Origin of the sequence: Streptomyces sp. A0642 (genome assembly GCF_004795105.1) — a bacterium.
Lineage (GTDB): Bacteria > Actinomycetota > Actinomycetes > Streptomycetales > Streptomycetaceae > Streptomyces.
Map to the genome: position 1 here is coordinate 396,915 of NZ_SSBL01000003.1, position 57,521 is coordinate 454,435.

Annotated in this window: 48 protein-coding genes, 1 tRNA gene and 1 pseudogene (2 of these 50 cut by a window edge); 24 read left to right on the forward strand and 26 right to left on the reverse strand. The window is 70.8% G+C overall.

Going from position 1 to position 57,521, the window contains the following annotated elements; genetic code table 11:
• Positions 1–25: the beginning of a sigma-70 family RNA polymerase sigma factor gene (locus tag E6R60_RS08855; RefSeq protein WP_136325878.1), read on the reverse strand. 857 nt of this gene lie to the left of the window's left edge; 25 of the gene's 882 nt are visible here — the first part of the coding sequence; its start codon is at positions 23–25; the stop codon falls past the left edge of the window.
• Between the two features lie 219 nt (positions 26–244).
• On the opposite strand from E6R60_RS08855, the gene E6R60_RS08860 reads away from it, so the two are divergent.
• Positions 245–318, forward strand: a tRNA-Met gene (locus tag E6R60_RS08860).
• A gap of 63 nt (positions 319–381) precedes the next feature.
• Here the strand turns inward: E6R60_RS08860 and E6R60_RS08865 are convergent.
• The 4 genes from E6R60_RS08865 to E6R60_RS08880 form a co-directional block, all read right to left on the reverse strand.
• On the reverse strand, positions 382–855 hold the full coding sequence (locus E6R60_RS08865) for a carboxymuconolactone decarboxylase family protein (RefSeq protein ID WP_136325879.1): 474 nt from the start codon (positions 853–855) through the stop codon (positions 382–384).
• A 233-nt stretch (positions 856–1,088) separates the two neighbouring features.
• Positions 1,089–1,661, reverse strand: coding sequence for a GNAT family N-acetyltransferase (locus tag E6R60_RS08870; protein WP_136325880.1), 573 nt, complete (start codon positions 1,659–1,661; stop codon positions 1,089–1,091).
• A 148-nt stretch (positions 1,662–1,809) separates the two neighbouring features.
• On the reverse strand, positions 1,810–5,184 hold the full coding sequence (locus E6R60_RS08875) for a pyruvate carboxylase (protein ID WP_136325881.1): 3,375 nt from the start codon (positions 5,182–5,184) through the stop codon (positions 1,810–1,812).
• Between the two features lie 347 nt (positions 5,185–5,531).
• Positions 5,532–6,605 carry an alkene reductase gene (locus tag E6R60_RS08880; RefSeq protein WP_136325882.1) on the reverse strand — a complete coding sequence of 358 codons (1,074 nt, stop codon included), beginning with the start codon at positions 6,603–6,605 and terminating at the stop codon, positions 5,532–5,534.
• 115 nt (positions 6,606–6,720) lie between these two features.
• On the opposite strand from E6R60_RS08880, the gene E6R60_RS08885 reads away from it, so the two are divergent.
• On the forward strand, positions 6,721–7,104 hold the full coding sequence (locus E6R60_RS08885; protein ID WP_136325883.1) for a MerR family transcriptional regulator: 384 nt from the start codon (positions 6,721–6,723) through the stop codon (positions 7,102–7,104).
• Between the two features lie 78 nt (positions 7,105–7,182).
• On the opposite strand, the gene E6R60_RS08890 is transcribed toward E6R60_RS08885, so the two are convergent.
• The gene (locus E6R60_RS08890) at positions 7,183–7,527 is read right to left on the reverse strand and encodes a hypothetical protein (protein ID WP_206309352.1); all 345 of its coding nucleotides are present in this window, start codon (positions 7,525–7,527) and stop codon (positions 7,183–7,185) included.
• 273 nt (positions 7,528–7,800) lie between these two features.
• Here E6R60_RS08890 and E6R60_RS08895 point away from each other — a divergent pair, with 273 nt between their 5' ends.
• The 6 genes from E6R60_RS08895 (at position 7,801) to E6R60_RS08920 (ending at position 12,299) form a co-directional block, all read left to right on the forward strand.
• Positions 7,801–8,418: a TOPRIM nucleotidyl transferase/hydrolase domain-containing protein gene (locus tag E6R60_RS08895; protein WP_136325884.1), complete on the forward strand. Its 618-nt coding sequence runs from the start codon at positions 7,801–7,803 to the stop codon at positions 8,416–8,418.
• Between the two features lie 294 nt (positions 8,419–8,712).
• Positions 8,713–9,159: an SRPBCC domain-containing protein gene (locus E6R60_RS08900; RefSeq protein ID WP_136325885.1), complete on the forward strand. Its 447-nt coding sequence runs from the start codon at positions 8,713–8,715 to the stop codon at positions 9,157–9,159.
• Positions 9,156–9,521, forward strand: a complete 366-nt coding sequence (locus E6R60_RS08905; RefSeq protein WP_136325886.1) for a metalloregulator ArsR/SmtB family transcription factor — start codon at positions 9,156–9,158, stop codon at positions 9,519–9,521. The genes E6R60_RS08900 and E6R60_RS08905 overlap by 4 nt, the downstream gene beginning before the upstream one ends.
• A 39-nt stretch (positions 9,522–9,560) precedes the next feature.
• The gene (locus E6R60_RS08910; protein WP_136325887.1) at positions 9,561–10,031 is read left to right on the forward strand and encodes a DinB family protein; all 471 of its coding nucleotides are present in this window, start codon (positions 9,561–9,563) and stop codon (positions 10,029–10,031) included.
• A 181-nt stretch (positions 10,032–10,212) separates the two neighbouring features.
• On the forward strand, positions 10,213–10,800 hold the full coding sequence (locus E6R60_RS08915; RefSeq protein WP_240802461.1) for a TetR/AcrR family transcriptional regulator: 588 nt from the start codon (positions 10,213–10,215) through the stop codon (positions 10,798–10,800).
• 269 nt (positions 10,801–11,069) lie between these two features.
• Positions 11,070–12,299: a right-handed parallel beta-helix repeat-containing protein gene (locus E6R60_RS08920; protein ID WP_136325889.1), complete on the forward strand. Its 1,230-nt coding sequence runs from the start codon at positions 11,070–11,072 to the stop codon at positions 12,297–12,299.
• A gap of 97 nt (positions 12,300–12,396) precedes the next feature.
• Here the strand turns inward: E6R60_RS08920 and E6R60_RS08925 are convergent, their stop codons facing one another.
• The 4 genes from E6R60_RS08925 to E6R60_RS08940 all read right to left on the reverse strand — a co-directional run bounded on the left by E6R60_RS08925 (position 12,397) and on the right by E6R60_RS08940 (position 16,813).
• Positions 12,397–13,764, reverse strand: a complete 1,368-nt coding sequence (locus E6R60_RS08925; protein WP_240802477.1) for a VWA domain-containing protein — start codon at positions 13,762–13,764, stop codon at positions 12,397–12,399.
• Positions 13,765–14,059: 295 nt separating this feature from the next.
• Positions 14,060–15,226, reverse strand: a complete 1,167-nt coding sequence (locus E6R60_RS08930) for an alanine--tRNA ligase-related protein (RefSeq protein WP_136325891.1) — start codon at positions 15,224–15,226, stop codon at positions 14,060–14,062.
• Positions 15,227–15,430: 204 nt separating this feature from the next.
• A complete protein-coding gene (thpR, locus tag E6R60_RS08935; RefSeq protein WP_240802462.1) occupies positions 15,431–16,117 on the reverse strand; it encodes an RNA 2',3'-cyclic phosphodiesterase in 687 nt (228 codons plus the stop codon).
• A 105-nt stretch (positions 16,118–16,222) separates the two neighbouring features.
• On the reverse strand, positions 16,223–16,813 hold the full coding sequence (locus tag E6R60_RS08940; protein WP_136325893.1) for a TetR/AcrR family transcriptional regulator: 591 nt from the start codon (positions 16,811–16,813) through the stop codon (positions 16,223–16,225).
• 114 nt (positions 16,814–16,927) lie between these two features.
• Here E6R60_RS08940 and E6R60_RS08945 point away from each other — a divergent pair, with 114 nt between their 5' ends.
• Positions 16,928–17,395: a hypothetical protein gene (locus E6R60_RS08945; RefSeq protein WP_136325894.1), complete on the forward strand. Its 468-nt coding sequence runs from the start codon at positions 16,928–16,930 to the stop codon at positions 17,393–17,395.
• Positions 17,396–17,530: 135 nt separating this feature from the next.
• Positions 17,531–19,072, forward strand: a complete 1,542-nt coding sequence (locus tag E6R60_RS08950; RefSeq protein ID WP_136325895.1) for an MFS transporter — start codon at positions 17,531–17,533, stop codon at positions 19,070–19,072.
• A 114-nt stretch (positions 19,073–19,186) separates the two neighbouring features.
• On the opposite strand, the gene E6R60_RS08955 is transcribed toward E6R60_RS08950, so the two are convergent.
• Positions 19,187–20,389 carry an MFS transporter gene (locus tag E6R60_RS08955; RefSeq protein WP_136326030.1) on the reverse strand — a complete coding sequence of 401 codons (1,203 nt, stop codon included), beginning with the start codon at positions 20,387–20,389 and terminating at the stop codon, positions 19,187–19,189.
• A gap of 587 nt (positions 20,390–20,976) precedes the next feature.
• On the opposite strand from E6R60_RS08955, the gene rph reads away from it, so the two are divergent.
• The 3 genes from rph (at position 20,977) to E6R60_RS08970 (ending at position 25,650) form a co-directional block, all read left to right on the forward strand.
• Entirely contained in the window at positions 20,977–23,571 is a 2,595-nt protein-coding gene (gene rph, locus E6R60_RS08960) for a rifamycin-inactivating phosphotransferase (RefSeq protein WP_136325896.1), read from the forward strand.
• 113 nt (positions 23,572–23,684) lie between these two features.
• Positions 23,685–24,335, forward strand: a complete 651-nt coding sequence (locus E6R60_RS08965) for a CatB-related O-acetyltransferase (protein WP_136325897.1) — start codon at positions 23,685–23,687, stop codon at positions 24,333–24,335.
• 37 nt (positions 24,336–24,372) lie between these two features.
• Positions 24,373–25,650, forward strand: a complete 1,278-nt coding sequence (locus E6R60_RS08970; protein WP_136325898.1) for an erythromycin esterase family protein — start codon at positions 24,373–24,375, stop codon at positions 25,648–25,650.
• 277 nt (positions 25,651–25,927) lie between these two features.
• Here the strand turns inward: E6R60_RS08970 and E6R60_RS08975 are convergent, their stop codons facing one another.
• The 5 genes from E6R60_RS08975 to E6R60_RS08995 form a co-directional block, all read right to left on the reverse strand.
• On the reverse strand, positions 25,928–26,932 hold the full coding sequence (locus E6R60_RS08975; protein WP_136325899.1) for a HEAT repeat domain-containing protein: 1,005 nt from the start codon (positions 26,930–26,932) through the stop codon (positions 25,928–25,930).
• Positions 26,933–26,935: 3 nt separating this feature from the next.
• Positions 26,936–27,607, reverse strand: coding sequence for a HEAT repeat domain-containing protein (locus E6R60_RS08980; RefSeq protein WP_136325900.1), 672 nt, complete (start codon positions 27,605–27,607; stop codon positions 26,936–26,938).
• A gap of 273 nt (positions 27,608–27,880) precedes the next feature.
• A complete protein-coding gene (locus E6R60_RS08985) occupies positions 27,881–28,645 on the reverse strand; it encodes a phosphatase PAP2 family protein (RefSeq protein ID WP_136325901.1) in 765 nt (254 codons plus the stop codon).
• A gap of 6 nt (positions 28,646–28,651) precedes the next feature.
• Positions 28,652–29,605, reverse strand: a complete 954-nt coding sequence (locus E6R60_RS08990; RefSeq protein ID WP_136325902.1) for a YihY/virulence factor BrkB family protein — start codon at positions 29,603–29,605, stop codon at positions 28,652–28,654.
• Positions 29,606–31,351, reverse strand: coding sequence for a diacylglycerol kinase family protein (locus E6R60_RS08995; RefSeq protein WP_136325903.1), 1,746 nt, complete (start codon positions 31,349–31,351; stop codon positions 29,606–29,608).
• Positions 31,352–31,769: 418 nt separating this feature from the next.
• Between E6R60_RS08995 and E6R60_RS09000 the strand changes: the two genes are divergently transcribed.
• Positions 31,770–32,588 carry a class I SAM-dependent methyltransferase gene (locus tag E6R60_RS09000; RefSeq protein ID WP_136325904.1) on the forward strand — a complete coding sequence of 273 codons (819 nt, stop codon included), beginning with the start codon at positions 31,770–31,772 and terminating at the stop codon, positions 32,586–32,588.
• A gap of 213 nt (positions 32,589–32,801) precedes the next feature.
• Here E6R60_RS09000 and E6R60_RS37770 read toward each other — a convergent pair whose 3' ends face one another.
• A complete protein-coding gene (locus E6R60_RS37770; RefSeq protein WP_276613944.1) occupies positions 32,802–32,930 on the reverse strand; it encodes an LPFR motif small protein in 129 nt (42 codons plus the stop codon).
• Positions 32,931–33,419: 489 nt separating this feature from the next.
• On the opposite strand from E6R60_RS37770, the gene E6R60_RS09005 reads away from it, so the two are divergent.
• The 5 genes from E6R60_RS09005 (at position 33,420) to E6R60_RS09035 (ending at position 39,920) form a co-directional block, all read left to right on the forward strand.
• Positions 33,420–34,673 (forward strand): cation:proton antiporter, encoded by a 1,254-nt coding sequence (locus E6R60_RS09005; RefSeq protein WP_136325905.1) that lies wholly within the window; start codon positions 33,420–33,422, stop codon positions 34,671–34,673.
• A gap of 872 nt (positions 34,674–35,545) precedes the next feature.
• Positions 35,546–36,202 carry a response regulator transcription factor gene (locus tag E6R60_RS09015; protein WP_136325907.1) on the forward strand — a complete coding sequence of 219 codons (657 nt, stop codon included), beginning with the start codon at positions 35,546–35,548 and terminating at the stop codon, positions 36,200–36,202.
• Positions 36,203–36,249: 47 nt separating this feature from the next.
• Positions 36,250–37,308: a PAS domain S-box protein gene (locus tag E6R60_RS09020; RefSeq protein WP_206309353.1), complete on the forward strand. Its 1,059-nt coding sequence runs from the start codon at positions 36,250–36,252 to the stop codon at positions 37,306–37,308.
• Positions 37,305–37,706, forward strand: coding sequence for a response regulator transcription factor (locus E6R60_RS09025; protein WP_136325908.1), 402 nt, complete (start codon positions 37,305–37,307; stop codon positions 37,704–37,706). Before E6R60_RS09020 ends, E6R60_RS09025 begins: the two co-directional genes overlap by 4 nt.
• 678 nt (positions 37,707–38,384) lie before the next feature.
• Positions 38,385–39,920: an alpha/beta hydrolase domain-containing protein gene (locus E6R60_RS09035; RefSeq protein ID WP_136325910.1), complete on the forward strand. Its 1,536-nt coding sequence runs from the start codon at positions 38,385–38,387 to the stop codon at positions 39,918–39,920.
• Positions 39,921–40,146: 226 nt separating this feature from the next.
• On the opposite strand, the gene E6R60_RS09040 is transcribed toward E6R60_RS09035, so the two are convergent.
• Positions 40,147–40,494 carry a hypothetical protein gene (locus E6R60_RS09040; protein WP_240802463.1) on the reverse strand — a complete coding sequence of 116 codons (348 nt, stop codon included), beginning with the start codon at positions 40,492–40,494 and terminating at the stop codon, positions 40,147–40,149.
• A 614-nt stretch (positions 40,495–41,108) separates the two neighbouring features.
• Here E6R60_RS09040 and E6R60_RS09045 point away from each other — a divergent pair.
• Both E6R60_RS09045 and E6R60_RS09050 read left to right on the forward strand, forming a co-directional pair.
• A complete protein-coding gene (locus E6R60_RS09045; protein ID WP_136325912.1) occupies positions 41,109–41,870 on the forward strand; it encodes a ZIP family zinc transporter in 762 nt (253 codons plus the stop codon).
• 376 nt (positions 41,871–42,246) lie between these two features.
• Entirely contained in the window at positions 42,247–42,675 is a 429-nt protein-coding gene (locus E6R60_RS09050; RefSeq protein WP_136325913.1) for an ATP-binding protein, read from the forward strand.
• Between the two features lie 450 nt (positions 42,676–43,125).
• Here the strand turns inward: E6R60_RS09050 and E6R60_RS36975 are convergent, their stop codons facing one another.
• From E6R60_RS36975 to E6R60_RS09075, 5 genes are all read right to left on the reverse strand, one after another.
• Positions 43,126–44,829: a VCBS repeat-containing protein gene (locus tag E6R60_RS36975; RefSeq protein ID WP_206309354.1), complete on the reverse strand. Its 1,704-nt coding sequence runs from the start codon at positions 44,827–44,829 to the stop codon at positions 43,126–43,128.
• A 72-nt stretch (positions 44,830–44,901) separates the two neighbouring features.
• Positions 44,902–46,467 (reverse strand): hypothetical protein, encoded by a 1,566-nt coding sequence (locus E6R60_RS09060; RefSeq protein WP_136325915.1) that lies wholly within the window; start codon positions 46,465–46,467, stop codon positions 44,902–44,904.
• Positions 46,468–47,458: 991 nt separating this feature from the next.
• A complete protein-coding gene (locus E6R60_RS09065) occupies positions 47,459–47,878 on the reverse strand; it encodes an HIT domain-containing protein (RefSeq protein ID WP_136325916.1) in 420 nt (139 codons plus the stop codon).
• Positions 47,879–48,010: 132 nt separating this feature from the next.
• A complete protein-coding gene (locus tag E6R60_RS09070) occupies positions 48,011–49,738 on the reverse strand; it encodes a SpoIIE family protein phosphatase (RefSeq protein WP_136325917.1) in 1,728 nt (575 codons plus the stop codon).
• A gap of 138 nt (positions 49,739–49,876) precedes the next feature.
• Positions 49,877–51,061, reverse strand: coding sequence for an MFS transporter (locus tag E6R60_RS09075; protein WP_136325918.1), 1,185 nt, complete (start codon positions 51,059–51,061; stop codon positions 49,877–49,879).
• 533 nt (positions 51,062–51,594) lie between these two features.
• Here E6R60_RS09075 and E6R60_RS09080 point away from each other — a divergent pair.
• Together E6R60_RS09080 and E6R60_RS37255 are read left to right on the forward strand one after the other, a co-directional pair.
• The gene (locus E6R60_RS09080; protein ID WP_136325919.1) at positions 51,595–52,098 is read left to right on the forward strand and encodes an N-acetyltransferase; all 504 of its coding nucleotides are present in this window, start codon (positions 51,595–51,597) and stop codon (positions 52,096–52,098) included.
• 254 nt (positions 52,099–52,352) lie between these two features.
• Positions 52,353–52,597, forward strand: a pseudogene (locus tag E6R60_RS37255) (hypothetical protein); the annotation flags it as partial.
• A gap of 3 nt (positions 52,598–52,600) precedes the next feature.
• Here the strand turns inward: E6R60_RS37255 and E6R60_RS09090 are convergent.
• Positions 52,601–54,841: an FUSC family protein gene (locus tag E6R60_RS09090; protein ID WP_240802464.1), complete on the reverse strand. Its 2,241-nt coding sequence runs from the start codon at positions 54,839–54,841 to the stop codon at positions 52,601–52,603.
• 375 nt (positions 54,842–55,216) lie between these two features.
• Positions 55,217–55,444: a DUF5133 domain-containing protein gene (locus E6R60_RS09095; RefSeq protein ID WP_136325921.1), complete on the reverse strand. Its 228-nt coding sequence runs from the start codon at positions 55,442–55,444 to the stop codon at positions 55,217–55,219.
• Positions 55,445–55,815: 371 nt separating this feature from the next.
• Between E6R60_RS09095 and E6R60_RS09100 the strand changes: the two genes are divergently transcribed.
• Positions 55,816–56,952, forward strand: a complete 1,137-nt coding sequence (locus tag E6R60_RS09100; protein WP_206309363.1) for an MFS transporter — start codon at positions 55,816–55,818, stop codon at positions 56,950–56,952.
• Between the two features lie 261 nt (positions 56,953–57,213).
• On the opposite strand, the gene lpdA is transcribed toward E6R60_RS09100, so the two are convergent.
• A protein-coding gene (lpdA, locus tag E6R60_RS09105; protein WP_136325922.1) for a dihydrolipoyl dehydrogenase crosses the window boundary here: on the reverse strand, positions 57,214–57,521 show its end. Its footprint extends 1,096 nt past the window's final position; the window shows 308 of its 1,404 coding nt (coding positions 1,097–1,404); its start codon lies off the right edge, out of view — the gene reads right to left on this strand; it ends in the stop codon at positions 57,214–57,216.

Below are 57,521 nucleotides of genomic sequence, written 5' to 3' on the forward strand. Positions count from 1 at the left end.
CGGCCAGCGCGGTGCGGTCGTTCATGCGTCACGTTCCTTCGTCGGCGGGTCTGCACTGAACTGCTCACCGAAAAATACTGGTGTGCAGGACAGGACCGGAACGGCGGCCCCTCCGGGCCGTGTTGAGACCCCTGCAGGCCGTTCACTCCCGGACGCCTCGGCCCCGCAGGCCCCCGGGCAGCAGGTCGGGGCAGGCAGGTGGTCACGGAGGCCGCCCGGATGGCATACGGTGGGAACACAACGACGCGGGGTGGAGCAGCTCGGTAGCTCGCTGGGCTCATAACCCAGAGGTCGCAGGTTCAAATCCTGTCCCCGCTACTGCCGAGGCAGGGCCCGGAACCACTTGGTTCCGGGCCCTGCCTCATTCAGTCGTGCCTCGGACTACCCGAACTGGCCGGGCTGGTAGTCGCCCGCAGGCTGCTGGACGATGACGTTGAGCCGGTTGAAGGCGTTGATGAGCGCGATGGTGGCCACCAGGGCGACGAGCTGGTCCTCGTCGTAATACTTGGCGGCGTTGGCCCAGGCCTCGTCCGTGACGCCTCCGGCCGCATCCGCGATGCGCGTGCCCTGCTCCGCCAGCTCCAGCGCGGCCCGCTCGGCGTCGGTGAACACGGTCGCCTCACGCCAGGCCGCGACGAGGTGGAGCCGGGTCGCGGTCTCCCCGGCCTGAGCGGCGTCCTTGGTGTGCATGTCGGTGCAGAACCCGCAGCCGTTGATCTGGCTTGCGCGCAGTCTCACCAGTTCCGCCGTCGCGGCCGGCAGCGTCGAGTCGTCGAACGCCCTGCCCGCGGCGACCAGGTGCTTCAGGGACTTGCCCGCGAGCGGGTTGGCGAGAAGGTTCAGTCGCGCTTCCATGAGGGACTCCTTGAGGTGACGACGGATACACCCCTGTGACGGGCCGGCTCGGCAGAATGTGACAGGGACGCCCTTGTGACGTGCGTCTCCCCCTGGCGCCGCTTCCGAACGACGGCGTACGCGCCGACCGGCGGCGCCGCGCGAGACCTTCGGAGTGCGCACCGACCGGCGGCCCCGCTTCCGGCCCGCGACCTCGGGGCAGCCGGCTGCCGGGCCCCTGCCCCCTCCGGCCGTCAGCGCAGATCGAGGCGCATCAGAACCCGGGGATGCCCGGCCAGCACGGACGTGGTGTCGGCGGCATGAGTGAACCCGGCGCGCTCGAAGTTCTTCCGGATCCCGGCGTACGCCATCGTCAGATCCACCTTGGCGTCACCGCTGTCGAGCGGATAGGCCTCGATCGCGGGCGCGCCGTTGGCGCGCGCGAACTTGCCGGCTCCGGCGATGAGCGTGTGCGAGATCCCCCGCTTCCGGTACCCGGGGCGTACGCGGACGCACCACACGCACCAGACCGGCAGGTCGTCGATGCGGGGGATCCTGTGGCTGCGCGCGAACGAGGTGGCGGAGCGCGGGGCCACGGCGGCCCAGCCGACCGGCTCGTCGCCGTCCATGGCGAGGACACCGGGCGGGGGCTGCTCGTGGCACAGCTCGGCGACGTACTCCCCGCGGGCCGGACCGCGCAGTTCGTTGTTGAGCTTGGACGGGATGCGGTGGCTGAGGCACCAGCAGACGTTGGCGCCGGGGGACTTGGGGCCGAGGAGCGTACGGACCTCCTCGAAGTCCGTCGCCGGGCGAACGTCAATCGTCATGGCCCCACAGTGGCATGCGTGCAGGGCGCGCGGGCGGCCCCACGCCCGAGCACGGCTCGTGAAGATGACCGTGCGGCCGGCGGCCGTGTCCCGGAGGGGGGACACGGCCGCCGGGCCCGCCCGCGGACGTCGCGGGCGGGCCCGGGGCTCAGGCGATCTCGATGAGCAGGTCCCCGGCCTCGACCTGCTGCACCTTGCCGATCGCCAGGCGGCGTACGGTCCCCGCGGACTGCGCGGTGATCGAGGCCTCCATCTTCATCGCCTCGATGGTGGCGACCGTCTGGCCGGCCGACACCGACGCGCCCTCCTCCATCTGGAGGGTCACGACACCGGCGAACGGCGCGGCGACGTGGCCCGCGTTGCCGCGGTCCGCCTTCTCGGCCGCCTTCACGTCGGTCGCCACGGACTTGTCCCGTACCGAAACCGGACGCAACTGCCCGTTGAGGGTGGCCAGCACGCTGCGGAATCCGCGCTCGTCGGCCTCGGAGATCGCCTCCAGCTCGATCAGCAGGGTGACACCGGGATCGAGCGTGACCGTGTGCTCGGTCTCGGTCTCCAGGCCGTAGAGGAAGTCCTGCGTCGGCAGTACGGAGGTGTCCCCGTACGCCTCGCGGTGCGCTTCGAACTCCTTCGTCGGGCCCGGGAACAGGAGCCGGTTCAGCGTCGCGCGCGGGGACTGCCGCAGAGCCTCGCGGTCCTCGTCCGAGAGGTGCGGCGTCTGCGCCTTCGCCGGACGGCCCTGCAGGGCGCGGGTACGGAAGGGCTCCGGCCAGCCGCCGGGCGGATCGCCCAGCTCACCCCGCAGGAATCCGATCACGGAGTCCGGCACGTCGAACTTGCCGGGGTCGGACTCGAAGTCCGACGCATCGACCCCCGCGCCCACCAGATGCAGCGCGAGGTCGCCGACCACCTTCGAGGAAGGCGTCACCTTCACCAGTCGGCCGAGCATGCGGTCGGCCGCGGCGTAGCAGTCCTCGATGAGTTCGAAGCGGTCGCCCAGGCCGAGGGCGATGGCCTGCTGCCTCAGGTTGGACAGCTGCCCGCCGGGGATCTCGTGGTGGTAGATCCGGCCGGTCGGCGAGGCCAGCCCGGACTCGAAGGGGGCGTACACCTTGCGGGTCGCCTCCCAGTAGGGCTCCAGGTCGCCGACCGCCTGGAGCGAGAGGCCGGTCGCGCGCTCGGTGTGATCCGTCGCCGCCACCAGTGCCGACAGCGGCGGCTGGCTGGTGGTCCCGGCCATGGAGGCCACTGCCGCGTCCACCGCGTCCACGCCCGCGTCGATCGCGGCGACCAGCGTGGCGAGCTGCCCGCCGGCGGTGTCATGCGTGTGCAGGTGGACCGGCAGGTCGAACCGCTCGCGCAGCGCGGTGACGAGGGTCCGGGCCGCCGGCGGACGCAGCAGCCCGGCCATGTCCTTGATGGCGAGCACATGCGCGCCCGCCTCCACGATCTGCTCGGCGAGCCGGAGGTAGTAGTCCAGCGTGTACAGCGTCTCGCCGGGATCCGAGAGGTCCGCGGTGTAGCAGAGGGCCACCTCGGCGAGCGAGGTGCCGGTGGCGCGCACGGCGTCGATCGCCGGACGCATCTGGGACACGTCGTTGAGGGCGTCGAAGATCCGGAAGATGTCCATCCCGGTGGACGCGGCCTCGGAGACGAACGCCTCGGTGACCTCGGTGGGATACGGCGTGTACCCGACCGTGTTGCGCCCGCGCAGCAGCATCTGGGTGCAGATGTTGGGCACGGCCTCCCGCAGCTTGGCCAGCCGCTCCCACGGGTCCTCGGCCAGGAAGCGCAGCGCCACGTCGTACGTGGCCCCGCCCCAGCACTCGATGCTGAGGAGCTGGGGCACCGTCCGGGCGACGTGCGGGGCGACGGCCAGCAGGTCGCGGGTACGGACCCGGGTGGCCAGCAGCGACTGATGGGCGTCGCGGAACGTGGTGTCGGTGACGGCGACGGCCGACTGGGCGCGCAGCTCGGCGGCGAACGCCTCCGGGCCGATGGCCGCGAGGCGCTGCCGCGACCCGTCCGGCGGCGACCCGGCCGGCAGGACGGGCAGCTTGTCGGCCGGCTCGATGACCGAAGGGCGGGGACCGTAGGGCCGGTTGACGGTGGTCTCGGCGAGGTACGTCAGCATGCGGCTGCCCCGGTCCGCCGACGGGCGGGCCCGGATCAGTTCCGGGTGCTCCTCGATGAAGCTGGTCGTGATGCGCCCCGCCCGGAAGTCCGGCTGGTCCAGCACGGCCCCCAGGAACGGCAGGTTCGTCGCCACTCCGCGGATGCGGAACTCCGCGATCGCCCGTCGGGCGCGACGGGCCGCGTTGGCGAAGTCGTGCCCGTGACAGGTCAGTTTGACCAGCATCGAGTCGAAGTGGGCCGACACCTCGGCGCCGGTGTGGACGGTTCCGCCGTCCAGCCGTACGCCGGGGCCGCCCGGTGAGCGGTAGGCGGAGATGGTGCCGGTGTCCGGCCGGAACCCGTTGGCGGGGTCCTCCGTCGTGATGCGGCACTGCAGGGCCGTGCCGTTGAGGGTGATGTCGTCCTGGCTGAGATGCAGATCGGGCAGCGTCATCCCGGCGGCGATGCGCAGCTGCGCGATGACCAGGTCGCGTCCGGTCACCTGTTCGGTGACGGTGTGCTCGACCTGGATGCGCGGGTTCATCTCGATGAACACGTGATGGCCGCGCTCGTCGACGAGGAACTCGACGGTGCCCGCGTTCACGTACCCGATGTGGCGCGCGAAGGCGACCGCGTCGGCGCAGATCCGGTCGCGCAGCTCCGGGTCGAGGTTCGGGGCGGGCGCGATCTCGACGACCTTCTGGTGGCGGCGCTGCAGGGAGCAGTCCCGCTCGTAGAGGTGGACGACGTTGCCCGCCGCGTCGGCGAGGATCTGGACCTCGATGTGGCGGGGGTTGATCACGGCCTGTTCCAGGAACACCGTCGCGTCGCCGAACGCGGAGCGGGCCTCGCGCATCGCCGCGTCGATCGCCTCGCGGAGCTCGCCCGGCTCCGCCACCCGGCGCATCCCGCGCCCGCCGCCACCGGCGACGGCCTTCACGAAGACCGGGAAGCCGATGTCGTCGGACGCCGCCACGAGAGCGTCCACGTCCTCCGAGGGTTCGGACGACTTCAGCACCGGCACGCCGGCCGCCCGGGCGGCCGCGACCGCCCGGGACTTGTTGCCCGTCAGGTTCAGTACCGATGCCGGCGGCCCGACGAACGTGATCCCGGCCGCGGCGCAGGCGGCCGCGAGGTCCGGGTTCTCCGACAGGAAGCCGTATCCCGGGTAGATCGCGTCCGCGCCCGCCTTCCGCGCGGCCTCGACCACCTCGTCCACCGAGAGGTAGGCCCGTACGGGATGCCCGGTCTCCCCGATCCGGTAGGCCTCGTCGGCCTTGGCGCGGTGCAGGGAATTGCGGTCCTCGTGCGGGTACACGGCCACGGTGGAGATGCCGAGCTCGAACGCCGCGCGAAACGCCCGGATCGCGATCTCCCCGCGGTTGGCGACCAATACCTTCTCGAACATCAAACTCCCCAGTCGTGTCACGGGCGCGTGGCCTCAGGACAGGCGATGTCGCACGGGATGCACGAATCGGCATCCGGTGGTCGGGTGGCGGTGGCGAAGTGCTCCGTGCCTCTCGGGCCGGAGCGTTCGACACCGTACCGGAGACCTTCCCAGAGATCGCGGGCGCAAAGGATGGCGTGCGTCACGTGCCGCGGATCCGGTCCGCCGGCCGTCGGGAACGGGGGACCGGCGCGCCGGGGCCGCGCGCGGAGACGGCGGACGCCCGGCACCCGACGCGGCATCAGCACGGCGCCCACCGGCGGCCCGCAGGAGCGGGCGCGACCGGTGGGCGCGGAACAACGGGGGAGTCAGGCCGCGTACTGGTAGGCCGGGTAGGTCAGGTAGCCCGCATCGCCGCCCTGGTAGTACGTCGCCTCGTCGACCGGGGCGAGCGGAAGTCCGCCGCGCAGCCGCTCGACGAGGTCGGGGTTGGCGATGAAGGCACGGCCGAAGCTGATGAGGTCGGCCCCCAGCCCGAGCCAGTGGTCGGCGTCGTCCCGGCCGGTCTGCTTGGGGCCCATGGGAAGGGTGGGATTGATGATCAGGGCACCCGGCCACGCGCGGCGCAGGGTGAGGAGAGCCTGCTCCTCCACGGTGGCCTCGAGGTGTACGTAGGCCACTTCGAGGCGGGCCAGTTCGGTCAGCAGCGCGGGGTACAGCTCGGCGGTCTCGCTCTCCTCGACCCCCCAGAACAGGCCGCCGGGCGAGAGGCGGATGCCGGTCCTGGCGCCACCGACCGCGTCGACGGTGGCGGCGACGGACTCGACGGCGAAGCGGATCCGGTTGGCGATCGGGCCGCCGTAGCGGTCCGTGCGCAGGTTGGCGTTGGAGGAGAGGAACTGGGAGATCAAGTAGCCGTTGGCGCCGTGCAGTTCCACCCCGTCGAAGCCGGCGTCGAGGGCGCGGTGCGCGGCCCGGGCGTACGACTGGGCGTGCTCGGGCACCTCGGCGGTGTCCAGGGCCCGGGGCATCGGCGCGGGCTGGGGCCCGCTCGGGGTGAACACGTCACCGACGGCGGGGACGGCGGAGGGCCCGACCGGCTGCATGCCGGTGGTGTCGGGGTGCGAGACCCGGCCGCCGTGCATGAGCTGGGCGAAGATCCGGCCGCCGTTGGCATGGACCGCGGCGGTCACGGGGCGCCAGGAGGCGACCTGCTCCTCGGTGTGCAGCCCCGGGGTACCGGGATTGGACTGCCCGATCACGCTCGGCTGGACCCCTTCGCTCACGATCAGCCCGGCGCTGGCCCGCTGGGCGTAGTAGGCGGCCATGGACGGCGTCGCCAGCCCGCCGGCAGCGGCCCGCACCCGGGACATGGGGGCCATGACCACCCGGTTGGGCAGCGTCAGGCCGGCGAGACGGTAGCCGGAGAAAAGGGATGTCACGGCAGGACTCCTTGGCGTTCAGCGGTGCCCGGACCTCGGGCATGCAGTTACGCTAAAACCTCACATTGATGTCAGAGGCAAGCCCTGTGACGCAGGACACGAGCGGGAGGGTTGCGTGCGCATCGGGGAGCTCGCGTCGAGAGCCGGGGTAAGCGTCCGGTCCGTGCGCTACTACGAGGAGCAGGGCCTGCTCGCCAGCACTCGAAGTCCCAGCGGGCAGCGGCACTTCAGGGACGACGACGTCGAAAGGGTCGCGTTCATCCAGCGTCTCTACGCGGCGGGCCTGTCCAGCCGCACCGTCGTTGAACTGCTGCCCTGCGTGGACGCGCCCAGCAGGGAGAACTCGGACGACGCGCTGGAGCGGATGGCCCAGGAGCGCGACCGGCTCTCCGCGCACATCGACGAACTGGTGCGGACGAGGGACACGCTCGACGCGCTGGTGGCGACGGCGAGGGCACATCGCGAGCAGATGGAGACGGCAGCCGGCGCGGTCCGCTGACCGGCGACGTGGCATCGTCGCCGGGGCGGGTGCGGGATACGGGTCGTTGGCGGCGGGGCGCGGCTGCGGGCGGGACGTTCACAGGCCCCGGCCGTCGGCGGCCAGGCGGTCGAGCCACTCCCTCAGCAGCTGCTGCTCCGAGGCGCTGAGCGTCGTCTGCTCGGGCAGCGCCGCTCGCAGCGCGCGTGCGGCGCCGGCCGGGCTCGCGCTCTGCACGGCGGGTTCCCGGCTGGTCCCGGCGGTGACCATGGACTCGCGCAGTGAGGTCAGGAGCGCCGGGTGGCGCCGGGCCTCCGGCAGGGACAGCCACGTGAGCACCGCGCCGCACGCGGTGGCGTGGATGATCATGGCGGCGAGGTCCTCGTCCGCGCGGAGCCGGCAGGCCGCGGCCAGGCGCCGGATCCTGGCCGGCAGGATCTCCATCCCGGCCTTGAAGGCGGCCGGCGGCCTCGATGATCCGCTGCCGCGGCGGCGGCTGCTCGCGGTCCGCGGCCGCCGTGGTCTCGTCGGCGGTGCTGCGGGAACGTGGAGGCAGGAATCAACGGTACGACGAGGGTGGTTCCGTCGTTGGCGTCGGATCTTCCTCCGGAAAGGGCTTCCGCTGGAGTGCGTACGCGTGCGACGCGACTGCCCCGATGCCGGCCCGCGGTGGAAATTCCCTACCGGTGCGGCCGCGCATGGCGGAGACTCGGTCCCGTGGCCGACATGGAATTGTTCCGGGAGACCGTTCTCGCGTGGGCGACCGGCGGCCCGGGTGACCCCGCGCGCGAACTGGCGGCGGGGCTGCCCGTCCGGGTGGCCGTCCTGCTGGAAGGGCCGAGCGACTCCGCGGCGGTGAACGCCCTGGCCGCGAGCCGCGGCCGGGACCTGGCGGCCGAAGGAATCTGCGTCCTGCCGATGGGCGGTGCCATGAGTGTCGGGCGCTTCGCACGCCTGCTCGGGCCACCCGGCCTCGGCCTTCGGCTCACGGGGCTGTGCGATGTGGCCGAACAGCCCTATTACGCGAGGGGGCTGGAGCGAGCGGGCGCCGCCGGGGAAGAGTTCTTCGTCTGCGCGGCGGATCTGGAGGACGAGTTCATCCGGGCGCTGGGACTGCCGCGCGTGGAGGAGCTCATCCGGGCCGAGGGCGACCTGCGCGCCTTCCAGACCTTCCTGCACCAGCCCGCCCAGCGGGACCGTACGCCGGAGCAGCGCGTGCGGCGGTTTTTCGGTACGAAGAAGGGCCGAAAGATCCACTACGGTCGCGTCCTCGCCGAGGCGCTCGGCCCCGCCCCCGCACCCGCGCCGCTCGACGGCTTGCTCGCCGCCCTCTGACCCTCGGGCGCCGTCCGTACCGCGGTGGCCCGTTGGCGGACGCGCCCCCATGCGCCGGGAGAGTCCGATACGGAGGCCCGGTCGGAGCCCGCACTGGTCGCGGGGTCGGCTCGCGGCGATGCGCGACGCCCATGGTTTCGTCCTGCCCTCAGGCCTGGGCGAACGAACAGCGCTGAGAAGCGGACCGGGTGACCCCCGGTTCAGCCGTTCATGCAACCAGACGGTTGCGTGTTGCGGATTGTCGTGCAACCCTTGAGTTGCAAGTTCGATGAGGACGAGAAGTGGAGTCATCCCATGACCGAGGACCGGATCGAACGCGAAACCCTGATCGAGGCGCCCCTGGAACGGGTCTGGTCGCTGGTGGCACAGCCCGGCTTCTGGGTGGCCGACAAGGCGAGCCTGCCGGGCACCGTGGCGAGAGAAGGCGAGTCGATGGTGGCGAAGAACCCCGAGCACGGAGACTTCCCGGTGCGTGTGGAGAAGGTCCGGCCGCCGACGTACCTGGCCTATCGCTGGACCAGCGCGTTCCCGGGAGAGGAACTGCGCGAGAACAACAGCACCCTCGTGGAGTTCACCTTGACGCAGGAGGGTGACCGGACGCGGCTGCGCGTCGTCGAGAGCGGGTTCGCGTCGCTGGCGGGCTCCGAGGAGCTGCGCGGTCAGAACCTCAAGGACCACACCGGGGGCTGGCCCCTGGAGCTCGACGCGCTCAAGACGCGCGCCGAACAGCCCGCCCCATGACGGAAGAACGTCCCGCCGCCGAGGCCGTCGGCAGCGTCCTCGGCGCGCTGGCCGACCCCACCCGACGCCAGTTGCTCGATCTGCTCGCGGCGCAGGGCCGGGCCACCGCGACGACGCTGGCCGAACGGCTCCCGGTCTCGCGACAGGCGGTGGTCAAGCACCTGGCCGTCCTGGACGCCGCCGGCCTGGTCTCCGGCATCCGGGCCGGGCGCGAGGTGCGGTACGCGGTACAGCCCGCGGCGCTCGACGCGACGGCGCGGTGGATGGCCTCCCTCGCGGCCGACTGGGACCGGCGGCTCGCCCACATCAAGCGTGTCGCCGAGTCGGCGGAACGGGAAGCGCGTGAGGCGCGCCCCGACTGAAGCGGTAAGCGAATCCACCCCGATCCGAGGAAGCAGGCCATGGATACGACAGCCCTCCGCAACGCCTACGACGCCCTGTTCGACGCGGCCACCCTGGACGACCTCGGCGACGCCGCCCCCGGCGAATGGAACGCCGACCAGGTGCTGGCTCATCTCCTCAGCGTCGACGCCGCGATCGCCGCCGTCGCCCTCGGGGTCGTCGCCGGAGCGCGCCCCACGTTCGACAACCGGATTTCACTGAACGCGTGGAATCTGGACCGGATCATCGCCGGCCACGCGGGAAGGGGGGATCTGATCGATCACGTGAGGCGGCAGGTCGGGATTCTGTGCGACGTCGCAGACGGTCTCTCGGAAGCCGACGCCTCGGTCCTGGTCCCCGCACTCCTCCTTTCCGGCGACACGCTCCGGCTCGACGGACCGGTTCCTCTCGCCGGCCTCGTCGACGGCCTCGCCGAGGACCACGTACCCGTACACACGCGGCAACTCCTCGATCTGCGCGCAGCCGCTTGAGTGCTGCCCGGCGCGGGAGGAATGACCGGCCGCGAGGGTGCGGATCACGGGGACTCCCGCGTGGGCGGTGGGCCCACGGATGTGATCGCTGATCCCATCCTTTGCGGAGCCCGTTTGCGGGTGTGGTAGCACTGGCTGTATGAATCCCCGGGCAGCCGGACGGCCTTACCACCACGGCTTCTTGCCGCAGACGCTGGTCGCGCACGCGATCGAGCTGCTGGACGAGGGCGGCGCCGAGGCGGTGACCGTCCGTGAGGTGGCCCGCCGGGCGGATGTCTCCCCCTCGGCACCGTTCAGGCACTTCCCGGACCGGGCCGCCCTTCTCGCCGCGGTTGCCGAGGCGGTCGCCCTGGACTTCGGTGCGGCCCAGATGGCCGCCGTGGACTCGGCGGACTCCCTTCCTTTCCGGGCCCTCGGCGCCGCGTTCGTGCACTACGCCCTGGCTCATCCGCACCGGTTCTCCCTGCTGCGCGGCGGCGTCTTCAGCGGAGACCGCACGCCTGCGATGGAGGAGGGGCACCGGGTGCTGACCGAGGGCATCACGGAACTGATCGTCGCGGGACAGCGGCGAGGTGAACTGCGGCAAGGCGACGCCGACGTGATCAGAATCGCCGCTCAAGCCCTCGTCTACGGACTCTCCCAGATGTTCGTCGACCACTATCTCGACGCCTCGCGGGCCGACGGGCTCATCGACCAGGTCATCGACCTGTTCGGTCTGGGCGTTCTCGCGTCCGGCGGCGATCGGCGCGAGGCCCCCGAGAACTCCTGACGGCGTGGTCGCCGAGGTGGTGGCGACCGGGACGGCGGGCGGGAGGAGGCGGGAGGAAACTCCCCTAGCCGTTCATAACCATGATTGCGTTTCAGCTACATGTTCATTGACGTGAACATGATGTAAGTCTAGGGTCCTTAGAAAGCGCTTGCACAACGGTTGCCCAGTTCTCCGGAGCCCCACACCGCAGGGGAGCGGGCCACCGCACCCTCTCGCCGCGTGAACGCGTGAACTCGTCGAACGAACCAACCCCCACCTGGAGTCGAACGATGCAGATCAAACCCGTCCTCGTATGCGTCGGCCTGCTGGCCGGCTCGCTCGCCGCCGTGTCCGGCGCGACTGCCCAGGCCGCACCCGCCCCCGGTCTCGGCGCTTCCGGCAGTTCAGCTGTGGCCGCCTCCGTGCGGCTGGCCGCCACCGCTCTGTACGTGGCCCCCGACGGCACCGACGACGCAGCTGGAACGGAGGCGGACCCGACGACGCTGGCCTCGGCGATCAGCCGCGTCGGCTCCGGCGGCACGATCTACCTGCGCGGGGGCACGTACCACTACGCACAGACCGTCACCATCCCGCCGGGCAAGAACGGTTCGTCGAGCGCCCGCACCACGATGGCCGCCTATCCGGGGGAGACGCCGGTTCTGAACTTCGCGGAGATGAGCGAGGACCCGGCCCACCGCGGGCTCGCCGTGAACGGGAACTTCTGGCACCTCAAGGGCATCATCGTCGAGCACGCCGGCGACAACGGGATCTTCGTCGGGGGCAGTGACAACGTCGTCGAACGCGTCGTGACCCGCTTTAACCACGACTCGGGGCTGCAGATCTCCCGGATCGCCTCGACCACTCCGCACGCCGAGTGGCCCGCCCGCAACCTCATCCTGAGTTCGGAGTCGCACGACAACGCCGACTCCGACGGGGAGGACGCCGACGGGTTCGCCGCCAAGCTGACGTCCGGTCCCGGGAACGTCTTCCGGTACACGGTGTCGCACAACAACATCGACGACGGCTGGGACCTCTACACCAAGACGGAGACCGGCCCCATCGGTCCGGTGACCATCGAGGACTCCCTCTCCTACGGCAACGGAACACTCTCGGACGGGACCGTGAACGCCGACGGCGACCGCAACGGCTTCAAGCTCGGCGGCGACGGCATCAAGGTCGACCACGTCGTGCGCCGCAACATCGCCTATGGCAACGGGCACCACGGATTCACGTACAACAGCAACCCCGGTTCGATGAAGGTGTCGGACAACGTCGGCATCGACAACGAGGAACGCAACTTCTCCTTCGACAAGGGGACTTCCGTGTACCGCAACAACACCTCCTGCCGCAGCGGCAGCGGGTCGAACGACAAGACCGTCGGCGACGCGGACGGTTCGAACCAGTTCTGGACGGGCTCGAACGGCTCCCGGTGCGCGTCGTACGACGGAGCCCTGGGCTGGTCGTTCGCCACGGACGGCCGCCTCGTCGTGACGTTCGGCGGCAACGCGGTGACGCCCTGACCGACCCGCCGCCGGGCCGGCCCGGACAGCGCACGGGCGGGAGGGACGGCCCGCCCGTGCGCCGGCACCGGGCAACGAGCCACCCTATGGCCAACGCTCAGCGCAGGATGCCGAGTTGCCTCGCGGTCCTCACCCAGGACGGGAACTCCGACAGCAGCCGCTCGTACAGTTCCGCGTCAGGGACCTTCTCGATGTCGTCCGCGGCGAAGAAGCCGACGTTGTCGACCCGCCTGCCGGGCAGTGTGTCGAAGCGTTCCAGCACACCGTACTGCGCCCGTCCGAGGCCGATGAACTGCCAGAAGACCGGCTCCTCCACCGCCGCGCGCAGCTCCCGCTCGATCTCGTCGTTGCGGTACACGCCTCCGTCCGAGAAGAACAGCACCAGGGTCGGGTCGGGCACCGGGTGGTCACGTACGTAGGCGCGCACCTCGGCGATGACCTTCTGCTCCTCGTTCTGGATCCCGACCGCGCGCATGTCGACCTGTCCGGGGAGGAGCCCCCTCGGCGGCTTCTTGCGGCCGAAGAGGCCGACCTGGCCCACGCGGACGTGCAGCGCCAGCCACTCCGGCAGTTCACCCACCACGAGATCGGGCAGCCGGGCGGGGTTGCTGGCGAACGTCCAGGCCTGCATCTCTCCGTCGTCGTCGAGCTGGGCCGCGACCGCCGCCATCCGTTCGGTGACGCCCGCCATGGTGCCGCGCGTGTAGAGGGTGGCCATCGATCCGGACGCGTCGAGAACGAGGATGACGCGTGCGGTCAGTCCGCTCACCCCGTGCTTGGTCAGGCTGACAGCGATCTGTTCCTTGCGCAGCGACAGGCGCTTGCGCATGTCGACCGGAAGCTTCTCCTCACCCTTGGTGAGCCGGATGGAGGACTCGCCGCGCCCGGCCGGGGCCCGGACGGGGGAGGGGGGCCGGCCGGCCGCCGGACGGGGTGACGTGGGCGCGGGGCTGAGCGGGGGAGCAGCGGCCGGCTGTTCGTCGTCGACGGTGATCCCGAAGTCGGTGGCCAGCCCGGCCAGTCCGTCCGCGTATCCCTGACCGACGGCCCGGAACTTCCAGCCGCCGTCGCGCCGGTAGAGCTCGCCGCTCACATAAGCGGTCTCCGCGCCGGCCTCCATGTCGAAGCGGGCCAGCTCGGCACCGGACGAGGCGTCGAGGAGCCGCAGACGCAGGCCGGGCACCTGTCCGAAGGTCCCGCCGTCGACCGAAGCGCAGAGGACCACGCGTTCGATGCCACGTTCCACTGCGGCCAGGTCGACGTCCAGTGCGTCGGCCCCCGCCTGCTTGCCGAGGTGGCGCACGGCGCCCGAGGCATGCCGCGGCTGGTTGTAGAAGACGAAGTCGTCGTCGGACCGGACTCGTCCGGGGCCCGTCACCAGCAGTGCGGAAGCGTCCACGTCGGGCACGCCGGGCCCGGGGGACCAGCCCAGGACCGCTTTGACGGTGGATGCCGTCACCGGCATGTTGGCGCCCTTGCTCAGTGTCGTCACAGGGACAGTCTGCCCGGCCCCGAGCGGCGTGGCCCCCCCGGCGTCCGCAACAGCCACCGGCTGACCACGACGAGCGGGCGCCGGCACCGGGAACATCAGCCCCCGGAGCCCCGGCGCGGGCCCGCGGCGGACACGGACGCCGGTGGATTCCCACTCGTTCGGCGTCCGCGGCTCACCGCGGCGGCCCGCTCCCGTCAGGCAACGCCCCGACGCCGACGGGCAGTCAGCCGGGTGCTCCGGAGGGGCACCCGCTGCATGGACCGGCATCTCACCCCCGGCGCAGACCCGTGATCAGATCGCGGGGCAGACCGTGGGTGTCGTGGAGGTAGTGGAAGTCCTCCTCGGTCAGCCGGCCCCGGAAGCGGGGGCGGGCGAGCACCTGCCGGCCGCGTTCCATGAGGCGCTCGAACCGGTGCTCCTCGTCGAGCAGCACGCGCAGCACGTCGGCCGGCGGCATGTCCTGACGGAAGTGGTCCAGGGCGTGCCGGACCAGTTCGTCCGGCAGGTCGCCGAGACCGTACGACGAATCCTCCCGCCACAGCACGGTGAGAACCCTTCGCACCAGGCGGCGCAGCACGTATCCCTGCCCGGTGTTGGCCGGGCGCACGCCGTCCCCCAGCACCACGATGGCCGAGCGCAGGTGGTCGCAGACCAGCCGCAGAGCCGGTTCGTCCAGTTGCCACAGGGGCGGAACGAGCCGGCGCCACGGGTCGAAGAGGTCGCATGCGAATACGGACGACTTGCCCTGGAGCAGCGAGGCCAGCCGTTCCAGGCCCAGTCCGGTGTCGATGTTCGGCTGGGGGAGGGGCACGAGGGAACCGTCCTCGCGCCGGCGGTGCCTCATCATCACGTGGTTCCACACCTCCACCCAGCGGTCGTCCTCGGTGGGCGTCGAGCGGGGAGGGCCCTCACCGCTCCACAGGAAGATCTCCGAGTCGGGACCGCACGGGCCGACGGTTCCGTTGGACCACCAGTTGTCCTCGACGGTGAGTTCCACGGGCACCCCGCGGTCCTCCCACAACTGGAGGGAGGGGATGTCCCGCTCGCACTGGCTGTCACCGGCGAAGACGGTGGCGTGCAGCAGGCTGCGATCGACCCCCAGCCCCTCGGTGAGCAGCCCGTACCCCCAGTCCAGACTGAGCGGGCCCCCGTAGTCGCCCAGCGACCACGTGCCGAGCATCTCGAAGACCGTCAGATGCGTGGTGTCGCCGACCTCCTCCAGATCCGTGGTGCGCAGACAGCGCTGCACGTTGACCAGCCGGCTGCCCAGTGGATGGGGCCGGCCCTCCAGATACGGGGTGAGCGGGTGCATGCCGGAGGTCGTGAACAGCACGGGGTCGCCCGGGGGCGGCAGCAGGGTCGAGCCGACGATGCGCCGGTGGCCCCTCTCCTGGTAGTACTCGACGAACGTCCTGACCAGTTGTTCCGTGTTCATGGGATGGCTCCTTCGCGACGCAGCGGGGGAGGCACCGGAGAACGGGACCGTTCAGTCACCCGGCCGGGGCCAGAGGCACCGCGGCGCTGCCGACGGACCGTTTCCGGTCGCCGGGGGGAGGGAAGTCAGACGGCGGCAACCGGCGAGCTGGTCGCTCGCGCGGTCGCGGTGGTGCTGAGGCCGGTGACGTTCATGCGAGGTACGTTAGCGCGGCCCGTTCGCCGACGCACCTGAATTGCCGCCCCCGGACGGGGAAGCCGGCTCCTGCGCGGCCGCAGCCGACCGGGGCGTCGAAGCCCCGTCGAGATGTTCCCCGGAGCCGAGCGGCCATGCGGTGATGTCGCGATAGCGGATGGGCCCGGTGCTCCGGCCGGCGTTGCTGCCGACCAGGTGCAGGCGTTCGGCGTCCCAGGCACGTCCGGTGAACCCGGCGAGCCCGGCCGCGATCTCCGACGCCGAGGAAAGGTCTCCCCGACGGGCGCGGGCCAGCGTCAGATGCGGTCGCAGGGGCCGGTACTCCGAGACGACTCCGCAGCCCCTGACCGTGGTCCGTACGTCGGCGGCGAGCGCGTGCAACGCGTCCAGATCCCCGTCGACGCCGGTCCACAGCACCCGGCCGTCGAACTCCCCGCCACCCCGCAGGGCGAGCCGCGGGCGCCGGTGCGCCGCCGCGACGCCGGCGAGGGACCCGCGCAGCAGGGGAACCGTTGCGACCGGCACCTCTCCGAGGAACGCGAGAGTGATGTGCCAGTCCTCGATGCGATTCCAGCGCAGATGCGGGTGCGTGTCGTAGACAGGGCGAAGTTCCCCGGCCAGTTCCTCCTTCGCGGAGTCGGGCGGGGCGAGGGCGATGAACACGCGGATGGTCGCGGGCTGTGCCGGTTCGTTCACGTCGGACTTCGTACCGTTCCGGGCTGCTGGGCGGCGGCCGGTGTCGCCGGTCGCCGAGGAAGGAGGCATGGCCGGTGACCGGTCAGGCCGGTTGGCCGTCCCCGGTCAGCCGGCGGGAGTGTCCGTGCCGTACCGGAGGCCGTTGACGAGCAGGGCGATCATGCGCTGCGTGTACCCCTCGTCGTCGGGCGAGACGAGATCGCTGATGGCGCGCAGCAGGTCGTACGGCGGGACGTCGGCGCGGATCCCGCCGGATGCGGCAGCCGCGTCCAGCAGCTCCGTCACCACGGGCAGGAAGCGCTGCTGGAAGTAGGCGGGGAGGCTCTCGTAGGCGGGGTCGCCGGAGTGCAGAGCGGTCTTGAGGCCGCGCTTGGTCGCGACGAACTGCGCGAAGCGCTGCAGCCACCGGGTGAGGGCCTCGACCGGTTCGTGCCGCTCCGCGAGGGCGGCAGCGGCCTCGGCGCAGGCGTCGACCTCGTGGCGGAACACGGCGGTGATCAGGTCGGAACGCTGGGGGAAATGGCGGTAGAGGGTGCCCGCCCCCACCCCCGCCTTCGCCGTGATCCGCCGCACGGGGGCGTCCACCCCGTCCGACGCGAAGACCTCGGCGGCTGCGGTCAGCAGGGCGTCCAGGTTGCGTTGGACGTCGGGTCGCACACGGCGGGCGACCGGCTCCTCGGTGGGGCGATCAGACATCGAAGGGTTCCCTTTGCGCTCCGGAACGATGTTCCGTATTGTTGTTGCTGAACGGCGTTCCGCTTTCATTCTAGCCGGACCCGTGACCGGTGGCCCATGGAGGGGAGGAGACTCATGCGGGACCGCACGCCGGGCCGGACCGGCACCGACGCAGGCCCTTTCCGCTGGTGGGTCGCCGACCGCCGTGGCCTGCCGCGCCTCCGTCCCGGGCAGCCGGCCTGCTCGGCCCCCGACGGCGTGAGGGAACACGCCGAGCCGCCGGGGTGCGAGCGGTACGGCAGGGGCGTCCTGGTCTGGAGCCCGACGGACCGGGGCATGCTCACCGGCGGCGGCCGCGAGGGCGCGACGCCGGCCGGCCACCGGTCCCGCTTCGGCGTCGGGCGTCTGCGCGACGAGCGCCGCCCCGATGGCGTCGAACGGCTCGCTCCGCTCGCGGACGAAGCCGCCATCGGGCCCCCGCGCCTGGCGGCCGCCCTCGCCCTCGCCCACGCCGTCGTCACCTCCGCTCCGGTGGCGTACGACCGGCCCACCCTCAACGAGACGGCCCACCGCCGGCCCACCACCCCTCCCGACGCGGTCTGAGCCGCGCCGCCGGAGCGCACGGACGCAGCCTCCGGCTCGCGGACGCGACGCAGCAGCGCAGCTCCGTTCCCCTCTCCCTTCTCCCTCTCCTCCCGTCTTCCTCCGTCCCGAATTGAGTCCGAAGTGGGTACTCCCATGTCCGAAACAGCTCTGTCCGCCGGGAAAGTCGACACCGGCCCCGACCCGAAGCGCTGGAAGGCGCTGATCTTCATAGCCCTGGCGCAGCTGATGGTCGTGCTCGACGCGACCATCGTGAACATCGCGCTCCCCTCCGCCCAGCAGGACCTGGGGATCTCGGACGGCAACCGGCAGTGGGTCATCACCGCCTACGCCCTCGCCTTCGGCGGGCTGCTGCTCTTCGGCGGCCGCATCGCCGACCTCTGGGGCCGGAAGCGGGCCTTCCTCGTCGGTCTGACGGGCTTCGCCACCGCCTCCGTGCTGGGCGGCGCCGCCCAGGGCGAGGCTATGATGCTCGGCGCCCGTGCGCTGCAGGGTGTCTTCGGCGCGCTGCTCGCACCCGCCGCGCTCTCGCTGCTCGCGGTGACGTTCACCGAGGCCAGGGAGCGCGCCAAGGCGTTCGGTATCTACGGTGCGATCGCCGGTGGCGGCGGCGCCGTCGGGTTCATCCTCGGCGGCGCGCTGACCGAGTACCTGAACTGGCGCTGGACCTTCTTCGTCAACGTCCCCTTCGCGATCGTCGCCGCCCTGGGCGCGTACTTCGTCATCCGTGAGCCGTCCGGTGGCCGCAACCGCTCGCCGCTCGACATCCCGGGCGTCGTGCTGTCCAGCCTCGGCCTGGTCTCGCTGGTCTACGGATTCACGCGGGCCGAGTCGGCCGGCTGGTCGGACTCGCTGACGATCGGCATGTTCGTCGCCTCCGCGGTGCTCATCGGGGCGTTCCTGCTCACCGAGGCCAGGGTCAAGGCGCCGTTGCTGCCGCTGCGCGTGCCGGCCGACCGCAACCGCGGCGGCGTGTACCTCTCGCTCGGGCTCGCGGTCATCGCGATGTTCGGCACGTTCCTGTTCCTCACCTACTACCTGCAGATCGTCCAGGGCTACTCGCCCGTCAGGACCGGTCTGGCCTTCCTTCCGATGGTCGCCGGCATGATCACGGGCTCGACCCAGATCGGCGCCCGGCTGATGACGAGGGTTCCCCCGCGCCTGCTCATGGGCCCGGGCTTCCTGGTCGCCGCGGCAGGCATGCTGTTCCTGACCCGGATGGACGTCGGCAGCTCGTACGCCGGTCTGGTTCTGCCCGGTCTGCTGCTGCTCGGCCTCGGTATGGGGTCGGCCTTCATGCCGGCGATGTCGCTCGCCACCCATGGCGTCGAGCCGCGGGACGCCGGTGTCGCCTCCGCGATGGTCAACACGTCGCAGCAGGTCGGCGGCGCCATCGGCACCGCGCTCCTGAACACCATCGCGGCCTCGGCCACGACCGCCTACCTCGCCGCGCATGCGGCGGGCGCGACGACTCCGGCCGCGCAGAAGCTGGTTCAGGCGCAGGCCATGGTGGACGGTTACTCCACCGCCACCTGGTGGGCGGTCGGGATCCTGGTGCTCGCCGCGAGCATCGCGCTGACCATGATCAAGGCCGGTCACCAGGGCGGACCGGCAGCCGCCTCACGCGTCACGGAAGGCGTTCAGGACGAGACGAAGATCCCCGTCGTCGCCCACTGAGCCTCAGGCGTCACATCCGAAGGCCGCGGTCCGCACGCCGACCGCGGCCTTCCGCCGCGTCGACAGCCCCTGCCGGCCGCCTCGGCAGAACTAGCCATGCCGCCCGGAACGCGGCTATGTCCGCGGCGGCCTGAGGGCGGAGTAGGTTCCCGCACCCGCCGCCAGCACGGTGACGCAGCCCGTGAAGACCAGCCCCGCCTCGCGCAGGCCCAGCCACGTGGCCAGGGCGCCGACACCGACGACCGGTACCGAGATCCCGGTGTACGCGACGACGAAGAACGCCGAGATGGTGCCGCCCCGATGGGTGTCCGGGGCGGCGTCGCTGACGAGGGTGAGCGCCGCACGGAACGAGAGACCCTGCCCGGTGCCGCCGAAAAGGGCGCCGAGGACGATCAGCGGCAGCGACTCCACGATCAGCGACGACGCCACCAGCAGGAGGCCGACGATCAGGGCGCCACAGCCGAGCGGCAGCGCGAGGCGCGCGCCGATGCGCCGGGTCAGCGACTGGCCGAGGGTCGAGGCGAGGAACACGGAGAACACGACGGCTCCGATCACCGCCAGGTTGCCCACGCCCAGCGTCTCCTTCGCGAAGCTCGGCGCGACCGCGGTGAACAGCCCGAGCAGGGAGAAACCGGCGAACGCCGCCAGCGAGGCGCGCGCGAACACCCCCTTCACCTCGGGCGGCACCGCTACCCCCTGGGGCGCCGGCCGCGGCCAGTGCTGAGGGTGCGTCACCGTCTCCGGCAGACGCCAGGTGATCCCGCATGCGAGGGCCACCAGGCCGAGATGCACCCAGAAGGGCAGGGCCAGTGGCCACGGGGTGTACTCGGCGAGGAAGCCGGAGAGCAACGGCCCGCATCCCAGCCCGCCCATGTTCGCGGCCGTGGCGGCGAATCCGGCCCGCGCCTTCTGCCCGGGGCGGGCGAGTTCCAGGACCGCCGCGGTCGCCGCGCCGCTCAGCAGCCCGGCCGCGCCGCCGGACAGGAGACGTCCCGCGAAGAGCAGCGGCAGCCCGCTCTCCAGCAGGAAACATCCCGCGCTCGCCGCCGACAGCGCCATGGCACAGAGCAGCACGGGCCTGCGGCCGGCCTTGTCGGAGTAGTTGCCCGCCAGCATCAGCACGGTGATCACCGCCAGGGCGTACACGGCGAACACGACGGTCACCATCAGCTCGGAGAACCCGATCTGTTCCTGGTAGAGCCCGTACAGGGGAGTGGGCAGAGTGGTCCCGGCCATCCCGATGGCGAACACCACGGCGGCGGCCGCATAGCCGGGCCGTCGGCCACCGGCCGTTCTCACCGCATCCTCGCGAACGATCACCCGCGCCACCCTACGAGCGGCCGACCGCCCGGCGCGCGCACGGCGCGAGGGACCACCGGGCGAGTCGTGGGAACCGGCGTGACGGGCCTCGGCGGTCGGCCGCCACTCGACGCGTGCTGTCCGCGGCACAGCCGTCGCCCGCGCGGCGCTGCGTGTGGTCCGGGGCGCCCGCGCGGCGTCACCGGTCATCCACCGGGCGCGGTGAGTGCGCCAGAAAGCGCGAAGGGCAAGGAGAACGCTCTCCTTGCCACTCCTAACGTATAGCGCACCGGGGGGCTTGCGGCAAGACCCGGGTGGTGCCGCAAAATCGTCGGCTGAGGCCACAACCTGCGGAATGGGGAGCACGAGGTGCGTGAGGTGTCGATGTACGGGGGACGCGGTGACGTCGGGGAAGCGGTGGGCGTGGCAGAACGGTCGCGAGTCCGGGGAGCGGTGGAATGCGTGTGCGCGCCGCCCGGGGCGTCGGAAAGAGGGCAGTCAGTGACGAGGAAGCGGCCGGCGAGAGGGCCGGCGTATGCGGAGGCGCCCGTGAGGCGGCCGGCCGGTGCCGGGCGAGGGAACATGACGGCGGCGGAGGGAGCGCGATGATCGAGCAGTACGTACGGGATCTCCGAGAAGTCGACGAGACGCAGGTCGCGCTCGTGGGCGGCAAGGGCGCGCACCTGGGTGCGCTGTCGCGGATCGACGGTATCCGGGTGCCGCCCGGCTTCTGCGTGACGACGGACGCCTTCCGGCGCATCATGGCGCAGAAGCCGTCGGTCGACGGCCTGCTCGATCAGCTGTCGGGTCTGGACCCGGACGACCGGGAGGCGATCCGCACGCTCAGCGCGCAGATCCGCCACACCATCGAAGAGACGCCCCTCCCGGGTGAGTTGGCGAAGGCGATCACCCGCGCCCTGGCCTCGCTGGGCGAGCGGGCCGCCTGCGCGGTCCGGTCGAGCGCGACGGCGGAGGACCTCCCGACGGCCTCCTTCGCCGGCCAGCAGGACACGTACCTCAATGTCCGGGGTCCGGAGGCGGTCCTCCAGCACATCAGCCGGTGCTGGGCCTCGCTGTTCACCGAGCGGGCCGTCACCTACCGGCAGCGGAACGGCATCGATCACCGCACGGTCCACATGGCCGTGGTCGTCCAGCAGATGGTCTTCCCGCAGGCCAGCGGCATCCTGTTCACGGCCGACCCGGTCACGGGCAACCGGAAGGTCGCCACCGTGGACGCCGGCTTCGGTCTCGGCGAGGCCCTGGTCTCCGGACTCGTGAACCCGGACGTGTTCAAGGTGCGGGACGGCGAAGTCGTCGCCAGGGAAGTGTCCGTCCAACAGCGCGCGGTGCACGCGCTCCCGGCCGGCGGCACGCAGGAAGTGGCGGTCGACCCGCACCGGCAGGAGGAGCCGGCGCTCACGGACGAGCAGGCCCTGCGGCTGGTCGGACTCGGGCGACGGATCGAAGCACACTTCGGCCGCCCCCAGGACATCGAATGGTGCCTGGCCGACGACGCCTTCCACATCGTCCAGAGCCGGCCGGTCACCACGTTGTTCCCCATCCCCGATTCCGGCGACGAGGAGAACCACGTCTACGTCTCCGTCGGTCATCAGCAGATGATGACCGACCCCATGAAGCCCCTGGGCTACTCCATGTGGCAGCAGACAGCCATGGTGGCGATGCACGAGGCCGGTGGAAGGCTGTTCGTCGACGTCACCCGGCGGCTGGCCTCGCCCGCAGGCCGCGCCGCCCTCCTGGACCTCATGGGGAAAGGCGATCCGCTGGTCAGGGACGCCCTGGAGACGGTCCTGGAACGCGACTTCGTCCCGTCGGTCCCGGACGCGGGCCCCGGCGGGCCGCCGCCCGGCGGCGCACGGGCGCCGATCGAAACCGATCCGGCCGTCGTCACGGACTTGATCGAGCGCAGCGAGGCGTCCGTCGCCGCCCTGGAGCGGGACATCGAGACGAAGAGCGGACCGGCGCTGTTCGACTTCCTGACCGACGCCTTCGTGGAACACAAGCGAGTCCTCAGCGACCCGGTGAGCATTCAGGTGATCATGGCGGGGATGGAGTCGACGTGGTGGCTGAACGACAAGCTCCAGGAGTGGCTGGGTGAGAAGAACGCGGCCGACACGCTCACCCTGTCGGCCCCCGGCAACATCACGTCGGAGATGGGGCTGGAGCTGCTCGCCGTCGCGGACGTGATCCGCCCGTATCCGGAGCTGGTGGCGTTCCTGGAGGGCGTGGAGGACGAGGACTTCCTCGACGAGCTGTCCACGCGCGAGGGCGGGACCGAGGCACGCGAGGCCATCGAGACCTACCTCGACCGGTACGGCATGCGCTGCGTCGGCGAGATCGACATCACGAGGCCACGCTGGCGCGAGCGCCCCACCACCCTCGTGCCCGTGATCCTCGACCACGTCCGGAACTTCGGACCGGGCGCCGCCGAGCGGCGCTTCGAGCAGGGGCGGCAGAAGGCACTGAAGAAGGAACAGGACGTGCTGTCGCGCTTGAGGGCTCTGCCGGACGGGGACCGGAAGGCGGACGAGGCCAAGCGGATGATCGACCGGGTGCGGACCTTCATCGGGTACAGGGAGTACCCGAAGTACGGCATCGTCAGCCGCTCGTTCGTCTACAAGAGGGCTCTGCTGGCGGAGGCCGAACGCCTTGTGCGGGCCGAGGTGCTCCGCGAGAAGGAGGACGTCTTCTACCTCACGTTCCAGGAGTTCCACGACGTCGTGCGCTCGAACCGGGTGGATGACCGTCTCATCCAGCGGCGCAAGGAGGCGTTCCGCTCGTACCACGCCCTCACAGCGCCCCGGGTCCTCACCTCGGAGGGGGAGGCGTTCACCGGGGCGTACCGGCGCGACGACGTGCCGGCCGGTGCCCTGACGGGAGTCCCGGTCTCCGCGGGGACCATCGAGGGGAGGGCCCGCGTCATCCTCGACATGGCCGACGCCGACCTCGAAGCGGGTGACATCCTGGTCACGACGTTCACGGACCCCAGCTGGTCGCCGCTGTTCGTCGGGATCGCGGGATTGGTGACGGAGGTGGGCGGCCTGATGACCCATGGCGCGGTGATCGCCCGGGAGTACGGCTTGCCGGCCGTCGTGGGCGTGGAGCGGGCCACCCGGCTGATCCGGGACGGCCAGCGCATCCGCGTGCACGGCACGGACGGGTACGTCGAACTCCTGCCCTGACCGACGGGTCTCCCGCCGGGAGTTCTCCGGCCACCGGCTTCCGCCCGAGGGACCGCACCACCGGCCGGCCGCAGACCCCCAACTGACCACTCGCTCATGATGAGGACGCCGCCATGCCCGTACCCGCCGATCCCACCGTGCTGCACCCGATGCCCGGGCAGCCGCGAGTGGTCCTGCTCAAGCCGCTGGTGAAGTCCCCGCTCATCGACGTCGGGGATTACTCCTACTACGACGACCCGGACGACGCGACCGCCTTCGAGACGCGCAACGTGCTGTACCACTACGGGCCGGAGAAGCTCGTCATCGGCAAGTTCTGCGCGCTGGGCACGGGGGTGCGGTTCCTCATGAACGGCGCCAACCACCGCATGGACGGCCCCTCCACCTTTCCCTTCCCCACCATGGGCGGCTCCTGGGCCGACCACTTCGACCTGCTCACCGGGCTGCCCACCCGGGGGGACACCGTGGTCGGCAACGATGTCTGGTTCGGCTACGGCGCGACGGTCATGCCAGGGATCCGCATCGGCCACGGCGCGATCATCGGGGCCGGCGCCGTGGTCACCACGGACGTACCCGACTACGGAATCGTCGGCGGCAACCCGGCCCGCCTCATCCGCATCCGCTACAGCGCCGAGGACGTGGCACGGCTGCTGGCGGTGGCCTGGTGGGACTGGCCCGCCGAGCACATCACCGAGCACGTACGAACCATCATGTCCGGGACCGTCGACCAGCTGCAGGACGCGTCCCCCACCCTCCCGCAGCCGTAATCCATTCGTGCCGTCTCCCGTGCGGAAGAACCCCACCATGCCTCCTGAAACCGTCCGAACACCCTTCGGTGACTGGCTCCACGGCCACGCCACCCCGCTCAGCCACCTCGACCCGGCAGCGCCCCTGGACGACTTGGAACCGCTGCGCGACGTCCTCGGCGGCACCCGCGTCGTCGCCCTGGGCGAACACTCCCACTTCATCGCCGAGTTCGCCGCGATGCGCCGTCGCCTCCTGCGGTTCCTCGTCGAACGCTGCGGCTTCACCGTCCTGGCCTTCGAGTACGGCTTCGCCGAAGCGATCGCCCTCGACGCCTGGGCCCAGGGCCGGGGAGCCGACGGCGATCTCTCCACGCTCCTGGCCTCATCGGTCCCCATCGGAGTCCCGGAACCGCTGCGCTTCATCCGCCGGCACAACCGCACAGCCGCAACACCGGTGCGCTTCGCGGGAATCGACATCCCCGCGGCCGGCGGGTCGCTGCTCCCCGCCCTGACGCCCGTGGCCGACTACCTCCGCCGGATCGACCCGGAAACCCTCCCGGCCGTCCAGAGCGCGATCACGATCGCCGCGTCCTTCGCCGGTGACTCCGCAGCGGTGGCCGCCCCCGCCTGGGCGCGCCTGGCCACCACCGAACAGGACGCCCTCAGCGCGCTCCTGGCGCGCCTGCTCATCCGATTCCGGTCATTGAAACCGCTGTACCTCTCCCGTGGGGACCAGCACAGCTACGACACCGCCCTGCGATGCCTGGAAGGCGCCTGCCACGGCGACTACACCTTCCGTGCCATGGCCGCCCTCTTCGCCGGAGAGGGCCTTACGGCCGACACCTCCGCCCGCGAGCACTACATGGCCGAATCCGTCCTGTGGCACCTGAACCGACTCGCCCCCACGGCCCGCGTCGTGCTGGTGGCGCACAACGCCCACATCCAGAAGACACCGGTCGCCTTCGACGGCCACCTCACGGGGCTTCCCATGGGACAGCACCTGCACCGCGCACTGGGCGACACCTACTTCGCCCTCGGCCTGACAAGCATCACCGGGCACACGGCGGAGATGCGCCGCGACGAAGAGACGGCCTTGGGATTCAGCCTCCACGACACACCGCTGGAGCCACCCGTCCCCGGAAGCATCGAAGCGGCCTTCGCCGACACCGGCCTCGGACTCGCCTTCGCCGATCTCCGTCCCGCCCGAGCGGACGGCCTCAGCGGCCCCGACCACATCCGGATGCAAAGCATCTACCAACGCACCCCGGTCATCGACGCGTTCGACGGCATCCTCAGCACCCCCTCCTCCGCCCCCACCGGCCTGGAGAAGCCATGACCAGCAGGTTCCCCGAATCGGTCGTCGATCGCCACGATCCGGAGCTGCTCCCGGTCCGGCAACGGGTTCACATCGTGCGCACGCTGGAACCGTGGCCGCATCGCGCTCTCCGCATAGCCGCTTGCCCGGGCGTTCGCGCGTTCGCGCAGGACGAGCGACGCCTGTCGCGGCACAGTCCTCAGCGCTGCGGGCTCGCTCAGCCCGTGCTGTCCGCCGGACGAATCGCCGCCGACGGGCGGAACCCTCGGTCGGGAACGTCGCGCCCCGGAGAGACAGGTCACCGCTCCTCGCGTCGCTGGAGAAGGTACGCCGCGGTCAGGGCAACGGCGCGGTCCTCGTCGTGCGACAGCTTGGCGAGTGCACGTGACGCCCTCGCTCCCGGGATGTCGGCCAGCGCCTGGGTCAGCCGACTGCGTGCCGGCTCCTGTGCGGCGTGCCGGGCGAGGCGGTCGAGGAGCCCGGCGGCGATGCGGTCCGCCTGGGGAGCGTCGTTCGCCAGCACGGCCAGGGCATCGGCGGCATCGGTGTCGTGCGCACCTTCCGCGATCATGTCGATGAGCGTCGGGATCGCATCGGCGGCTCCACGTGAGCCGAGCGCCAGGGCGGCATACCTGCGGACCGCGAGGTCGGGGTGGGTGAGGGCCTGCCGCAGCTGTGCGGCAGCCTCCTCGCCAGGCATCCTGGCGAGACACCGGACGGCCCGCTCTCGCACAGCGGCCACGGGAGCGGCAAGGCCCTCGGCCAGCAGCACCGAACCGTCGTCGCCCGACCGGGACAGGGCCCATATCAGCGCTCCTGCGACGTTCGGCTCGGTCTCGGTCAGCGCCGCCTCGACCAAGGCCCCGACCGGCACGGGAGTTTCGTGGACCGTGGCAAGGGCCGCGCGTTGGCGTAGGCCCCCGCTCTTCGCACTCAGTGCTCGGAGGAGGGCGACGGCCCGGAGGACGTCCTGCCAGCGGGCGGGGTCCGCCGCGTCGATCCGGCGCAGCCGGGTGAGCAGCTCGGTCTCGGCCTCCACGCGTTCGCGTGTCTGGCGGATGAGGTCACCGACGAGCTCCGACGGCCTGAAGTGCGGATCGTCGAGCGCGCGCCCGACCTCACGCAGTGACAGCCCGAGCGACCGCAGGCTCTCGATGTGGAAGATTCGCCGGATGTCCTCCCCGGAGTACTCCCGGTATCCGGAGTCCGTACGGCCGGAAGGCCGTACCAGGCCCAGCGACTCGTAATGCCGGAGCATGCGGGCACTGACTCCGGACCGTTGCGCCACCTCACCGATCAACACACCCTATTCTCCCCCGGGGCCGTACCCGCCCAGAGCCACGACCCGCTTCGCCTCCTCGGTCGCGCACTCGAACCCGGAGTCCGGGTCGCTCAGCAGGCGCTCCGTGGCTAGGGCGTGGGACCGCACGTGCGGCCGGCGGTCCGCCCTCGCGTCACGCAGCACCGGCACGATCACCTCACCCAGGTCGATCAGCGCGCGGCTGAGACTGAGCTGTGTCTCCCGCTCTCCGCGCCCGAGTTGCGCCGCCAGAGCCACCGCCAGGGCGGGCTCCTCGCCTTCCGGTACGAGCACGACCGCTGCCCGCCAGGCGCTCCGGGCCACCTCCGGGTCGGCGTCGGACAACAGCGACCAAGTGACCGCGGGCCACGCCTGCCGGTCCCCGATCTTGGAGAGGGTGTGCAGGGCCTGGCTCCGTGCCTGCGCACGCTCCGAGCGCACCTCACGGACCAGCCGGGGGAGTGTGACGGCCACCGGGTGGCGGGTGAGCGCCCAGGTCAGCATGTCGCGGACAAGGAACTCGGGCTCGATCGCGCTCCGCTCGACCAGCGGGTCGACGAAGCGTGGGTCTGGTGTCGTACCGAGTTCCAGAGCAGCCCGAAGTCGCACGGACGGACGGCCGTCCTCCAGCCCCTGGAGCGCACGGGCCGCACCCGTGTCCCCTCTCGTGATCGTCATATGGACCACCTCCCTGGCACGTAGTGAAGGCCCTGTCACCGTGTCAAGGTCAAGCCCGGCTCGCACCCCGACTCCGGCCGCGGGGGCAGGAGCCAGGCCGGAGCCTCGCCTGCGGGCGTACGGGGGACGAGGACCGCACGATGATCGTTGCGGGTCGGGGAGGCGGAATCGGGCCGGGGCCCGGTGTCGGGACGGGCGCGCGGCGCCAGGAAGCCGGAGCCCCGCCGCGCCGTGCCGACCAGGCCGTCGGGCTACGGGGAGAGGCCCCGTCGCTCATCGCTCCGGTACGGCCTCGCTCAGTTCGGGCTCCAGACCCTCGGCCATCGAGCTGCGGCGGCGTCCGGAGTCGGCGCGCCAGGCCTCGAAGGCCCAGGCGGTCGACGCCACCACGGCCGCACCCAGGAGCCAGCCGCCCACCACGTCGCTGAACCAGTGGACGCCGAGCGCGACCCGGGTGAAGCCCACACCCACCACCGAGAGGACCGACACACCCCAGCACAGGGCTCTCGGCCAGCCCCGAGACACCAGCGGCAGCAGCACGAGCATCAGGATGGCGAACGAGGTGGTGGCGGTCATCGCGTGGCCCGAGGGGAAGGAGAACCCCGGCGCCTGGGCCACCGGGTCGGCCAACGAGGGCCTGGCCCGTTCGACGACGGTCTTGACCAGCAGCCCTGTGAGGCCGCCGGCCACAGCCGTCACCCCGGACCAGGCGGCCAGCCGCCAGGCACGCCGCCAGAGCAGCCAGGCCGTCAGCAGGGCGACCACACAACGCAGCGTCGCCGGATCCCAAACCCAGTCGGACAGGAAGCGCAGGGTGCTCGTCCACCCGGGATGCGCGAGCGCGGTCTCGTGCAGCCGCCTCGCCGCACCCGCGTCCATCACGCGCAGGGGGCGCCATCGGCCCTCGACGAGTACGAGAAGAAGACCGAAGGGCACCGCGGAGAGCGCGGCGACGGCGACAGCGCCGAACAGCCGGATGCCGAATCTGCGGTCCGCCCGCGCGCGGCGCTCACGAAGCAGCAGGCCGGTCGCTCGCATCACTGATCACGCTCCCGGGTCGGGGTGGATGGGGCCGGGCCGCCGGGCACGCGCGGCTTCCAGCTGCGCGGCGAAGGACAGGCCGAGAAAGAGGGCGATGGAGGTCAGATAGGCCCAGAGAAGCAGTGACATGAAGGCACTGAGAGGGCCGTACACCGTGTCGAAGGAACCGCTGACCGAGAGATAGAGACTGAGCAGCCAGGTCAGCGCGGTCCACAGCACCAGGTAGACGGCCGCCCCGAACGCCAGCCAGGTGTAGCCCGGCTGCTTGCGCCGAGGGGAACGACGGAAGATCGCGCTCGCGGAGATGAGGGCGAGCAGCAGCCCGCACGGCCAGCGCAGCAGGTCCCAGGAGTTCCCGGCACTGTCGTCGAGACCGTAGACCGTCACAGCGGCGGCGGCCAGGTCCCCGCCCACCACCATCAGGACGAAGCCGAGACCCAGCGGGATCCCGGCAGCCAGCGCCATGACCAGGCCGCGGAAGTACTTCAGGTGGAACGGGCGGTCACGTTCGACCCCGTAGATCCGGTTGGCGCCGCGTTCGATCTGGCACATCGCCGTGGTGACGTTCACCAGCGAAAAGGCCAGACCGAACCAGAGCGTGAGCTCAGAGCCCTCTCCGGCGTTCCGCCTGCTCCGTTCGAGAGCGTCGTCCACCACCTCGGCGCTCGGTCCCGCGGCGATGCGGTGGATGGTCAGTTCCGCCAGCCTCCCCACGTCCTCCGTGTGCAGTGACGCGGACAGGCCGACGAAGGCGATGACGAGAGGTATCACGGCGAGAACGGTCTGGAGCGCGAGCGCGCGGGAGTGGCTGAAACCGTCGGCGTACCGGAAACGGATGAACGAATCACGCACCAGCGGCCAGCCGCCGTAGCGGCGCAGCGACGCCAGCGCCTCGTCGGCGGAGAGCTCGTCACCGGACATGTCGCGGGTCTGTGGAACGCGGGTCGCGGTTCCCATTCACTCACCCCCGGACGGCAGGAGCACGGTGAGGGCGCCGGGCTCGACCTCGGCGACGAGCATCCGGCCCGGCCCCACCGGATCTCCGTCGATCTCGCGCGGCTGCACCGGGGAGAAGCGGATTTCGGCACGGCGAAAGGTGAAGTACTCCACCGGGGTGCCCGTGGCGTCGGCGGGAGGGAAGCTGCTCTGCGCGGGGCGAGGTGCACGCGAACGGCCCCGCAGCAGTATCCCCGCCGCACGCAGCCAGCCGGTGGGACCCTGCGGGTCGAAGACGGCGAGATCGAGTACCCCGTCGTCGGGTTCGGCGGCCGGGACGAGGGCGGCTCCGCCCTGCACCCGGCCGATGTTGGCGAGGAGAACCGTACGGGCGGTGCGATGCAGGACGGGCCCGCCGTCGAGCCGGATCGACACGGACATCCGCGGCGCCCGCAGACTGCTGACCCCGGCCACCACGTAGGCCGGCCAGCCCAGGGCCGACTTCGCGCGGTCTCCGGTGTTCTCGAGCATCGCGGCGTCCAGGCCGGCGCCGGAGATGGCGGTGAAACGGGTGGCCGGGAGGGAGTCTCCCTCGATCCGCCCCACGTCGATCCGGCGGGGGGCGCCCGACAGCGCGGCGTCCAGAGCGGCCGCGGCCTTCAGGGGCAGCCCGAGATTCCGGGCGAGCAGGTTGCCGGTTCCGCACGGCACCACGGCCAGCGGGACCCCGGTGCCGGCCAGGGCGTCCGCCACCGTCCGGACCGTTCCGTCGCCCCCGCACACCACGACCAGGGAGGCGCCTTCACGAACCGCTGCGGCGGCCTGGCCGCCCCCTGGATCGTCGGCCGTGGTGGCGACGAACTGCGCGGCATGATGACCGTGTTGTTCCAGGACCAGCCGAAGGCGGTCGCGTTCCGCCTCGTCCGTGACGGTCGGGTTGACGATCACGACGGTGTGGCCCGCCACGCGTGCGGAGCGCTGCTCCGCCGCCTCCAGCGCTATGTCCATCGCGTTCGCCGGAGCAGGGGCGGGGATGTGGCCGCCGGTCATCAGGGAGCGGCCGACGATCAGAAGCGAGAGGCTGCCGTTCAGAAGTCCGCCGAGGACATCGGTGGGATGGTGCATCCCCCGGTAGAGACGCGCGACCGCCACCAGCAGCGGTACGAGAAGCAGCAGTCCCCCGACCACCTTGCGCCAGGGGCCCCGGATGCGGGAGAGCGCCAGAACGGCGAGACCGGCGTAGAGCGCCGTGGCGGCCCCCGTGTGACCGGAGGTGTAACTGGCCGTCGGCGGCGAGGCGTCGAGGCGGTCCACATCCGGCCGGTCGCGGTCCACGCACGTGGAGATGACCAGGAACACCAGCGCCTGAAGGGAGACGGAGACGGCGAGGAACACCGCCTCCCGCCACTTGGGCAGCCGCGGTATCAGGATCAGCCCCATACAGGCCAGGACGGTGAGGATGACCACCGTGGCGGTGTTGCCGGCCTCCGAGGCGATGAGTGACGCGTGGGTGAGGGCTCCCGTGCGCAGGCGCTCGAAACCCTCGTTGACCCGGTCCTCACTGTCGAGCGGCCACACTCCGTTGGCGGGTCCGGTGATCAGGAGTCCGAGCCCCACCATCAGCGCGGCCTGGCAGACGGTCATCGCGCCGATCCGGCCCGCGGCCGGCCAGCTGCCACTGGTCAGGGCGGGCGACCGCCCCGGGCGGGAGGAGGCAGCGGGTTCCGCGGTCGCTCGGACCGGTCTCTCCGGCAGGGCAGTAGGCATGGGACTCCGAACCTTTCGGCGTAGCGGACTGCGGTGGTGGCCGGCCGAGGGCTCGGACCTCCTGGTGATTCGCCATCTGCCCCGGAATACGCCCGTCAGGCACACCCTCCTCGACTTCGCGTCTCCGACGTTCCGGTGGGCGCAGGTGCCCGGCGGCCGCCACCCGCCCGCACGGCTCTTCACGTGCCGGGCTTCCGGAGGGCTCAGTGGGCCCGGCGCGGCGCGCCTCGGCCGTGACGACGACCGCAGGGGGAGGATCGGTGGGGCGTGGGTCTCAGGACGCGCCGCCCCGGCACCACCCCACCGCGTGAAGAGAGAGCGTCATGAAACCGTTGCGCGCCCCGCTGTTCCCGTCCTTCCCCGCCGGCCCGCCGGGACCCGGCAAGGACGAGGCGCGTGGCCTCGCCCAGGGGGCGGTGTGAGCGCCGGGGGCGTGCCCGATGGCGGCCGGTACGGTGAGGCGTTCTTCCGGCCCGAGCAGGCGGGGGAGGACGAGCGCATCGATTTCGGGGCGCTCGCCTACAACGACTTCACCATGGCCCGGCTGCGGGCGATCGGGGCCGGCCCCGGGTGGCGCTGCCTGGACGTGGGGGCCGGAACGGGAACGGTCTCCTGCCGGCTGATCGAAGAGGCCGGGGTGGAGAGCGTGCTCGCCGTGGACCGCGACGTGCGGTTTCTCGCCGAGCGCTCCGTGCCGGGGCTCGACGTGCTGGAGGCCGACGTCACCGCCCCTGACTTCGTCTCCGGCCCGTTCCAGCTCGTCCACGCGCGCTTCGTCCTGATGCACCTGCCCGAGCGCGCCCGCGTCGTCCGGGCCTTGACCGATCTCGTCACGCCGGGCGGAGTGCTGGTGCTCAGCGACGCGGTCGACCTGACGAGTGACCGGGCACCCGACACTCCGTACACCGCGGTGATGCGGGCGATGTGGCAAGGGCTCCGGACCACGATCGGCACCGATGTCGACTGGGTGCCGTCGTACCCGCAGGTGCTGCGCGGGGTGGGGCTCGAGTCCGTGGCCGCCGAGATCCATGTGCCGCCGCTGCTGCCGGGCAGCGCCCTCAGCAGGTTCTGGGCGGATACGTGGGAGCGCAGCAGAGCGGCGATGGTCGCCACCGGGCTCGTCGATGACGCGGCCATCGACGCGGCGGCCCGGTATCTGGGCTCCGGCGAATGCGCCGCGTTGTCGGCCGGCATGCTCACCGCCTGGGGCCGCAAGCCCGGCGAGGGCGGGGGATGAGCAGCCGCCGACCGGCCCCGCTCAGGCCGCTGGGGATGCCGGCTCAGGTGCTCGAATGCCTGCGCCGGGGATGCCTTGCGCCCCGGCGCAGGCATTCGAGCACCTGAGCCGGCCCGCGGAAGTCAGCACCTCCGCAGGCCGACGTCACGGGCCGGTGGGGTCGTCCGCTCGTTCGGGAAGACGGAAGGGCTGCTCTGTCGCTTCCCCTCGGGATCAATGGTGGCCGTGGGCGCTGTTGGACGCGCCGCCGAAGAGCTTCGCAAGGGCGCGGAACGGAAGCGTGACGACCGTGGCTATGGCGCTTCCGATGGTCCTGAGAACGTCTGCAATTGCCTTCAGCACGGTGGAACCTCCGTAGTAATACTGTGCGACAACCGAAAATGACTGTTTCGGTGGACTGTTATCCGGCGCATACCCGGCCCGGAAGGCCGGAAACAGATGAGAGTGAGCGCCGCTATGACGGATCAGCTTTCTGCCCCGGGAAATAGGACCCTTATGGCCCCTGGGACACCCATTTCCGAGAGACGCAGTCCGGCGGCGAGGCTCCCGTGCATGGGGCTCCCAAGCCGGGCGGTGTCGTAGAAGGACCACTGCGGAAGCCGAGCGGCCGCCCCCTCCGACCTCGGCGGAGCCGGATGCGTCGGCCATGACGGGCGGATCCGGCGTCACGAGCACGTCGGAAGCCCTGGCCGGGGGCGATGAGGGAGCGGTCTCGTGTGGGCAGCGGGCGTGGGCGCCGATGAGCGGGGTATCCGGGTGTTCCTCCCGCCGCGACCGCAGACGGTTCATTCGTCTGCTTGCGGCATGAACCGACGGAACACCTGGATTCGAATGACGTTGGCGCACGGCATATATATGGCAGCGGGCATAGGCATCCTCATGGCCGCCGTCCTTCCCCCGGTGGTTCGCCGGCGTCCCTTGTCCCTGCCCATGGTGTTCGCCCTCGCGGGCGCGGTGGTCGCCCTGCTGCCGCTCGGCGTGCCCGTCGTGGACCCCGTACGTGACCGGGTCTGGGTGGAGCACGTGACGGAGGTCTGCGTGATCGTGTCGCTGATGGGCGCGGGCCTGGCGATCGACAGGCCCTTCGGCTGGCGTGCATGGGCAGGGGCCTGGCGCTTCCTGGGGCTTGCCCTCCCGCTCACCATCGCCGCCATGGGGATGCTGGGCTGGTGGCTCATGGGCTGGCCTCCGGCGGTCGCCCTGTTGCTGGCGGCGGCGCTGGCGCCGACCGATCCCGTGCTGGCCGCGGAAGTGCGGGTCGGGGAGCCCACGAGCGGTGAGGACGAGGAGGACGAGGAGGAGGTGCGCTTCACGCTGACGTCCGAGGCGGGTCTCAACGACGGGCTCGCCCTGCCGTTCGTACTCGCCGCCGTCGCCCTGGCGTCTGCGGCCGGTGACGGCTGGTCCGCGGGCTGGATCGGCCACTGGCTGCTGGCGGACGTCCTGCTGCGGGCAGCCGTCGGGCTGATCGCGGGAGTGGCCGTCGGCCGCCTCCTCGGCTGGCTGTTCTTCCGCTCCCGCCACGTTCGCCTCTCGCGCCAGATGGAAGGTTTCACCGCGCTCGGCGCCACCTTCAGCGCCTACGGGATCGCCGAGTTGGTCCACGGATACGGGTTCCTCGCGGTGTTCGTCACGGCCTGCACCATCCGGGCGGCCGAACGCAGTCATGGATACCACCAAGTGCTGCACGGCTTCAGCGAGCAGATCGAGCGACTGCTGACTGCGGTGCTGCTCTTCCTCCTCGGCGGCTATCTGGTCGCCGACGGCTTCTCGGTCCTCAGCCCGCAAGGTGCTTTCCTGGGGATCGCTCTCCTCGTCGTGATCCGACCACTGGCCGGTGCAGCCGCCCAGTTGGGCTTCCCGTCCACGCGGCGAGAGCGCGCCGTCACGGCCCTGTTCGGCATCCGGGGGATCGGATCGCTCTTCTATCTCGCGTACGCGCTCGGTGAAGGGTCCTTCGCCGGGTACGCCGACGAACTCTGGGCTGTCGCGGCCTTCACGGTCCTCGCCTCCGTGCTCCTGCACGGCGCTGCCGGCGCGCCCGTGATCAGGCGCCTGGATCAGGGGAAGGCGAGGATTCCCTGAGGGGTGTCCCGCCAGGAAGGGCGGGACCTCGGGGCCGCGGCAGTCAGGGTTCCCTGGCGCGCGACGCCGGGCACGCACGCACCGCACGGGCCGGAGGGCCCGAGGAGGTCTCGTACGAGAACTTCCGGCCGTCACCCGCCGAAAGCACGCTCCTGACGCCTCTCCCGCAAGGGCAAACCGCCGCACGGGCGGGATGGGCGCCTCCACCCACGCCCCTCGGTGGCTCGTTTTCTGTCCAGATCTGTTGGCGAGTGTTGACGTCCGCGACTAGTGCAGATTCACTAGGGCTCAACTGATGTCCTCACACTATGGGGTAGTGATGCGGCGGCTGACCACGAGGAGACCCCTGGCGGACAGGGTGCGCGGGACCACGTGGCGCGTGCCCGTGCCGCGCGTGAGCACGGAGAGGGGCGAGACGCTGTGACCGCTCATCCGTTCACGTCGCGCTTCGCGGTGCGTTCGGGCATCGCGCGAGTGACCCTCGCCGGTGAGCTCGACTTGGATTCCGCCCCTGCCGTCCTGGAGGCGGTGAGTGCGTGCCTGGAGGAGGAGGCGACGAGTCTCTGCCTGGATCTGACCGGTGTCTCCTTCTGCGACTGTGCCGGACTGAGCTCCTTGTACAGGGCGCGGACTGCCGTTCTCCGGACAGGCGCGGATCTCACTGTGGAGGGAGTGGGGCCCCAGCTGGGGCGGCTGCTCCACCTCATCGGGGCCGAAGAGCTCTTCACGGGGAGGAGTACGCATACGGAGTCGCCCCACCGGGCTTCGGGAACCGCCGCAGCACGGCGTGGTGTCCGAGCGGTGGCCACCGCGGAGTCGCAGCTCCGGAGACTGGCATGATCATGCGATCCGCCCCCTGCAAGGATGCACCGATGCCCTCAGCTTTCTCCCCCAGCCGGCCGGTCAGGATCCTGCTGGTCGAGGACCACGACATGGTGGCCGAGGCGATATGCCTCGCCCTGGAGCGCTCGCCCGATCTGCAGATCGTGGCGCGGGCGGCGTCGGTGGCGTCCGCGCTCGCCGACGCACGGCGATGCGAGCCGGACGTCGTACTGATGGACCGGCGCTTGCCGGACGGTGACGGCGTCAGCGCCATCGCCGATCTGCTGGCACTCGTGCCGGACGCCCGTGTCCTGGTACTGGCGGGCGAAGGCAGCGCATCGGTAGCGGCGCGCGTCGCGGAGTTGGGCGGGGCAGGCCTGATCCTCAAGGCTCGTGGACTGAGGGAACTGGAGGAGGCGGTCCGTCGGGTCGCAGCGGGTGAGGTGGCGTTCAGCCAGGACCTGTTGGGCGACGTGCTGGAACGGCTGACCGGCCGGACCCCGGGGCTCGGTGCGAACCTCACTCCCCGGGAACGGGAAACCCTTCATCTGCTGGGGGAGGGGCACAGCACCGCGAAGATCAGCGAGCAGCTCGGAGTGGCCCTCAACACAGGGCGCAACCACGTCCAACGGGTGCTGGAAAAGCTGGGGGCGCGTTCCCAGTTGGAGGCCGTGACGGTCGCGCGCCGTGAAGGACTCCTCAAGTGACGCGGCAGCCACAGGAACGCACGTCGGTGAGAAAGCCGCCGGCTCCGTTGTCGGACGCGGCCTTCACCCTGCTGGTGCAAGGAGTCCTGGACTACGGCATCTTCATGCTCGACCCGCAGGGCTACATCATCAGTTGGAACGCCGGCGCGGAACGCATCAAGGGATACAGGGCAGAGGACATCGTCGGCCGCCACTTCTCGGTTTTCTACCCTTTTGAGGACCAGTCCTCGGGCAAGCCGCAATGGGAGTTGGAGACCGCCGTGGCCGAAGGCAGACTCGAGGACGAGGGCTGGCGCGTCCGCAAGGACGGCTCCCGGTTCTGGGCGAACGTCGTCATCACCGCCCTGTGGGACGAAAAGGGCGTGCTGCAGGGTTTCGGCAAGGTCACCCGGGACATGTCCGAACGGCGGGCCGCGCAGCATGCCCTCACGGAGCGACGCCGGTTGTTCGACCACCTGGTCCAGGCTCAGGAGACGGAACGACGCCGCATCGCGTGGGACGTCCATGACGACTCCATACAGGCGATGGTGGCTGTCGGAATGCGGCTGGAATTGCTCGCGGACCGCGTGCCGGAGCCACACGCCGCAGAACTGCAGCGTCTCGATACCTCGGTCCGCGAAGCGATCGGCCGGCTCCGCAGCCTGACCTTCCGGCTGCATCCCCCCGGCATCGACCGGCACGGCCTCGTCGAAGGACTCGCGAGCCACTTGGAAGACGTGGTGGGCTCATCCTGGGGGATGCCCTATGCGTTCGAACACCGGCTTGACCGGGAGCCTCCGCCCGAGACGGCCATCACCATCTTCCGGATCGTCCAGGAGACCCTGCTGAACGTCCACAAGCACGCCGGCGCGAGCAGGGTCGACATCAGCGTCGAATCGGTCGACAGGGGCGTACTGACTCGGGTCAAGGACGACGGGACCGGCGCGCCCAGGTCGGAGGACGGCACCCGCGAACACTTCGGGGTCATCGAGATGCGGGAGAGGGCCGAGACGGCAGGAGGCTGGTGGTCCATGCGGAGCCGGCCCGGTGCGGGCACGACGGTCGAGTTCTGGGTACCCGATCCCCATCCGCTACCCGACTCGACGCCGGTGGACGGTTCGCCGTGACAGAGGAGGCACCCGGCGGCTCCCCCGTCCCACCGCTCAGCGTGATCCTCTGCGACGACAACGTGATGCTTCTGGAGGTCCTGGGCGAGGTCGTTCAGGCCCAGCCCGACCTCGAGGTCGTCGGCACCGCGCGCAACGACGAGCAGGCGCTGCAGTTGGCGAACCGGTATCGACCGGACCTCGTGATCCTGGACGTCCGCTTCCCCGGTGGGGGCCCCTCCGTCGCCAGGGACATCGCCCGGTGTTCCCCCGCCAGCAGAATCGTGGCGTTCTCCGCGTACGACGACAAGGGCTCCGTCGAGAGGATGATGGACGCCGGTGTGTGCGGCTACGTACTCAAAGGCGCCAGCAACCGGGAACTTATCAGGGCCCTGCGCCAAGCGGCGGCATCTCGATAGGGAGGGGCACGAGAACGGGCTGACGTGCTTTCAGGCTGCCCTGGAACCCCCCACCGTGTCCACGAGCGGGCGCCGAGAACGCGATCGCGTTCAGGCCGCCGACGGTGGTCGGTGTTGCTAAGGGCTGTCCCGCCAGGAATTGCGGGACAGCCCTTAGGACCACCTTTGATCCGGTGCTCAGACCCAGGGACCGTCAGCGTTGCCGGCGAGAGGATTCATGGCGTAGGGAACCCACCACACGCAGAATCCGGAGAACCTCATGAACGACATGCTGGCCAGGTGCCTGACGGGCGGCGCGGGAATCGCCGCCGCCGTCGCTCTCCTCGTCGAAGTGCCCCTCTACTTCATCTATTCGGGTCCGCCACCAGACGGGGCCGTCGGGCGGTGCGACCTGGCACGGGCCGGACACCGAACGGAGCGGCGCGTACAGGGAGGTTCGGCCGAGGGGCTGAGGGCTGGGACAGGTCGCCGGTGCTGTGTTGCCGGTGGCCTGTTTGAGGTCCCCGGTCGCCTGTCGCCGGTCGTCCGTCACCGTTGGCCTGTCAGAGGTCCCCGGTCACCTGTCACCGGTCGTCCGTCACCGGTCCTGGGACGCTGGTGGATTCACCGATGGCAGCCCGCCCCGGCCCGTCGAGACTGCGGTCAGCCCATTGGGACACGCATTCACGGAGGCCATCCATGCGCATGCTTGCTCGGTTATCCCGGCGGTCACTGACCGCCACCACGCTGGGGGCGCTGCTCTGCGGCGCGCTCTTCGCCGTCGCCCCGCCGGCCGCCCCGGCCGAGGCTTCCGCCGCCGCGGCTGCGAGCCCCACGGTCACTCTCCCGCCCACCGGCACTCACGGCTTCCCGTTCCTCGCCGCGGCGGAGGACCTCGGCTCGTTCGGCTACGCGGAGAGCGAGTACTTCATCTCGGGCACCGCCACGTCCTACGCCAAGTCGGGCCTGTGGACGTCGGACGGCCGATGGAACGTCCGAGCGTCGGGCACCGCCCCGTACAAGAGCCGCCTGCTGGTGCGCCGCCCCGCCGATCCGGCGAAGTTCAACGGCACGGTGGTCGTGGAGTGGCTCAACGTCAGCGGCCAGCTCGACCTCTCTCCGGACTACTGGTTCGAGCGCGAGGAACTGCTGCGCGAGGGCTACGCCTGGGTCGGCGTCTCGGCCCAGGCCGTAGGGGTCAACGGCGGGCGGGGCGAGATCAAGGGCCTCAAGGGCTGGGACCCGGCCCGGTACGGCAGTCTCGTCCACCCGGGGGACGCCTTCGCCTACGACATCTTCTCCCAGGCGGGCCAGGCACTACGCGCCCCGAACGGGCTGAGCCCGCTCGGCGGGCTCCCGGTCCGGACGTTGCTCGCCGACGGCGAGTCGCAGTCGGCGGGCTTCATGACGACGTACGTCAACGCGGTCCAGCCGGTGTCCAAGGTCTACGACGGCTTCATGGTGCACAGCAACAGCGCGATCGCCTCGCCCATCAGCGGCGTACTCGCCGACACCCTGCTGATGCCCAACCCGTCGCGGATCAGAAGCGACCTGGCGGTGCCGACGTTCGTCGTGCTCACGGAGACGGATGTGCCGGCCGCTGCGATCGCCCGGCAGCCGGATACCACCAGCGTCGTGCACTGGGAGCTGGCCGGGACCGCGCACGGCGATCAGTGGGCCTTCGATCTCGGCGGCCCCACGCTGCAGAAGTCCGCGGGCGCGGCCGCGCCGTCGGCCGACTGTGCCGCCGGGTCGGCTCCATTCAACGACGGGCCCGGCCACTGGGCGATGAACGCCGCACTGCGCCACCTGGCCGTCTGGGCGCGGGGCGGTGCGCGGCCGCCGAGCGGCCAGCCGTTGAACACCGTCCTGCGCGACCCTGCCACCGGCCTGGCCACCGGGGGTGTCCGCCTCCCGGACGTCACGGTGCCCACCCGCACGCTCACCGGCTCGCGTGACACCACTGGCAGCGGCATCTTCTGCGGTCTGTACGGCGCCCGCGATCCGTGGAACGGCGACGCCGACGCCTGGGACCGGCACGACGACGGCGATCCGTCCGACCCCTTCTTCCCCGCCACGGCCGAGCCGGTGCTCAGCCGGCTCTACCCGACGCACGCCGACTATGTGGGCAAGGTGCGCACGGCCGCGCAGAGGTCCGTCGACGCCGGGTACTTGCTGCCGGAGGACGGGGCCGCGGTCGTCGATGCCGCGGAGGATTCGGGAATCGGCGGCTGACCCGCAGCACTCGGTAATCGGCGGCTGACCCACCAGCAGCCGGGCCGTCCGCTACCCCTGCCCCGGTACCACCGCGGCTCGGGGCAGCGGACGGCGTCCGGCTGCGGTGCGTTGGCGCTCCCCTCGGTTCCAGGACCTTCAAGCGATGGGGCGACGGTGGCCTTCTTGATGTCCGGTCGGTGCACATCAACGTGCGGCCCGCACAGCCCCGTTACCATCACGGCGCTCACCAGGTGGAGAGCGCTCCCACGGCCGCACAGACGTGGCCCGGTCCGCCCCGCGATCGCCTCCCGGCGCACCACCAGGAGATCAGCCCCTCCACGTCGCGCGCATGCATGCCCAGGTTGTGTTCGGCGCACAGAGGCCACGCCTGCCACAGACGCTCAGCGACGGTTTCCTGCGCGGCCTCGGCCACGATCGCCAAGGCATGGGGGGAGTCTTCTGCCGTCTTCGGGTACAGATGACTGCCGTGCCACTCGCCGTTGGCCAGGGCAACGTAGACACACTCCGGCTCGCCGGCCTCGTAGGAGGGCTGGGCCAGCAGTTGCAGGGGTCCGTGCTCAGGAAGAGTCACGGCCACGTCCTGGTTGAGGACCGCGAGAGCCCCGTCCCACAAGGGGTACGCGCCCCGTGGGACACGACGGACGTCGGATTGATCGAAGAGCGCGTGCACGGGGCCCATCCTCCCTTACGGACGCCCGACCTCAATCGCGCACGAAGTCGTCAGCGGGACGGCGTTGACCCGCGGTCATCCGCCGTACGCCGATGGGCGGCAGTCCAGGGTGAGCAGGCTTCGTGAGTCTCGTCGCGGCTCTCGCGGCGAAGCGGCGAGCGACGGGCCCGGGACGGCCGTGCAGCTGAGCAAATGCCCCCTCCGCGACCCGGCTCTGGGCTGCGGTGGCCGGAGCCGTACTCCCTGCCACGGGGGCGAGGACAGGCTTCACGCCGGGATCCCTGACCAGCCGGCAGCACTGCGGTGCTCCCGCGTCCGCCTTCCGGGCGGCTCGGGAGTGCGGTCTGGCTGGTGCGTTGGTCGATGAGAGCCGGGCCGGCCCGGTCCGGAGCAGGCCGCACAAGCCTTTCGATGTGCCGGGTGGGTGGAGACCTCGCCGGTGCTGCGAAGCCGTCAGGTGGCCCGCCCTGTTGCAGGTGCACATGAGGCCCCTGGTGCCGGGTACCCATGTGGTCATGACAGAAGTGGTTCAGGCGGGTATGTGGGGGCTGGTGGCGGGCTCGGCGCTGCTGGTCGGGGCGGCGGCCGGATACGGCTTGCGGGTTCCGCAGAAGGTGATCGCGACGGTGATGGCCTTCGGGGCCGGGGTCCTGTTGTCCGCGGTCAGCTTCGAACTGGTCGGGGAAGCGTACGAGCAGGCGGGACTCACGCCCGCGGCGGTCGGCACGCTGGCTGGTGCCCTGGCCTACACCGGCGGCAACATGTGGCTGGCGGGCCGGGGCGCTCGGCACCGCAAACGATCCGGCCACCAGAAGGAGCAGGCCCAGCCCTCCGAAGCCCAGCAAAGCGGCTCGGGCCTCGCACTGGCCTTTGGTGCGCTGCTCGACGGCGTGCCTGAGTCGGCGGTCATCGGTGTGAGCCTGCTCGACGGGGGAGCGGTGAGCATGGTGACCGTGGCGGCGGTCTTCATCAGCAATGTCCCCGAAGGCCTGTCCAGTTCCGCCGGAATGAAGAAGGCCGGCCGCGGCAAGGCCTACGTCTTCGGGGTGTGGGGTGCCATCGCCGCCGCCAGCACCCTCTCCGCGGTCCTCGGCTACAGCGTGATCGGCGGCTTCTCCCCAGCGGTGATCGCCGGTGTGACCGCCGTCGCCGCCGGAGCCATCCTCGCGATGGTCGCCGACACGATGATCCCCGAAGCGTTCCAGGACGCCCACCTGGCCATCGGCCTCGTCACGGTAAGCGGCTTCCTCGTCTCCTTCGCCCTTTCCCACACCTGACCACGCCGCCTACGGTGTGGTCGCCACGGACGGGGCCCTGCTCACGGCCCCCGCCTGTTAACGCCAGTGGAGGGGATCCCGTGCAGGCGAGGATCCGGTCTGTTCCCGACACACGGGACAGGGGACAGCGGACGACTCGCGCTCGCCACTGCGGACCGGATCGCCCTGCAGGTGGGAGGTGTTGATCGGGCTTTCCTCCGCCGCGGAGATCGTGGCCGACGCCTCCTTTGGCCACGCGGAAAAGGGCCGGCTTGAAGCTCGCAGGACGGGGTAGTGGGGTGGTGCTGCGGTCTGCAGCAGCCAGCCAGACGGGAGATTCATGTACCAGCAGGAGGTTGACGACAGCACGGATGAAAGGCGCGGCAAAACAGGCACCATGCGCAGCAGTGCGGCGTACGACATGGCTTCCGGCGAGATCGCCCGTGCCCGCGGGTTCGTGCGGGACTTCCTCGCGCAGGCCCACCTCCTCCACGGCTGGCCGGTGTCCGACCGGGCGACGGACGTCGCGCAGTTGGTGGTCAGTGAACTTGCGACCAACGTCTGCAAGTACGCTCCGGGTCCGTGTCTGCTGGACCTCGAATCCGACGGGATCACGCTGAGCATCACCATGTGGGACTCCGGCGCCGTGCTTCCCGCCGCTTCCGCCACCGACCCGACTCGCGTCGGTCAGCACGGCTTGGAACTCGTCCTCATGGTCTGCCAGAGCTTCGAGATCCGCCGTGAACCAGTCGGGAAGCGGCTGGTCGTCCGCCTTTCCCTTCTCGACAGCGCCGACCTGAATCCCGGCGGTCACACGGCCTGGTAGAGCTCCGCTGAGCTGTAACCCCAGGCGCTCACCGGGCCCGCGCACGGCCCGTGACCGAGCCGACCCGGGCGAGACGCCGGGGGAGAGCCCTGGCCGCACCCCTGGGGGAGGTGATGCGGGGTGGGAGCGCCTGGCCGTTCGCGCGGCGGTTTCACCAGCGCGAGCCACCTGACTGCACTGGGGGCAATGGCCGTCCCATGTCCCTGCTCATCACCGCTCGACAGCAGGCAGACTGCTCCCGTTTCGTGCCTGTGCTTGAGGAGATCCGCGTTCCACGCGTCGGCCCCCCCCGCCCTGCTCGGCGCGAAAGCCCGGCGACCTGCGGATGTGGACATCCGGGGGCACGCTCAGCGGCGGGTCGGATCGTGCAGTTGCCGGCGTGCTGAGCTGGGCTGCCTGCGGTGAAGAGATCGCCGAGGCAGCCCGTGAGCGAGTCGTCGGATCGCCGGTTCAGTTCAAGGAGTTGTACGTGTTCCAGCCGCTGCCGATCCTGGTGCGGGCTGCGAACGGGGCGGAGGCCTTGCCGGTGCCGCGGTAGAGCCACAGCGTTCCCGCCGTGTCACGGGCGACGGCATCGGGCTTGCCGTCAGCAGTCAGGTCACCCGTGGCGGTGAGCTGGTTGTAGGTGTTCCACCCGGCACCGACCTTGCTGCGGGTCGCGAAGGGGGCGGAGGCCTTGCCGGTGCCGCGGTACAGCCACAGTGTCCCGGCGTTGTCACGGGCGATGAGGTCGGGGTTGCCGTCTGCTGTCAGGTCGGCGGTGCCGGCGAGCCGACTGTAGGAGTTCCACCCCTTGCCTATCATGGCGCGCGTGGCGAAGGGAGTGGTGCTGTTGCCGGTTCCGCGGTAGAGCCACAGCGTCCCGGCCGTGTCGCGGGCGATGAGGTCGGGCTTGCCGTCGGCGGTGAGGTCCCCGGCCCCGTTGAGCTGGTTGTAGGTGTTCCAGCCGCCGCCGACGCGGACCTTCGCCGCGAACGGGCCGGCGCTCTTGGCCTGGTGGTACCACAGGGTTCCGGAGGCGTCGCGGCCGACGAGGCCGCCGGCCACCTTGTCGGATGACCACGGTGCCAGTTTGGTGAGGACGTTGTAGGTCTGCCAGCCGCTGCTGACTAGGCTGCGGGTGCGGAAGGGCGCGGCCCCGTTGCCGGTGCCTTGGTACAGCCACAGCTTGCCCGCTGTGTCACGGGCCAGGAGCGAGTGACGCTCCCGCACGGGAAGGCCGTTGACGGCGAAGACGGCGTCTGCGGTCAGGTCGTCCCGGCCCCAGGAGTACACCCGATACGAGGCGTGGGCCTGGATGTGCCAGCTTTCCGTGCCGGGCGCCGAGGTGAGCGTGTAGGTGATCTCGGTGTCACCGGGCGTCAGATCGCACGTGAGCAGGACGATCCCCAGGGTCAGCGAATCGTTCCGGTGGGTACAACTCGCGGACTCTCCTGCCGTCACCGATGTCACGCGGATATCGACCCCGTGGCTGCTCCATCCGTACTGCTCGGGCGCGGGGCCGAACCACAGATCCAGGTGCCCGCCGTCGACTGCGTGCACGCGCAGTGTCTGGGGCGACGACTTGCCGGCCTCGATGTCGGGGGCGTTGAAGGCGAGGCTGTTCTGAGCGACGTGCTCGGGCCTCTTCACAGTGAACGTCCCGGCGCCGTGCGTGCCGTCAGCCGGTGTGGCGCCGGCGGTCTGTGCGGCCTGAACAGCGGCGGTGAGGTCGGCGCCGGTCGGTGCGTAGACGGCGCCGTAGTAGCCCATGGTGTCGTGAGGCGTGTCCGCGGGGATGGTGACGACCGGAGCGAAGTGGTCACGGTCGCCGCTGACCCGGCACAGGTAGACGGCAATGGCCTGCGGGGCGGGTGTGCAGACCTTCTGGGCCCCGAAGGTGAGGCCTGCGGGGAGTCCGGCACCGTCACCGGGAGTGCCGGTGAGCGGCTTGGTGGCGTATGCGTAGACCATGGTGCCGTCCAGGACGGGCCCGGGCGCGGCCGCACCGGCCCCCCAGGTGCTATCCGGCCTCAGGACGACATTGTTCACGTGAACGATGGGGAGGTCCTGGGCGACCGCAGGTGCGGGAGTGATGCCGGTGGCGGCTGCCACAAGCGCACTGAGGGAACCTCCGACAGCGGCCACGCGGCCGATGTGCTTGTGTCTGGGCATGTCTGTCCTTGGAGAGTAGGAGGCTGCGCAGCCCGACACCATGGCCAACGGGGCGGTGAGGGCAACGCGAGGTCAAGAAGCAGTGGGGGCCTGGCGCCGGTCGGTCCGGTGCAGGAGGGTCGCGAGCAGTGAACGGGTGGAGGAGGCTGCGGCTTCGTGGCTCAGCCCTGTTTCATTGAGCACGACGGTGGCGAGGCCGCCTTTGTCGGCCCATGAGCATGCTGTACTTGCGTCGCCGAGCGGACCTGCGTAGGTGACACACCTCAGCCAGCCGCCGAGTCGGCCCGCGTCGGCGGTCCAGGCATGTGTCGGGGTGTTACCGGCGAACCGCAGTCCTTCTTCGAAGAACCTGGCGACATCGGCCGATGCCTCGTGAAAGTCGCCGGTGGCGCCGAAGACGAGGGTGGCGGGCACGAGCGCCTGGGGTGATCGGCCGTACGCGTACGAGAACGTCCGGCCGTCTCCCGTGCTCCACTCCGTGGCCATGGTGGATTCAAGAAGCGCCTGAACCGGATGGCCCGTGAGCAACGGGGCGCCACGGAAGGACGCGGGCGCCGACGTCGTGTAGCGCGGATAGGACCGGTACTGAGCGTTCGACCAGAGCAGCGAACCCGTCACGGACGCCACGACAACGGCCGCGGAGGTGAGAGCGACCACCCGGTGCCGCCGGGGGGCCGCGTCCGGCGGCGGCGGGCAGGGCGACACCTGAACATTCGGCCGGTGCTGCGGGCCACCGTCCGAACCAGGGGCGTTCTCTGCTGCGCCGGCCGGTGCCGCATCCATTTCCTTGGTGCGGTCGGCGATCGGCGCGGTGGCCGGCCCACGCAACTCCGCCCGCTTGCGGGCGCCACGCAGCATCAGCGAGAGCACGACGTACGGAAGGCAGACGACCAGTCCGAGCAGCGGCACCCACGCCGGAAGGTGGAATGCCGGGCGAGCCAGCACGATCGCGCTCACGAGCACCGCACCCAAAGGCAGACTGAGCAGGGGCGCCATCAGGATCCGAACCAGGAGGCCCCTCCCCGGCCGGGCGAGAACGGCAAGAGTCTCGGCACGCACCGCGAGGCGCAGATCGTATGGTTCCCGCCCCGACTGCTCCTGCGCACCCCTTGCGGCAGCAGCGAGGTTCGAAGTCGTCCTGACTGTTTCACGGACATCATGACGCTGCACCCGGGACGGGGACGGAGGTCTGATCCCGGTACCGGAGGAAGGCCGGCCCCGGTCGGCCGCGGCCTGCTCGAGACGCAGGGCCTGGGGTGAACCGGGAGCCACCTCGCGGAGCCGTTCGACCAGACCGGGTCCGCGGCCGTGACGGGCAGGGCGGTCGAAGGGATCGCTCCGCAGGCACAGTTCGGCGTAGCCGGCCAGCAGATCGGGGTCGTCCGGAAAAGCGGCGAGACCGCTTCGGTAGACCGTCTCCGCCCGGTCGTCGTGATCGTCCTCGTCCTCCGCCGCATGGGCGCGGCCCAGAACCGCATACAAGGCAGGACTCGGCCCGCACTGCTTCAGTGCCCCTTCCGCCGCGCCCCGGGCAGCGGCGAGCCGTCCGCCCAGCAGAGCGGCTTGCGCTCGCTCCGCCGCTGATTCCAGCTCGTCTTCTCCGGCGCGCACGGGAGCGGCCTCTGTGCTGTCCTGCATGTGTTCCCACCCCTGGTGCACAGGCCGATACGTAATCGGCCGCGCGTCACTATCACCTGCATCCCCGGAGCCGGTCAACTGATGGTTCCAGGCGATTCGCCAGGTCAGGAGAGAAAGGATGCTGAACTGGAGCGCCCTTGCCCTGGGTACGCGACTCCCTGGAGGGATCTTCACCTCCGTGCGAGCAGAACATCGGTGGCGTAGGAAGGCGGTCGTCAGGGCGTCGGCGAAACCGCGGTCGGCGGCCTGCACGGTGCAAGGGGTGTGGACGTGGCCGGTATCAGCCGTCTCGAGGGGTGAGCAGGCTCCCAGGCCCGGCCCCGTCCGCGAACAAGGTGCTGATGTTGTTCCACATGAAGGCTTCCTTCCACTCCGGACGCCCCTGAGTCCATCCGCTCAAGGCAGCGATCACCTTTTCCTGGGAGACCGTTCGGGTCTGGTAGTGCTCCGCCGCGGTCCCCTCCCGGAATTCCAGTTGCTAAGGGCTGTCCCGCAATTCCTGGCGGGCGCGCGACGCCAGCTACGGCACCTCGCCGCGTTGTCGAAACGCCCGAATACATCCAGTATGCGGGCGCCTCTCCGCCTTGCGATGCACCGCATCTGACGCCGCGCGCTGATCCACCAGGAATTGCGGGACAGCCCTTAGGTGTTGTCATCCCTCAACCACACCTGCACGTACCAGTCGCCGTCCGCGTCGCCGTCGACTCGCTCGACGATCACGAAGGCGTTGCCCCGGCCGAGGTTCGCCACCATCCGGCTGATCGCTGACGGCTCGGGATTCCCAGCCTGCCGACCGTGTTCATCTCTCGCTTGCAGCATGGGCCGATCATCGCTCCCGGGTCTGACACCGCACTCGACGCGGCAGAGAACTCATGAGGGCAAAGTGCCAGGGATGTTCTGAGCTCTCACACGTCGGGTGGCTTCACCAGGGAGCCAGAAAAGAACGCGGCTGCGTCGGTTGACGGGTTCTGGCTCGACTTCTGCGGTGCGCTCAACTCGGGTGACTGTCCGACAGGGCATCGACAAGCCGTGCGACAGGGTCGCCGGCGACCTCGTGCCGGGACTGGCGCGACGGCCAGGTTGACAACCCGTCATCTGCCCAGCGGGGCACCACGTGAAAGTGCACATGGGGTATCGACTGCTCAGATCCTGGCCCGTTGGCGCTGAGAATGTTCACGCCTCCGGCCTTCAACCCGGACCGCATCTTCGAGGCAAGCAGCTGGACCGTCGTCATGGTGCCGGCCAGGACATCCGGCGGCGTTTCGAAGATGTCGGCGTAGTGGGTCGTCGGAATCACCAGGGTGTGACCTGGCGCGAGCGGGTTCAACGGAGCGAACGCGGAGACCACAGGACCGCGGATCACCCAACGCGCGGTGCCGTCGCGGATCAGACTGCAGAAGACGCATTCCATACGGTCCGACTTTGCCAGGCCCGGTCGGCACCCGCCAGCCCATTCGATCCGCTGATCCGGCCAGATCCGCCGGGCCGCGCGGCCTGCCGTCGGGCAGTCCCACGTACCGCTGAGGGGAAGAGAACGGACAGGTCAGGGCATGCGGGGGGTGCGCAGCGCGATCATCGCGACGTCGTCATCGTTGTCGCTGGGCCGGACCTGGTCCAGCACCAGGTCGCAGAAGGAGTCGAGAGGCCGGTGGGCGAGGGAGGCCGCGTGGCGGCGCAACCGGTCGAGCCCGTGATCGAGGGAGTGGTGTGGGGACTCGACCAGTCCGTCGGTGTAGAGCAGAAGCGTGGCCTGTTCCGGCAGGACGGTGACGGCGTCGGGGCGGGGTCTGGTGACTCCGGTGCCGAGGAGTATGCCGTGGCCCTGGTCGAGGTAGCGGGCCTGACCGTCGTGGGTGACGAGCAGGGGCGGTGGGTGGCCGGCGTTCGTCCAGCGAAGGCGCCACAGGGCGTCTTCGCCGAGGGTGAGCCTGGCGAGGATCATGGTGGCCATGGGTACCTCGGCGATGTGCATCACTGCCTCGTCGAGCCGTGTGACGACGGCGCTGGGTGCGGCCTCGGGGTGGGACCAGGCGAAGGCGCGCAGCATGTTGCGGACCTGCGCCATGCCCGCCGCGGCGTCGAGATCGTGTCCGACGACGTCGCCGATGGCCAGGGCGTGGGCGTTGGCAGCCAGAGCGAAGGCGTCGTACCAGTCACCGCCCACGGACGAGGCGTCCGGAGCGGGTAGGTAACGCGCGGTCATCTCCAGCCCGGGCAGGACGGGCAGCTGAGGGAGCAAGTGGCGTTGCATGGTCTCGGCGACTTTGCGCTGGCGCTGGTACAGGCGCGCGTTGTCCAGCGCCAGCCCTGCCCGGCGTGTGAGGTCCTCCAGCAGCGGCAGGTCGGCGGGGGTGAAGGCGTCGTGACGCTCGGCGCGGCCCAGGGTGAGGGCGCCGAGGACGTCACGCAGTCCGCGAATGGGCGCGATGACGGCGGAGTGCATCCCGGTCGCGGTGAACAGCGCCTGCTGCTCGACCGCGATGCCGGAGTCGGGCGGCCCTTGGTAGGTGGCGGGACCGGCAAGGGAGGATGCGGCGCCACGCAGGGCCCGTGACAGGGGCATCGGCGACTCTGCCGGCACGGGAGGCATCGGGCCTTGCAGATCGTCCCGCTCGACGAGGATGCCGTCCTTGTGTTCCACCACGAGAACACGTCGCACTTCGTCACGCTCAGTGATCAGATCGAAGACGGCCCAGTCCGCGAGCCGGGGCACCGTCAGAGCCGCCAGCCGGCGCAGCGCCTCGTCCACGTCCAGGGTGGAGGTGAGCTGCGTGGTCGTCTCCGCCAGCAGGGCCAGCCGGTCCAGCTCCGTCAGCGGCGCGGAAGGCCCGCCCTCGTCGGGCAGGACGGTCGGCCGCGTCGGCTCGTACAGCAGCGCCAGCGCACCTGCCCCGCCCGGGCCGGGCGCGCAGGGCGTGACCAGCCAGGACAGCCGCACGAGAGTGCCGTCCCCGCGGGCGAACCACTCGGCGTCGCCATGTCCCGTGTCGCCCGTGAGGAGGGCTTTCCTCATCCGGCAGCGGGTGCGCGGCACAGCGTGCCCGTATTCGTCCCTGTGGAGCAGGTCGTGGAGGTCCTGGCCGACGAGATCGGAAACGTCCCTGTCCAGCAGCCTTTGGGTTGCGGTGTTGACCGCGACGATCAGGCCGTCGTCATCGACCGCGATGGCGGACACCAGCAGGTTTTCCAGGGTTTCCCCGAGCAGGGCGCCAGAACGCGCCTGGTGCCCGGACGGGAAAACATTCTCCCCGGGAACGGCGACGTCGTCCATGTCCCTCCTCATTCAAGTCCTGAATCGAAGGGGCTCCAGCCCCAAACGGATCGCGTACCCCCACCGCATTTCGCCATGCGCCGAAGGCTCCTCTTCAGAATCTCATTCTCGCGACCGGGAGCCGATTCGACGGAACGATCAGGGTTTCCCGCTCGAGTACCTACCGAACGCCCGCATGGCGAGGGCACCCGCCAGCGGCCCGGGTGCCAGGAGGAGGAAGGCGTGACGCCAGCCGGCGGCCTCGGCCAGCAGAGGGGTGAGCTGGATGGTGATGACCGTCAGCGCGAATCCGATCGCGGTCTGGGCGGTGAGGGCCGTCCCGATGTAGCGGTGATCGGCGACCTCGCTCAGTGATGTTGAGAACACCCCCGAGTCCGCGATCACGGCCGCACCCCACAGCGTACAGAAGGCGAACAGAAGCAGCGCGGAGGCGTGGAAGAAGAAGGGGGAGACCAGGCAGCACAGGCCGCTGAGAAGGAGGGCTGTCATGGCGGCGGGTGGGCGGCCGAAACGGTCGGCGCCCCAGCCGCCGAGCAGGCATCCGGCAGCTCCGCCGAGCCCCATGGTGAGGAACACGGTGATCTCCACCGAACCCGGCAGGCTCTTGGCGGCAGGCGTGGCCAGCAGGAAGGACGGGATCCAGGTCCACAGGGCGTAGAGCTCCCACATGTGCCCGAAGTAGCCGAGGTTGGCCAGCCGTGGCCCGCGCTCGGTGAACATGGTCAGCGCATACCTGGGATTGCGTGCAGGAGCGGACTTCGCCGCGTAGGGCCCTGGCCGGACGAGGAGCAGAGCGATGGCGGAACCCGCGAATCCAGCTGCCGCTGCGGCCAGCAGCACGTCACGCCAGCGCAGGGACCCCACCCCGGCGATCAGATGAGGAAGCGCGGAGCCAAGGGTGAGGGCGGCGATCAGGACGCCCATGGTCCTGGCCCGTCCGGCGCTGCCGGACCAGGAGACCATCAGCTTCATACCGGTGGGGTAGACGCCGGCCAGGAACATGCCCGTCATGAAACGCAGCGGGATGGCGACGGCCAGCTGGTCGGCGACGAGGGCCAGCACCACCGTGCAGACGGCGGCTGCCGCTGCACTGGCGGCGAGCAGACGCTGCGACGGGATGCGGTCAGCCAGGTTCAGAGTGGCCGAGGCCACGGCTCCGACGACGAAACCGATCTGTACCGAGGCCGTCAGCCACACCGCACCGCCGGCGGTGAGCCCCCAGTCGGCCCGGAGGCTGGGAACCACCGCCGACATGGAGAACCACACGGCGAGTCCGAGCACTTGCACCGCGGCGATCGCACCGCGTTGCACGACGATGTTCACGCATACCCCTCTTGGGTCGAGCCGTTGCTCCGTCGACGTGCGCGCGGTGGCCGAAGGCCGACCCTAACGCCCACAGCCCCCTGCGTACCGGAGGGGCACTCCTCCGGGGCCGGAGTGCCGGAGAGGGTCCAGGCTCGGACCGGGCTCCCGAGCAGCGTCCAGAGCTTTTCGAGCAGCAGCAGCCCAGCAGTAGCTCAGCAGCAGCCCAGCAGTAGTTCAGCTCGGACTGGGCGGGGCGAATCGCCGACGCGTTACTCAGCTCGCCGCAGGGTGACCCGCTCCGGCGACTCCGTGGGCGCGTGCGGGGGAGGGGCCCAGCGGCTCGTCGTCCGGCTCCCGGAATTCCCGCCCGGCCTGCTTCCCGTCCCTGGCGCGCGTCCACGAAGCCGTTGCCGTACCGATCATGGAGTCCGCGATCGAACGGGAGCCCGACGGGGTGGTCGCGGGCCCTGCCCGGCAGGAGAGCAGGGCCTGGCGGCGTACGGGAAAAATGCAGGGGAGTGGAGGGCCGCGCGCTGCTACGGTCGGGCGTCATGAGCTGGCTCCCCGATGACTTCGTCCATCCCGTTCTGGTGCCGCTGCCGGGCGGGGGCCATCACCTGCGGCCGATCCGGGAGGCGGACACCCCGCTCGACTATCCGGCGGTGATGGGTTCGCGCGAGCGGCTATGGACCATCTTCGGCCCGGCCTGGGGCTGGCCCGCGGACACCATGACCTACGAGGCCGACCAGGCCGACCTGCTGCGGCACGAGAAGGAGATCGCGGCACACCGGTCTTTCAACTACGCGCTGTTCGACACGGGGGAGACAGCTCTGCTCGGCTGCGTCTACATCGACCCGCCGGAGAAGGCCGGCGCGGACGGCGAGATCTCCTGGTGGGTGGTGGACGAGCTGGTGGGCAGCAAGGTCGAGCAGGCCTTCGACGAGCTGGTGCCGCAGTGGATCGCCGCCGACTGGCCATTCGAGCAGCCGCGCTTCCTCGGCCGCGAGATTGCCTGGTCGGACTGGCTCGCCCTGCCGGCGCACCCCGACGCGTAAGCAGCTTGTGTCGTATCCGGCCCGGGGCGGCCTTTCCCCTGGTCATCTACCCGGGGCGGGAAGCCGGAGGCGTACTGCCAGGGGCCGGTGCGGGGCGCTGTGCGCTGTCTCGTGAACCGCGGGATCAAGCGGCGGGGATGCCCCGCGACTTCGCCCCGGCCTGCGACGGGCCGGGCTCGACGGCCGTCGCCTGTACGGACGGATGACCTGGTCAGCTGCTGTCCGGCGGATCATGGCGGCCCGGGCTTCAGGCCATGCACAACAACCTGACGGAGCATGCCACATGTCTTTACGGAGATGAGTACCGACCACGCCGGAGTGCGGGCTCGAACACCGGGAGCACTACTTCGTCGAGGAGCTGACGTTCGCCGACGCGGAGGCGATCCTTGCCATGCTTCATGAACTCTGCCCGCACGTGGTGGACGGCTGCCTGCCGGTCCGGATACGGAATCTGGCCTATCGGCCGGCCCTCCTGCTGCGGCCGGACGAACCGGCACTGCCCTCAGCCGCGCTCGGCCCCGGCCTCGGCCCGCTCGGCGACAGGCACGGCCAGGGGACGGGCGAGGCCCACCACGCCTTCGTCGAGACGCTGCAGGTGACGCAGCACGCGGACCGTCACCGTGCCGGAGGGCTGCGTACCGGAACCGTCGTCCCGGAGCGTCGAGGCGATGGTGGCACCCGACTCGACCTCGCCCGCGGCCCCTTCATCCTCGACATACGCCGCGAGGACCCCGATGTTGTGGGCGATCCGCTGTCCGGCGCCGTGCAGGCGGGGGTCGGCCGCGATGGTCTTGCTCTGCGGGACCAGCTCGGCGGTCGCCGCGAGTGAGCGGGCGTGGTAGGCGCAGGTCTCCAACAGCGCCACCAGGTAGCGGACGGTCCGACGCCGGCCGCGCAGGGGAGTGACCGGAAGGGTCAGCGGGCCGGTGGAGTCCCGCAGTTCGTCCAGGGCCGTGTCGAGACTGCGGGCCTTGCTGAGCAGGTCGGAGGCGGGCCCGCCGCTGAGCTGCTCCACCGCTGCCGACACGACGTCCCCCAGCCGTTCGAGGACCGTTCCCAGCAGTTCGTCGGTACGGCGGTCGGTGCGCACCGGCAGCACCAGGACGGCGGCGACGACCCCGCATGCGGCGCCGATCGCGGTCTCCTCGATCCGCAGCACCAGCACGTCGAAGCTGTAGGAGTTCAGCAGCGTGTACAGCAGGCCCAGCATGGCCGTGACGAAAAAGGACATGACCGCGTACGACAGCGGTGCCGTGAAGAACATCGCGAAGATGAAGACGAGGACCAGCGCGAACGAGAGCCAGGTGTGGCCGCCGACCAGTCCCGCCAGTGCGACGCCGGCGATGGCGCCCAGGAAGGTGCCCAGGAGCCGCCGGTACCCCTTGACCAGGATCTCGCCGGTGGAAGCCGTGTTCAGGAAGACCACCCAGCAGGTGAGGACGGCCCAGTACCAGCGCTGGGTGGACAGCAGCTCCCCGCCGATCATGGCCAGGACGGAGCCGACGGACACCTGGAAGGCCGCCCTCGTGGTGGGACGCCGCAGTCCGCCGGGGTCCTTTGCGGCCTCCGGCTTCCCGGCCGAGGCGAGCGCGATGTCCTCGGCGTCGAACTCCTCGCGGGAACGCGTGGTCGCCGGGGAGTCGTCGGACTCGTCCTGAGGGCCGTCCAGCGCGAGGCGCAGGCCCAGGACGGACCGGGCGGCCTCGCCGATGCCGCGAAAGGCGTCCTGGATGCCCGCGGGGGCGGACGGAAGCTTCTCCTCGTCACGGTAGCCGAGCAGCCGGTTGCGTAGGTGGGCCACCGCGGTTCCCCCGTCGCGCGCCGCGGGCCGGCTGACCAGGAGGTGCAGAGCCTTGAGGTCCCGGCGCAGGGCGATGGTCGCGTCGTCCTCGGCCGCGGGCCTCCAGTCATCGGTGAGTCGCACGGGGGCGTGCGGCAGATGAAGGGTGAGGGTGTCCGCGCTCTCGACACTGCGGGCGTTCAGCAGCAGCATTCCCAGCCGTTCCGTGGCGATCTCCGCGTCGGCGACCCGGCGTTGCAGCAGGGCCGCCTCGTCCGCGTCCCGCGTGCCCTCCTCAAGACGGCCCTGGATCATCAGCGCGGCCTCGTGCAGTCGCGCCGTACGGCGCCGCATGTCGTCGAGCACCTTCTCCAGTTGCTCGGGGCCCGCGTCGAGCAACTCGATCTGCATGGCGACGAGCTGCGCCAGCCGGGTCCGGAAGGCATCACGCAGGCGCGTCAGGACGCGTGAGGGCGTCTCCGGGACGAGGCCGAAGCGCACCGCCGCGCTGCAGCCGAACCCGACGGCCACCGACAGCCAGAGTGCGGGCAGGGCGGACGTCGAGGCGCCGACGAAAAGGGCGAGGAAGTAGATCTGGAAGCCGATGAGGCCGAGTGCCTTACCTCGGTCGCCGAAGCGCCGGCAGTAGACGGCACCGAAGATGAGGACGACGAAGAACAGGTCGCCGGCCACGACCTGCGAGGCCAGCAGCGGGCCCAGCGACATCGCGACGAGTGCGACCGGCAGACCGAGTGCGAGGGTGACCGCCTGGTCGCGTACGCCCTTGTCCTTGATCGCGAAAGTGGAGGTCATCGCTGTCATCGCACCGGCCACCATGTAGGTGACCCCCGTGTCGAGCAGCGCGAGGACGACCAGAGTCAGGGCGATCGCCGAGACGGTTCGCAGCCCTGCCGTGAGCCGGAGCAGCCCCGGATCCGATGCCGCGAACCGATCCCACACCATGGCCCCGCCCCGCCGCCGCACTGCCCTCACCCTGCACTTTCGCCCGCTGACCGCCGTGATTCGCCTGCCGTTCAGCATCGCACGGCAACGGACCGGCGGATGATCACGGGTCGGTGTCCGGAAGGCGGGCCGGCCGGCGTCGGCCGCTGGCCGACGTCAGCATCGGCCCGCTCGCCGACGCGACCGTCGCACGCGGCAGCGCGCCGCACGGTCCGGGGGGGCGGAGCGTGCGGCGCGCAGGCGTGTGAGGACCACCCTTCGGGACCGGTCGGCCAGGCGCACCGGTGGCACGGGACACCTACGCCTCGGCAAGGACGGGTTTGTTCGCAGTCCTGCCGAGGAAGCACGCGTGCGAGTGCGGGCGGCAGCGGTCCGTCAGGCAGTGAGGAGGGAGTCGTCCTGAGGGCGCGCGCCGGGCAGTTGGTGGCGCGCCGCGATGAGGGCGGCGTCTATGTCGCGGGTGCCGGTGGAAACGCACAGCGTGTAGGCGATGTCGTCCATCCGCTGCCGGACTTCGGCGTCGCCTTTTTCAGCGTGCAGAATGCTCAGGGTGTCGTACTGCTCGATGAGATTCCGCAGGACCGCGGGGTGTGCCATGAGCACCGGGCGTCTCCTTGTCGTCGTCACACACGTGGGTCATTCAGCGCCTCGCCTACCCCGGCCCCGGGGCGGTACACCACCCTCGGTGCTGATCTCCGGCCGATCCGCGCCGACGTGACCGGGACGCGACGCCGCACCGCGCTCCGCCGGGGCTCATGCGACCGACGGGACCGGGCCGCCGCCGACGCGGGGCTCGATCGTGCAGGCGCCCTCCTCACGCCAGAGGAATTCGGTTGCGCCGGAATCGGCGAGCCCCATGAGGTAGCCCCATGGGCGATGCCACGGAACAGACGCGAGGGGCCGGGCCGGGACGAGACCGCGTGGTCACGGCACAACCGGCAGCATGGCGCCGGTCGGCGGTGCTCGCAGCCCTGATGCTGGCCGCCTTCACCTTCAACACCGCGGAGAACCTGCCGATCGGCCTTCTCGGACCCCTCTCCGAAAGCCTGCGGGTGTCAGTGTCAGCGGTCGGTCTGTTGGTCACCGGCTATGGCGTGACGGTGGCCGTCGCGTCCTTGCCTCTCGCCCACGTCATGCGCGCCGTGCCACGACGGCATGCGCTCACGGGACTGCTGGCCGCGCTGGTGCTGTCCAGTCTGGTTGCGGCGTCGGCGACGTCGTACTGGCTGCTCCTCGGGGCACGCCTGCTGACAGCGCTCGCCCAGGCGCTGTTCTGGGCTGTGATGGGGCCGGTCGCGGTGGGCCTGTTCGGCCCCGAGGTCCGTGGGCGTGTGGTCGGGGCCCTTTCGTTCGCCGGTTCGCTCGCCCTCGTGCTCGGCGTTCCCCTCGGGACGTGGCTGGGCCGGCGGAACGGCTGGCCGGTGCCTGTCGCCATGCTGGCGGCTCTGGCGCTCGTCTCTCTGGTGACGATCACCACCTTGCTGCCGACTACGCGTCCGGAGGAGGAGCCGGCCGCCTACGGAATCGATCCCGACGCCCGCCGGTTCAGGATCGTGCTGGCGGCCGGGACCCTTTCCGCCACCGGGGCGTTCACGGGATACACGTACATCGTGAAGTTCCTGGAAGACGTGAGCGGGTTCTCCCCGAGCGCGGTCACTGCCCTGCTCGTGGCCTTCGGCGTGGCGTGTCTGGCCGGGGTCAGCATCACAGGCGCCTTGCTGGACCGCTTTCCCCGGGCCGCCCTGACCACCGCCCTCGCCACGCAGGCCGTGGGCATGCTCGGCCTGTACACGGTCGGCACCGATCCGGTGGCGGCGGTGGTGTTCCTGTCGCTGATGGGCGGTGCCCTCGGACCGGTGTTCATGACTGCCCAGAACGCGATGCTGCATTGCGCACCGGGCCGCACGGACATGGCCCTCGCGGCCAACTCCGGCTCCTACAACGCCGGAATCGCGATGGGTGCCGCGCTCGGAGGACTCGTCCTGCCGCTCGCCGGCGTACGCGGCACATTCCTCGCCGGCGGGCTGCTGACCGTCGGGGCGTGCGCGGTGATACTTGGCGGACGACTGGGTGCCCCGGCAGGTCGAAAGCGGGAGCAGGAGAGGGAGTAGCGCACCGTCGGAGTGACTCCCTCCCGCCAGTGGTCCGGGGCGGACGTACGGGATGCCGCCCTGAACCCGAACCCGCCGCCGAAGGCCCGCCCCGCCGACATCCGGGGTGTACGGGGTAGTGACGGATCCGCCGAAGCGGAGGAGGAGCAGCGCCTTGGCGGGGGCGGTGGGGGCGTCCGCGGGGCGGCCCACAGGGCGCGGACCCGGCCCGCCTCGCTGCTTGGCTCTGGTGGGGCCGACTGTCCGGCCGGCCCCCCGGAGTCAGAGGTTGATCATGTGGCCGGTGAGGCCGTGGAACGCTTCCTGGAGTGCCTCGCCGAGGGTGGGGTGCGTATGGACGTTGCGGGCGAGTTCGGCGGCGGTCAGATCCCACTTCTGCGCGAGGGTGAGCTCGGGGAGGAGTTCGGCGACGTCGGCGCCGATCATGTGTCCGCCGAGGAGCTCGCCGTGCTTCGCGTCGGCGACGAGCTTGACGAAGCCGCCCGGTTCGCCGAGGCCGTGGGCCTTGCCGTTGGCGGTGAAGGGGAACTTGGCGACCAGTACGTCGTGGCCTTCGTCGCGGGCCTGCT

Coding starts and splice junctions, on each gene's coding strand:
- E6R60_RS08865 (WP_136325879.1), bottom strand. CDS start 855: ATGGAAGCGCGACTGAACCTTCTCGCCAACCCGCTCGCGGGCAAGTCC.
- E6R60_RS08870 (WP_136325880.1), bottom strand. CDS start 1,661: ATGACGATTGACGTTCGCCCGGCGACGGACTTCGAGGAGGTCCGTACG.
- E6R60_RS08875 (WP_136325881.1), bottom strand. CDS start 5,184: ATGTTCGAGAAGGTATTGGTCGCCAACCGCGGGGAGATCGCGATCCGG.
- E6R60_RS08890 (WP_206309352.1), bottom strand. CDS start 7,527: ATGGAGATCCTGCCGGCCAGGATCCGGCGCCTGGCCGCGGCCTGCCGG.
- E6R60_RS08900 (WP_136325885.1), top strand. CDS start 8,713: ATGACCGAGGACCGGATCGAACGCGAAACCCTGATCGAGGCGCCCCTG.
- E6R60_RS08905 (WP_136325886.1), top strand. CDS start 9,156: ATGACGGAAGAACGTCCCGCCGCCGAGGCCGTCGGCAGCGTCCTCGGC.
- E6R60_RS08910 (WP_136325887.1), top strand. CDS start 9,561: ATGGATACGACAGCCCTCCGCAACGCCTACGACGCCCTGTTCGACGCG.
- E6R60_RS08920 (WP_136325889.1), top strand. CDS start 11,070: ATGCAGATCAAACCCGTCCTCGTATGCGTCGGCCTGCTGGCCGGCTCG.
- E6R60_RS08925 (WP_240802477.1), bottom strand. CDS start 13,764: ATGCCGGTGACGGCATCCACCGTCAAAGCGGTCCTGGGCTGGTCCCCC.
- E6R60_RS08930 (WP_136325891.1), bottom strand. CDS start 15,226: ATGAACACGGAACAACTGGTCAGGACGTTCGTCGAGTACTACCAGGAG.
- E6R60_RS08940 (WP_136325893.1), bottom strand. CDS start 16,813: ATGTCTGATCGCCCCACCGAGGAGCCGGTCGCCCGCCGTGTGCGACCC.
- E6R60_RS08945 (WP_136325894.1), top strand. CDS start 16,928: ATGCGGGACCGCACGCCGGGCCGGACCGGCACCGACGCAGGCCCTTTC.
- E6R60_RS08950 (WP_136325895.1), top strand. CDS start 17,531: ATGTCCGAAACAGCTCTGTCCGCCGGGAAAGTCGACACCGGCCCCGAC.
- rph (WP_136325896.1), top strand. CDS start 20,977: ATGATCGAGCAGTACGTACGGGATCTCCGAGAAGTCGACGAGACGCAG.
- E6R60_RS08965 (WP_136325897.1), top strand. CDS start 23,685: ATGCCCGTACCCGCCGATCCCACCGTGCTGCACCCGATGCCCGGGCAG.
- E6R60_RS08970 (WP_136325898.1), top strand. CDS start 24,373: ATGCCTCCTGAAACCGTCCGAACACCCTTCGGTGACTGGCTCCACGGC.
- E6R60_RS08980 (WP_136325900.1), bottom strand. CDS start 27,607: ATGACGATCACGAGAGGGGACACGGGTGCGGCCCGTGCGCTCCAGGGG.
- E6R60_RS08985 (WP_136325901.1), bottom strand. CDS start 28,645: ATGCGAGCGACCGGCCTGCTGCTTCGTGAGCGCCGCGCGCGGGCGGAC.
- E6R60_RS08990 (WP_136325902.1), bottom strand. CDS start 29,605: ATGGGAACCGCGACCCGCGTTCCACAGACCCGCGACATGTCCGGTGAC.
- E6R60_RS08995 (WP_136325903.1), bottom strand. CDS start 31,351: ATGCCTACTGCCCTGCCGGAGAGACCGGTCCGAGCGACCGCGGAACCC.
- E6R60_RS09005 (WP_136325905.1), top strand. CDS start 33,420: ATGACGTTGGCGCACGGCATATATATGGCAGCGGGCATAGGCATCCTC.
- E6R60_RS09015 (WP_136325907.1), top strand. CDS start 35,546: ATGCCCTCAGCTTTCTCCCCCAGCCGGCCGGTCAGGATCCTGCTGGTC.
- E6R60_RS09035 (WP_136325910.1), top strand. CDS start 38,385: ATGCGCATGCTTGCTCGGTTATCCCGGCGGTCACTGACCGCCACCACG.
- E6R60_RS09045 (WP_136325912.1), top strand. CDS start 41,109: ATGACAGAAGTGGTTCAGGCGGGTATGTGGGGGCTGGTGGCGGGCTCG.
- E6R60_RS09050 (WP_136325913.1), top strand. CDS start 42,247: ATGCGCAGCAGTGCGGCGTACGACATGGCTTCCGGCGAGATCGCCCGT.
- E6R60_RS36975 (WP_206309354.1), bottom strand. CDS start 44,829: ATGCCCAGACACAAGCACATCGGCCGCGTGGCCGCTGTCGGAGGTTCC.
- E6R60_RS09060 (WP_136325915.1), bottom strand. CDS start 46,467: ATGCAGGACAGCACAGAGGCCGCTCCCGTGCGCGCCGGAGAAGACGAG.
- E6R60_RS09065 (WP_136325916.1), bottom strand. CDS start 47,878: ATGGAATGCGTCTTCTGCAGTCTGATCCGCGACGGCACCGCGCGTTGG.
- E6R60_RS09070 (WP_136325917.1), bottom strand. CDS start 49,738: ATGGACGACGTCGCCGTTCCCGGGGAGAATGTTTTCCCGTCCGGGCAC.
- E6R60_RS09080 (WP_136325919.1), top strand. CDS start 51,595: ATGAGCTGGCTCCCCGATGACTTCGTCCATCCCGTTCTGGTGCCGCTG.
- E6R60_RS09090 (WP_240802464.1), bottom strand. CDS start 54,841: ATGGTGTGGGATCGGTTCGCGGCATCGGATCCGGGGCTGCTCCGGCTC.
- E6R60_RS09100 (WP_206309363.1), top strand. CDS start 55,816: ATGCTGGCCGCCTTCACCTTCAACACCGCGGAGAACCTGCCGATCGGC.